A 48,658-nucleotide genomic window follows, 5' to 3' on the forward strand; every position below is an offset into this window, starting at 1 on the left:
GAAATCATCAATTCAGGACTGCGTGGCATGAAAAGAAATACACGATCTCCTTGTTGTATGCCATAATTTTTTAATCCATTTGCAAATTGAGAAGAAAGTTGTTTTAAATCTGCAAAAGTATACGTTTCTTCCCTTTGCCCATCCCAATATAAGATAGCAGGATGATCTCCTTTTCCTTCCTCCACATGGCGATCAATCGCTTCATACACAATATTCACTTTGTCTGTTTTTGCCCAAGTAAAGTGGTTTTCTGCATCTGTCCACTGAAAACGATGATATGTTTCTTCATAATTACCTATATTCGCATTTTTCATATCGATGTCCTCCTTTGATACGTTATTGTTATAAAGTCATTATAATTGTTATATAACAGACTTTCAATAGTTTTTTCTAAAAATTCTAAAAATTCATTAAATAATAGTAGACATTAAAAAACTGGGCTTTTCCTGCCCAGCTTATCCCATTACTTGTTAATTCATATCCCTTAAAATCGTCTCTACATCATCATAAACGATTGCACCTAGCACTTTTTGTTGAATTACACCATTTGTGTCAATAAAATAACTGGTTGGATACCCTTGAATTCGATAAAGTTCTGTAACTTCACCCTCTACGTCATAGACAACGGGAAAGGAAATTCCGGCTTCTTTCATATATAGTATTGCATCATCAATGCTCTTTTCTTCAGTCGTTACGTTAACCCCCAAAACAACTACATTTTGATCTTTATTTTTTTCATAAATACGGATCAGATCAGGCATTTCCTTTTTACAAGGCGGGCACCAAGAAGCCCAAAAATTTAACAATACTTTTTTCCCAGCAAATTGCGACAAGGAGATTTCTCGTCCTTGTTCATCAGTCAATGTAAAATCAGGTGCTTTATTCCACCGATTGATTCCAACCGTTTGTTCTGGAGATTCTTCGTCTAGGTGTATTACCGGTGTATCCATTTTTTCAGAACCCGCAAGTTCGTTCGATGTTGTACTTTCTTTTTGGCTTGTAAAAGTGGGTGGATTAAGAGTCACAGTAAGTAACAAACTTACCCCTAATAGTAATCCCACGATTAACCATAACTTCTGAACTTTCATTTTCGTACCTCCATTTGCTGATCTGACCATTTAATATCTCATGATTAACTATTCATTTGCTTTTCATGATATTCCTTTTTAATTAAAAGCATGTTTAATTATTTTTCATCTTTTGGTGACAGTTTATTCCTTGTCTAGTATGATTATAATTAAGGAAGTGAAAACAATGGGGTTATCATATCAATCATTAGCAAATGCGATGTTACATGAAAAAAAATATCTATTGCGATATCACAAGCATCATGATATTTTGTTTCCATTTGTTTTGACAGCTATTCTTGAAGTTGAAGTTGTATTTAATCGTCTTCCTCCCCTCCAAGTAACCATGGAAGAGCTATTTAAATACGAAGAAGATTTTCATTCATTTATTCGAAAAATCGCTGGTTTTTCCTGTTCAATTGCACTTGATACGATTAAAGAAGGTTTTGCAAACAATGATTTTTATACACAGTATACAAAAGAAGAAAGAGAGAAATTAGCTCATTATATTTTCCAAGAACAAAAAAATAACTTTCAAGAAATTTTAAATTTAGCCATAGATGAATGCACAAAAGAATTTTCAAGCACCTTTCATCTTTATTTTCAAGCCTATTTAAAGCCATCGATCTTTCGTTTGTTGATCGATCTATTTCAACATACATTTGTAATAACCATCATCTCCGAACCAAAGCTGTTTAAACAGGAACCAATATATACCAAGTGAATTCCTTAAAATCTAGAACATACTAAGAATAATGACTTTTTGAGTCAGGTAATTCTAATTGTAATAGGGAGGATCTAAAATGACTAAGAAGGATAAAAAGCAGCAACAACAAATGGGTCCTAGCGTTACCTCTAAAGTAACCTCAGAACAACAACACTGGCATACAGCAACAAGTGACGATGAAGAAGCTTTTGTAAATGAAATGGAATCACTAACAAAAGATTAAAAAAACACCCACAAAAGTGACGACCTCCTTCGAAGCGTATTTTGATTACTTTTGTGGGGTTCCGTTAAAATTTAAAGAAAGGAATTCCTTTTTTTGGAATTCCTTTCTTTGTCTTTTGCGATTCCTTTTTAAGAAAAAAAGAAATACAATAGGAAATAAGAATAAACCAACAATGACTAGACTTAGTGAATTCAACATATATTTAATCGCACTTAGTCGATCACACGAAAGATGAAAAGGACAATCATCACCATTTGTAAAATAACCTTTGCAATGCTTCCGCCTAATAAACCGATTAAAGAAGCGGTACCGATTTGAATTGCTTTTTTAAATTGAACCCCTCTCATCATTTCAACTGTGATCACTAGAACAAATGGACCAATGATCACCCCTAAAGGTCCAATCAACAAAGGGCCAATAATCATTCCTAAAACTGCTGCCCAGGCCCCTTGTCTCGAACCCCCACGTTTCTTGACCCAAGAGCCACTTGCTACAAAGTCCACAATAAAAATTAAAGCAGAGAATAGAAGCATCGTGAGCCAAAATTGCCAACCTACCAAAGGGGAAATAGCGTAATGGTAGATTGCAAACCCTAACCAAATAAACGGAACGCCCGGGATCACTGGCATAACAATCCCAATAAAACTAATTAGAAAAGACAGGATAATTAATATCCACCAAATTAACATCAAAACGATTCCCCCTTATTCCATGTTAAACCCTTTACCTTGTATAAATCTACGTAAATAATTTCTTAAAGGTTTCGAAAATAATCTTGCCATCATCTTCGACCAATTATCATTTCTTTTTCCATCTGTTCTTTTTACATAGTATGCTTCTATTTTTTGATCATACTGTTTAATCACATCCAGCTGATTTTTATTGTAGCTATTTTGATGAAGAATCACAGATAGGGGTAAACGTTCCTTTTGTTCTGGTACGGGTTCTTTGGGATAGCCAAGGCACATACCAAACAACGGAACCACCAGTTCAGGAAGCTCAAGAATTGCACTCACTTCCTGAGGTTGATTACGAATTGCACCAATGTAAACACCACCAAGACCAAAGGATTCAGCTGCAAGCATCACATTTTGGGCAAACAAAGCTGTATCGATCGTCGTTAGCAAAAGGCTCTCCAATGTTGAGAAATCTGGCTCAATCTTTTCCTTTTTTACAACTAGTTGTAAGCGAAAAAGATCTGCACAAAATACGAGAAATACTGGAGCCTGTTCAACATAGGTTTGATCCCCACTAAAGTGAGCCAATTGCTTCCTTTTTTCTTGATCTGTGACTTGAACCACACTATAAGCTTGGATAAAGTTGGAGGTAGAAGCCAGCTGTGCAGCAGAAAGAATCGCTTCAACTTTTTTCTGTTCTACTTCTTGATCCGAATAGTTACGAATACTTCGATGGTTTTTCATGATTTCGATCACTTGATTCATTGTACCGCTCCTTATTGTTAATAATCTTACCTCATTTTAACTATTTAAATAGTAAAATTCAATTACGATTGACAATTTAAAAAATTCATGTTATTATAGTCCCACCATTATTACATATGTGTTCGTAAGATTTGAATAATGAACGGATTTACAATTTGATGTATTACGTATTATTCGTCTTACATCTTTTGTGTAAATTCGTTTTTTTATTTCTTATCATCCATATTGAATAATGGCAAAAGGTAAGCGTTGTAACGCGAATTTAGGAGGTATTTTTTATGCAAGAAGGAACAGTTAAATGGTTTAATTCTGAGAAAGGCTATGGATTTATTCAAGTTGAAGGTGGAAACGATGTATTCGTACACTTCTCCGCAATCCAAGGCGAAGGATTCAAAACATTAAATGAAGGCCAAAGAGTTAGATTTGAAATCGTTGAAGGTGCACGCGGTCCACAAGCTGCTAATGTAGAAAAATTATAAGCGAGATCTTCTCGTTCATATATTCGTTTCTAAACGAACTTAGTCCCTAGTAAACTAGGGGCTTTTTTTTATCGTTAAAAATACACAGACAAAAGTATTTTTTATATTTATTTTTACTATTTTTAACGTTATAATAGTAATAAATAAACTGTAGTATTATATTTTCCACAACTGTTTTATAGGCTTGTTTTGCTAATATACTATAGTTTTAAATTATTTTAACACCTGTTTATTCAGGAATTGTTAAAACTGTTATATTTGAAATGGGAAGGAGTATTATTATGCGAAATGAAGTTGTTTGGAAAGTTGGCGGCCAACAAGGTGAAGGTATTGACAGTACTGGTGAAATCTTTGCCTTAGCATTGGCACGAAAAGGTTATTTTATTTCATCCAATAAGCATTTTGCTTCTCGTATTAAAGGTGGTTATACCCACTATCAGATTCGTGTTACCACTGAACCAGCTTATTATCATGGTGATTATACTGATGTATTATTGGCACTTGACCAAGAAACAATCGACAATAACCTCGAAGTGATGAGTGAAGGTTCAATTATTCTTCGTGATGGAAAAGAAGAAACTGTCGAGAAAAATAACCATATTACCACCTTTATATTACCGCTTACACAAATGGCTGAAGAAATTGGCGGGAAAATCGTTCGTAACATGGTTTCACTTGGTGCATCTGCCGCATTGTTTGGTTTAGACGAAGATCTTTTTGATTCATTAATTGAAGACAAATTTAGTAAAAAAGGTGAAGAGATCATCAGCATGAACAAAAACGCGGTTCGTGCAGGCCACAAAAAAGCAAAAGAATTCATTAAAGCTGGCAAATTATCTGTGATTCAATTAGAAAAACCTGAGCAACAAATAAGTCGTAGCTTAATGATCGGTAATGCTGCAGTTGGATTTGGTGCTTTAGCAGGTGGATGTCGTTTCCTATCTGCTTATCCTATTACTCCAGCTTCTGAAGTAATGGAATGGTTAAAGAAAGAATTACCACGAGTGGGTGGGACTGTTGTACAAGCAGAGGATGAAATTGCAGGAATTACCATGGCGATTGGTGCTGCATATTCTGGTGTACGAGCAATGACCTCTACTTCTGGACCAGGTTTTTCCCTAAAAACAGAGGCACTAGGTTTAGCAGGTATCTCCGAAACCCCACTAGTGATTATGAATACTCAACGCGGGGGTCCTGGAACTGGTCTACCAACCAAATATGAACAAGCTGACTTAAATACGATGATCAATGCAGGACACGGAGAGATTCCTCGTATTGTATTAGCGCCTTCGACTGTCGAAGAAGCTTTTTATATGACAGCACAAGCCTTTAACTATGCGGAAGAGTATCAATGCCCTGTCATCTTAGCGATGGACTTATATTTATCCCTATTTAATCAAACAGTGAATAAGTTAGATTTCTCCAAAATTCAAATCAACCGTGGTAAGTTGCTTTCAGATGAAGAAGTCGCTCAAAATGAGGATCGTTATTTCTTGCGTTATGAAGTAACAGAAGATGGGATTTCAAACCGATCTATTCCTGGTCAAAAAGGTGGTGTTCATACAGCAAACTCCAATGAACATAACCAAACCGGCCATATTGATGAGGATACAACAAACCGTGTCAACATGATGAAAAAACGTTTAGGTAAACTCGCAACTCTTACTGATCAAGGGTTTAGTGTAGATGGCACAAAAGATTCAGATCTATTGATCATTGGGTTTGGCTCAACATTTGGTGTTCTTCAAGAAGCAAAAAAATCTTTAGAAAAACAAGGGTTAAAAGTAACCCACACCCATATCAAACGCCTTACACCATTTGATACATCTTTAACAGACTATATTTTAGCTGCAAAGAAAGTGGTTGTGATTGAAAATAACTATACTGGACAGCTAAAACGTCTAATTCAAATGGAATGTAATACAGGTAAAGAATTAGGAAGCATTGTAAAATACGATGGTAATCCATTTACATTAAAAGAAGTTGTTGACCAAATCAATGCAATAATGGCTAAGGAGGTAAAATAATATGGCTACTATGAAAGATTTTCGTGGAGATCAACCAACATGGTGTCCTGGTTGCGGCCATTTCAGTGTGATGGCAGGCGTTCAAAAAGCTGCTGTCGACTTAGGCATGGAACCACATGATATTGCAATCATTAGTGGTATTGGTTGCTCTGGTAAAATTTCAGAATATACCCGTGCATACGGATTCCATACCCTACATGGTCGTTCCTTACCCATTGCTCAAGGTGCTGCCATTGGAAATAAAGATGTAAAAGTGATCGCAGCAGGTGGAGATGGTGATGGTTACGGAATTGGTGTTGGCCATTTCGTTCATGCTGTACGCCGTAATGTGAACATGACATATATCGTCATGGATAACAATATTTATGGTTTAACAAAAGGTCAAACAAGTCCAACTTCTGCCCAAGGCTTTAAAACAAAATCTTCTCCAAAGGGAAGTGTTGAAAGCCCTGTTCATCCATTAGAAACAGCATTAGTGAATGGTGTTACCTTCTTGGCTCAAGGCTTCTCTGGGGATATTAAAGGCCTAAATGAAATCATGAAGGCAGCTTTACAACATAAAGGCTTTGCATTAGTTAACGTATATAGTCCATGTGTAACCTTTAATAAGGTGAACACTTATGATTATTACAAAGAAAACTTGGTGGATGTTTCTTCATTTGAAAACTATGATCCAACTGACCGTATGCAAGCCATTCAAAAAGTTCGTGAAACAAACGGCTTAATAACAGGAATCCTCTTTAAAGAAGATCGTCCAACATTCCAAGAATTAACACCAGATTTCCCAGAAATCGCAATAACAAAACAAGATCTAAGTCTTGACGTTTCCATATTAGAAGAAATTGAAAAACAATTTGCGTAAAAAATATATATAATTAGAAGAGTGTTATTACTTTCTTTTTCGTTTAAGGGCTAGAAAAAATCCTAGCCCTTTATTTTTATGTTATTCATATTTCCTTTTTTCTAGCATACATTATTATTTAAAATAGGATTTAGGGAGGCTAACCAAAATGAAACTTCTTACCCTTTATGGGAGCTCACGAAAAAATGGAAATTCAGAATCCTTGACCAAAGTATTATTACAAGAATTAAATAAAGAAGATTACCATGAGATTTATCTAATGGATTATCATATTAAACCAATCGTAGATAAAAGACATTCAGAAGAACGCTTTCAACCTGTAGAAGATGATTATGAAGAGATTGCTCAAAAAATGCTAGGTCATCAGGCTGTACTCTTTGTTACCCCATTATATTGGTATGGAATGTCTGGACATTTAAAAAACTTTATTGATCGGTGGACTGAAAGTTTACGTAGTAAGGAATATGATTTTAAAGAAATCATGAAAGGAAAGAAAATGTATGTGTTGATCGTAGGTGGACCAGCTTCCCCTCTAACTGGGTTACCTCTTGTTCAACAATTTCAATTGATTGCACAATTTTTACAAATGGAGTTTGCTGGTTACGTGATCGGAAAAGGAGTCAAGCCAAAAGAGGTTTTGGAAGATGAGGACTCAATATTAGCCGCAAAACAATTAGGGAAAAAAATAAAGAAGGATTTGGAGTAGGAACATGAAAGAGTGCTCATTCAATTGGGAATAGAGCACTCTATTTTAATATTTTTTAATAATGTCATAGAGAACCTTGAATCCGATGAACTTGTAGGATTGATGTTTTAGCTTTTCACTTAGAACTTTATCCCCCCCTTAGTTCGACAATTTGTCCAAATTAACAAAAATATGATATAGAAACAATGTACACATCAATTAAAATACGAACATTAAATAAATATTAAAAAATATTGTTTGTATTTTAGCTATTCTATGTTATCATTATGAATGGAAATTCAGGAATGAGGGTGATAAAGATGAACACACAAAATTATTATGATGTAATCCTTGTTGGTGCTGGACCAGCTGGAATTTCTGCAAGCTATGAATTAACCAAGTTAAATCCAGAATTAAAAGTGATTCTCATAGACAAAGGACAAGATATCTATCATCGTTCATGTCCTATTCATAAAGGAATTTTAACGGAATGCCCGACAACTAAAAGATTTGAATATCAAAGCTGTTACCCAACCTGTGCCCTTACAGGAGGATGGGGTGGCTCAGGTGCATTTTCCGATGGAAAGTTTAACATCACCACGGATTTTGGTGGCTGGATGGGAGATTATATTCCTTCCGCTGAGTTACTAGATCTGATTGAATATGTGGATCAAATCAATCTTTCTTTTGGTGCTACGGAAGAAACACATGGTAGTTTGCAAGTTTCGGAAACGATAAAAGCATTGGAACATGAAATTGATGAATTAGAAATATTAATCGACGAAGATACAACGTTAGAACAAAAAAAACAATTAAAAGCAAAGAAAAAAGAACTTTATTCTTTAAAAAAAATTCATGAAATTGAACAAAGGGCCACATCAGTGGGTATGAAACTATTAAAAGCAAAAGTCCGCCACTTGGGGACCGAAGAAAATTTAAAGATCTTAACTCGAATCTATGAATATTTAAAAGATCGATTAGAGATTCGACATCGTACAAAAGTAAAAGAAATCATCGTTGAAAATCAACAGATGAAAGGTATAGTTTTAGAAAACGATGAAATTCTTTTTTCCGATCACGTCTTTATTGCTCCAGGAAGAGATGGAAGTGAATGGTTAGCCAATCTTTTGAAAGAACAAGGTCTTACTCTAACCAATAACCAAGTAGACATTGGTGTTCGAGTGGAAGTGCCTAATACGGTGATGACAGATATCAATGAACATCTGTATGAAGCAAAACTCATTTATAACACCCCTACTTTTAATAATACTGTCCGAACCTTTTGTTCAAACCCTTCAGGTCGTGTAGTGATTGAAAATCATAGTGGTGTGATGACTGTAAATGGCCATGCTTTTAAAGAAGATTACGAAAAGCAATTTAATACTAATTTAGCCTTGCTTGTTTCCCATCATTTTACAGAGCCATTCAACGAACCGATTCAATATGCCAAATATATTTCTCGTTTGGCCAATATGTTAAGTAATGGGAATGTGATTGTTCAGCGTTTCGGCGATCTTAAGAAAGGCAGACGCTCAACAGAAAAACGAATGAAAAAAGGATTTATTGAACCAACCTTAAAAACAGCCATTCCAGGTGATTTAGCACTGGTTCTTCCCCATCGCACGGTAACGAGTCTCATTGAAATGATTGAAGCATTAGATAAAGTTTCACCTGGTTTTGCAAGTGAGCATACACTTTTATATGGAGTTGAAGCAAAATTTTATTCAGCTCGACCAAAGCTAAAGAATACATTTGAAACAGAAATTAAAGGCTTGTATGTCGGTGGCGACGGAGCAGGTGTTACAAGAGGCCTTGCCCAAGCAAGCGCTTGTGGTGTCGTTGTGGCAAGGGATATATTAAAACAAAAATAAGCATCGTTCGTTAAGTCCACTTCTCTTTTGAAGTGGATTTTCTCTGTTGACAGAACACCCGTTAAGCTGTATAATTTTCGCATACGAACATATATTCCCAATCGGTTTTACTTCCATTTTATCATCTTCTAAGGTACAATATAGTTATATAGCTAATTTTTTGATCGATTTTTGTTAAGAGTTGTACAAGCTTATTCAGTTACATTTTTGAAAAATACATGTTCGTAATAATCTTAAGATGGGGTGTTTACGAATGAACGAAGAAATTTTATTTCAAATCCTTAACGAATTAAAAGAAGTTAAGCAATCCATGGCCACTAAAGAAGAACTTGAATCTTTCAAACAAGCTACTAAGGTTGAATTTGAATCTTTCAGACTAACTACGAAAGACGAACTAAATGCAATCCGTCAATCTATGGCTACCAAAGACGAACTTGATTCCATCAGACAATCCATGGCCACTAAAGACGAACTTGATTCCATCAGACAATCCATGGCCACTAAAGACGAACTTGATTCCATCAGACAATCTATGGCCACTAAAGACGAACTTGATTCCATCAGACAATCTATGGCCACTAAAGACGAACTTGAGTCCATCAGACAATCCATGGCTACCAAAGACGAACTTGAGTCCATCAGACAATCTATGGCTACAAAGAAAGATCTTGAGAAAATGGCGACAAAAGAAGACTTTGATGCACTAAAACTTGCTATTTTAGAGCTATCCGCAAACGTTAATCATATCATGGAAAATATGACTACAAAAGAAGATCTTAAATACCTTGAAGCTAAACTAATTGAACATGATAAACAAATTTATAAATTTAAAGACTTTGTTTCATTACTTACTGCAAAATAACCTAAATAAACTAAAAACTATATTTTCTTGTATACTTGACTTTTTATTTTCAATCGTTATAATAAAATAACAATTAACCTAATAAATGCAATTCGATGAAGGAACTAGTATGTTTGTTTCGATTGCTATAGAGAGAAGAACCTTGGCTGCAAGTTCTTCCAATCTACAAACAGAACCCATTCCCGAGAAATCTGTGAGGAACTGATCGTTCCCCTTACGTTACAAGGGTTGAGTGAACACATATGATTTTTTCTATGTGTTAATAAAGGTGGTACCACGGAGTCTTTCGTCCTTTAGGATGAAATGGCTCCTTATTTTTTACCATTAAAAAAGGAGCGTTAGAAATGGAAGACAAAAAGTTTGTTAAAGAAATCCAGAGTAAAGAAGAAGATTATTCCCGCTGGTATTTAGATATTGTGAAAAAGGCAGATTTAATGGATTACGGTCCTGTCAAAGGAACAATGGTAATTAAACCATATGGTTATGCCATTTGGGAAAATATGCAAAAGGAACTTGACTCTAGAATTAAAGAAACTGGACATGATAATGCCTATTTCCCACTCTTAATCCCTGAATCCTATTTACAAAAAGAAATGAGTCACGTTGAAGGTTTTGCACCGGAAGTTGCATGGGTTACTCAAGGCGGAAATGAGCCTTTAGAGGAACGCCTTGTGGTTCGTCCAACCTCTGAAACCATTATCTGCTCGATGATGAGCCAATGGATTCAATCTTATCGTGATCTACCTATGAAATTAAACCAATGGGCTAATGTGATGCGCTGGGAGAAAAGTACGAAACCATTTTTACGTACATCTGAATTCTTATGGCAAGAAGGTCATACTGCTCATTCTACAAATGAAGAAGCAGAAGAAGAAGCGTTAACAATGTTAGAAGTATATCGATCTTTTGTTGAAGAAGTCCTTGCTATGCCTGTTATCGTTGGTAAGAAAACTGAAAATGAAAAGTTTGCTGGTGCTGATCATACTTATAGTATTGAGGCTTTAATGAGTGACGGTAAAGCATTACAAGCTGGTACTTCACATAATTTAGGCCAAAATTTCTCTAAAGTATTTGAGATTCAATTTTCCGACCAAAACAATACGTTACAATATGTTTACCAAACCTCATGGGGATCTTCGACTCGAATGATCGGTGGCCTGATTATGACCCATAGTGATGACCGTGGTCTTGCTTTACCTCCTCGTGTCGCACCTTTTCAAGTGGTTATCGTACCAATCCTTCGTGGTGATAAAGAGGGAGTAAAAATAAAAGCTCAAGAAATAGCCCAACAATTAAAACAACAAGGTGTACGCGTAAAAGTAGACGACCGTGAAGAATATACACCTGGATGGAAATTCAATGAGTATGAAATGCGTGGCGTACCAATCCGAATCGAACTAGGCCCTAAAGATATGGAGAAAGGACAATTTGTTTTAGCAAGAAGGGACACTGGTGAAAAAGAGTTTCTTCCTCTTGCTAATATTGTTGAAACGATTAAAATTAAGTTAGATCAAATTCAAGAAGATATGTTTAATAAAGCAAAAGCATTTATGGAAACTCATACTTTTGAAGTAAATAGCATTGAGGAAATGAAAGAACAATTGCTAAAAGAAAAAGGCTTTATGCAAAGCTGGTGGTGTGAGGATATCGCTTGTTTAGATAAAATAAAAGAAGAAACCGGAGCAACGGCTCGTAATATCCCATTTAAACAAAGAGAAGGTAGCGGAAAATGTGTGTGCTGTGGAAAAGAAAGTACCACTACTGTTATGTTTGCCCGTGCTTATTAACATGAAAAGAACCTGACAAACGAATTGTCAGGTTCTTGTTTTTATATAGGATTTTCATCTATTTTAAAGAATATTTTTCTAGTATCTTTGAAAAAATAGTATCGTGCTTCAACTAAGAATGAAGGATGTGTTTTAAACTTGTCCTCCCAAAAACCAACTGGAATGACCGTTTTAGCCATTGGGTCCATTCCTCTTATTATGACTTTAGGCAATTCTATGTTAATTCCCATATTACCGAAAATGAAATCAGAATTGGACTTATCCCAATTTCAAGTCAGCTTGACAATTACCGTTTTTTCTATAGCGGCAGCGATTACAATACCCATCTTAGGTTATCTATCTGACCGACTTTCTAGAAAAACAATTATCTTACCGGCTTTATTTCTTTATGGATTGGGTGGATTTTTAGCTGGAGCTGCGGCAGCTTGGTTTACTAAGCCATTTTTTTGGATAGTAATGGGACGCGCTTTACAAGGCATTGGTGCAGCTGGAACGGCTCCAATTGCCATGGCATTAACAGGTGATTTGTTTAAAGGTGGGGCACAGAGCAAAGTACTTGGCCTTGTAGAAGCTTCCAATGGATTTGGAAAGGTTCTATCCCCTATTGTCGGTTCCTTATTAGCTTTAATTTCCTGGTATGCCGTTTTTTGGGCTTTCCCGGCATTTTGCTCTGTTTCTATTCTATTAACCTGGATTTTCATTAGAGAAAATCCCAAAAAACAACCTCCTCCTCCTTTAGGACAGTATGTAAAAGGATTATTTTCTGTCTTTAAACATGAAGGAAGATGGCTATTTGTTACCTACCTAGCAGGTGCTACAGGTCTTTTCACATTGTTTGGAATCCTTTTTTATTTATCGAACACTTTGGAAAAAAAATATCATATTGATGGGGTTATTAAAGGTCTCATTCTTGCTATCCCCTTATTATTTATGATGACGACAGCATATATCACAGGTAGCAAAATTAAGAAAAAATTTTATCTGATGAAATCTTTAATTGTTATCGGATTAATTTTAATGACGATTTCTTTTGCTACGCTTATCTTTTTCACAAAACTCATCCCTTTTATTGCTGTATTAGTGATCAGCAGCGTTGGTACCGGAATGGTTCTCCCCTGTTTAAATAGCTTTATTACAGGTTCTGTGGAAAAAACAAGAAGAGGGTTCGTTACCTCTTTATATGGATCAGTTCGCTTCTTAGGAGTTGCTTTTGGCCCTCCAGTTTTTGGTTGGTTGATGGAATGGTCAAGAACAGGGATGTTTTTAAGTACAGCAGGTTTAACATTCATCGTTGCTATTTTATCTTTGGCCATGATTCATGTAAAACCACAATCCCCTTCATCAGAAGAGATTGAAAGCTTGTTTCAAAAATTAAAAATTCATTTTGAATAAAAAATAAGGTAAGAAATACACTACCAAAAGTCGCTGCTTATGGAATATACAAACTCCCAATAAACTTGCAATAGAAAAAGGAGGAAAATATTTTGCAAATCTATTTCTCCCCAGAATTGATTGCACAAGATACCCAAATTTTAAATATCGTAGACCAAAACCAAAAAGCGGTGGGATTTGTAACCATCATTTTCAACCAAAACAAAATTTACGTTCATGGAAACCTTGAAGAAGGTGGGGTTGAAGGAGATTTTAAGGATCTGATTAAGCCTTACTTAGGAGGGCTAAAAAAGGTAAAGTCAGAGGCTGATATTTATGCCTATTTATCGGTAGGAGGGAAAAAAATCCAATTGGAAGAAAATTAAAAAACACTTCCCAAAAAATAGGCACACTCCTGCTTTTCTAGGTGAATATCCTATCCCTGAACAGTATATGGGGGTGTAACAATGGATATTTTTCTACAACTTTTTGAACCAGTAAATCTTTTTGTCATGGCAATCGGTGTTTTGCTTGGCATCATTATTGGTGCTCTACCAGGGCTTACTCCAACAATGGGTGTGGCGATGGCGATTCCCTTTACATTCTCTTTGCCTGCTGAATATGGGCTGCTTTTATTAGGTGGCATATACAGTGGTGCCGTGTATGGTGGTTCTATTCCTGCCATCTTGTTTAATATTCCCGGTGCTCCTGCTTCTGTTGCCACAACCTTTGAAGGATACCCAATGGCACAAAAAGGTGAAGCGAAAAAAGCACTAGAGCTTTCTACAATTTCCTCGACAATAGGTGGAATACTGGGAATGCTCCTTTTATTGTATTTCGCACCTGTTTTCTCTGATTTTTCCTTACGTTTTGGAGCCACTGAAAATTTTTGGATCGCCATTTTTGGAATTACCATCATTGCAGTGATTTCTGATGGTTCAAGTATTAAAAATATGATCGGCGGTGCGGTTGGGATTCTCATTTCTATGATTGGGATTCATTCAATGACTGGAATGCCTCGTTTTACGTTTGGCATGAGTTCTTTTGTAGGAGGATTAAATGTCGTTTCCATTTTGATTGGACTCTTCGCCTTTCCTCAAGCATTGCGCTTAATTGAAAACTTGAGAAATCATCAACAAGGAAGCCAAATTTATCGATATTCTAGTTCAAAAAAAACTTCGCTTCTTTCTTCTTTTGCCGATGTCTTTAAAAACCTTAAAGCATTGTCACTAGGAAGCATTGTAGGGCTGATTGTTGGCGTTGCTCCAGGTGCAGGTGGAAATGTTGCAAGCATTATGGCTTATAATGAACTAAAGCGATTCTCGAAAAATAAAGAAGCCTTTGGCAAAGGAAATAAAGAAGGCATTATCGCATCGGAAAGTGCCAATAACGCTGAAGTTGGCGGTGCACTGATCCCCTTATTGACATTAGGGATTCCCGGATCACCCACATCAGCCATTTTTTTAGGTGGATTAATGATCCATGGAATTTGGCCTGGTCGGGATTTATTCGTCCAACATGCAGAGGTTGCTAATCTATTCCTTTATGGCATGTTAGTGATTCAAATTCTTCTCTTGTTGATTGGGTTGATTGCAATTCGTTACTTGAGTAAGTTGGTGAACGTCCCCAATTATTTTATGGCCCCGGTGATTATCTCTTTCTCCATCATTGGCGCCTACACAACTCAAAATAACACCTTCGATATTTATTCCATGGTGATCATTGGAATCTTCATGTATCTCTTTCAAAAATTCGATTTTTCCCCTGCTCCAGTTGCTTTAGGATTTATCTTGGGGCCTATTGCAGAAGAGGGACTTCTACAAGGCATAGCCTTAGGGGAATCCGATGGATCTATTTTTCACTATTTCACCACAGGAATTTATAATTGGATACTCATTTCCCTCACCATCTTAACCATATCCTATTCCTTATGGCAATCTTTTAAGAAAAAAGATCGTATAAAGGAAAAAAGAGACATTTCCTTTTCACTGGATTCACTTCTTACCTGGCAAGGAATTTCATGGTTAATTTTTAGCGTACTCACATTAGTTGCTATTTACAATGTTAGGTCATTAGCTTTTGAAATGAAGCTCTTCCCACTGATTACACTATCTTTACTGCTTCTTTTTAATATGATTCAGATTGTGAAATTGATCTTAAACTCTCATATCAAAAGGATAACCGATCATGAGCGAACCCCATTAAATACCATCTATTTTTTAACGTTTATTTCTGTCATTAGCTTATTAACGGATATTTTAGGTTTCTATACTCAAGTCTTAATTTTAATGATTTCTGTTCCATTTTATGTATATTTACAAAGAAAAAGAATTACCAATCTCTATCAGATTATGTTTATCTCTACTTCCTTTACTTTAATCATGTATCTGGTTTTTTCAGGTTTGATCAAAGTACCTCTCCCAAGTGGCTTGGCACTAAACTTATTAAACTTCTTTTTAAGGTAAGTGAAAACCCACAAAAGCAATGACTTCCTTCGAACATATTTCGATTATTTTTGTGGAATCTCATAAATAATGAAAGAAAATTTAAGAGGAAAGCAATAGTTGATCTTTCCTCTTTTTATTTCTTACTACTCATTGATATTAACGCTTTTGATTAATTTTTCATAAAGGCCTTTTCTCATTTCAAATTCTTTCTTCACTTCTTCATGGTTTAAAATCAATAAATCAGCGCCGGCCTTTTTCATATCCTCTAAGAAATTAGGGTCTTTCATGATTTGCAAAAATCCTTCTTCTAGTTTTTTAATGATCTCTTCTGGTGTACCTTTTCGTGCAGCAATCCCTCTGTCTGTACTTATGATCACTTCTGGATAACCTAATTCAGTAAAAGTAGGAACATTGGAAACTAATGGATGCCGTTCTTTTGTTGCAATCGCTAAAATTCGTACTTGATCCCCTAGACGATACATATCCGATAAGTTGCCAGATACTAAATCCGTTTGTTTTCCTAGTAACGCTGCAATCGATTCCGAAGCACCTTTATAGGGAATATCTTTTAAATCAATGGATGCAGATTTTTCTAATAATAACATTCCCATATGTTGCCCTACAAATTTTCCCGCCGTTCCTACTGTAAGAACCCCTGGAGATTTTTGTGCTTTTTCGATCAGATCTTTAAGATCCTTGATTGGACTATCTGGCGTTACGACAAAAACCGTTGGATCTTGGCCCCAGTTAATAATTGGCTCAAAATCATCTACTGAAAAAGCCGTTTGACCAACAAGAGGTTGAGTAATGATATGGGGTAAATTATAGGCTGTTAAGGTATATCCATCTGGTGAAACGGTTGAGAAGGAATTCCAACCGACAGATCCTCCACCTCCCGGTTTATTTACGATCACTAATTCTTGCCCTAAATATTTACTTGCATATTTGGAAATGATTCTCGCTTGAGTATCTGTTGCAGCACCAGGTGTGAAAGAAACAATCAATTGAATCGGCTTATTTGGAAAATTATCTACGGTACCATTTGAATTAGAGCATCCACTAACGATTGTAAGGACCAGTATCAAAACAATAGAAATCATAAACAGTTTGAACTTCACATATCAACACCTCTTCTTTAATGTGTCAAATGGTTTGTATATTCCAAAAGCAGTGGCTTTAGGAATATACAAACTTATTACATCCTATGATATGTATCCGCCCATTTTTTGGTGTTATTTCTTACGAATATTTATAGATTGAATCACTACAACATTAGGATGAAGGGTGAAATGATAAATAAAATCAACGATTTTCCCTACAATCCATTGGGAAAGAATCGCCTGAATAATGATTTGCCAAGCAATAATGGATGCGGTAAGAAGAAAGATCGATCCATTGATCCAAAAAAGCGGTTTTCCTGGCGTTGTGTTCCTATATTTTGCGATAATTAAAGCAAGAACACCTACACCACCATTAGAAACTCCTTGTCTTAACAAAATCCCTACACCAAACCCTAAGATGATGGATCCAATGAAAAGATCACCCCAAACATTGGTATATTCCCTTAACCATGGTGCATCAAATAGATGAATGGTTAAAGATGCTACTGAAATGCTGTATATGGTACCAATCGCACTAGAACTCCCTAACCATTTTATCCCTGCAAGGAGCATTGAAAAATTAACAAACCATAAAGCAAATCCTACAGGAACTTGAAACAAATAATTGAGTAGAACTGCTAACCCCCCTGCCCCTCCGGATGGAATGTTATTTGGAAATAGAAAAACATCCATCGCGATTCCTTGGATGATCGCGCCAATCGTTATTATAGTATAAGTTTTCATAGCTTTTTCCTCATTTTCTTTTAATGGTAAAGAAAGTCCTTTGGTTCAATATCCATTCTATGTAGACAAGGGGACTACCATAACCTTTAGCGTTTAAAAAAAATACCCTAAGAAGTTAGGGTAAAAAGATTCTATAATTATTTTTACAATGGACTCAATAAACTCAGAAATTAAGAGATAAACTCCCCTTTTAGCACTTGAACTACTAAATCCCCCATTTCTTTTGTCCCTGTAAGTTTAGTGGATTCTATTTTATTTGTAGCTAAGTCTTTTGTACGATAACCTGCATCAAGCACTTGCTGTACTGCTTTCTCAATCTGTTCTGCTTCTTGATCCATATTGAACGAGTATTTAAGCATCATAGCAACCGATAAAATGGTAGCTAATGGATTCGCTAGTCCTTGGCCGGCAATGTCAGGTGCAGAACCATGAATCGGCTCATACATGGCCACTTTTTCTGTACCAATACTTGCGGATGGTAACATTCCAATTGAACCTGTTAACATGGCTGCTTCATCACTCAAAATATCCCCAAACATATTCTCTGTCACGATCACATCAAATTGTTTTGGATAACGAACAAGCTGCATCGCACAGTTGTCGACTAACATATGATTTAACTCTACCTCTGGATAGTCTGCTGCAACCTTCTCAACTACTTTTCTCCAAACGCGAGAAGATTCGAGAACATTTGCTTTATCAACAGAGGTTAATACTTTTCGACGCTTCATTGCAGTTTCAAAGCCAAGGCGAACAATTCTCTCTATCTCTTCCTCTGTATAAGTAAGAGAATCGGTAACTCGTATTCCTCTCTCAGTCATTTCTTGTGTTTTCTCACCAAAATAAATTCCTCCAGTGAGTTCACGAATCACAAGTAAGTCCACATCTTGAATCACTTCGGGTTTTAAGGTAGACGCATCAATTAATGATTCATATGCTTTCACAGGTCGTAAATTGCTATAGAGTTGCAATTCTTTACGAATTCCTAAGAGAGCCTTCTCTGGTCTTAATTCCCCAGGAAGATTATCCCACTTTGGTCCACCAACCGCACCTAATAATACAGCATCACTTTTCAAACAAGCTTCTAATGTCTCTGGTGGTAATGGATTCCCAGTCTGATCAATCGCAATCCCACCTACCAAATATTCCTCTAATTCAAACTGAACTCCACTTTGCTCTTCGATTGTTTTTAATACTTTTAGCGCTTCTACCATAATCTCTGGTCCGATTCCATCTCCAGGCAATACTGCGATTTTAGGCATTCATAATCCTCCTTTTCACGTAGGAAATCAATCCACCAGCATTGATTAATTCTTGCATAAATTCAGGAAAAGGTGTAGAAGAATAGCTTTTTCCCTTTGTTACATTTTGAATCAGTCCTGTCTCAACCTCAATTACAAACTGATCCCCTTCTTCTGCTTCTTTGGCTGCTTCAGGTGACTCTAATATAGGTAAGCCTATATTGATCGCATTGCGATAAAAGATTCGTGCAAAGGATTCTGCAACCACACAGGAAATTCCTGCAGCTTTAATTGAAATCGGAGCATGTTCTCTAGAACTACCGCAACCAAAGTTTTTGCCAGCCACAAGAATATCCCCTTGTTTTACTTTTTGCGAAAAGGTGGCATCTGCATCCTCCATACAATGAAGAGCTAGCTCTTCAGGTGAAGTTGAATTTAAATATCTAGCAGGGATAATGACATCAGTATCTACATCATCTCCGAATTTCCACACGTTTCCTTCCAATCGCATTTAGGCCACCTCCCCTGGTTTTATAACTTCTTCTGGACTAGCAATTCTTCCTTTCACTGCCGAAGCTGCTGCCACATAAGGACTTGCTAAATATACCTCAGATTCAGGATGTCCCATCCTTCCGACAAAGTTCCGATTTGTTGTAGAGATCGCTCGCTCCCCTTTTGCTAGAATTCCCATGTGACCACCTAAACAGGGTCCACAGGTTGGGGTGCTAACAGCAGCACCAGCAGTAATAAAGATTTCAATTAATCCTTCTTTCATCGCTTGAAGGTAAATATTTTGGCTTCCAGGGAAGACGATTAAACGTACATTTGGGTTCACCTTCTGCCCTTTTAGTACCTGTGCAGCAGCACGTAAATCTTCTAATCTACCATTTGTACAAGAACCAATCACCACTTGATCCACCCAGATTTCCCCTACTTCACTAATCGGATGAGTATTTTCTGGTAAATGTGGGAAGGCAATCGTTGGTTCGATTTTAGATACATCGAAATCGTACTCTTCAATATATTTTGCATCGACATCACTATAGAACAATTTGAATGGTCGTTTAGCTCGATCTCTTACATAATGAAGAGTCACCTCGTCAGGTTCAATCAATCCTACTTTTGCCCCTGCTTCAATCGCCATATTTGACATGGTAAAGCGATTATCCATCGAAAGCTTTCGAATGGTCTCCCCTACAAATTCCATTGCTTGATATCTAGCACCATCTACGCCTATTTTTCCTATGGTGTGTAAAATTAAATCCTTTCCTCCAACAAATGGATTAAGTTTTCCATGGTAATGGAATTTGATCGTTTCAGGAACTTTGAACCATGTTTCCCCTGTGGCCATAGCTGCAGCCATATCTGTACTTCCTACACCAGTGGCAAAAGCACCTAATGCCCCGTATGTACAGGTATGGGAGTCAGCCCCAATTACAATGTCCCCAGGAAGGACGAGGCCTTTTTCAGGTAAAATAACATGTTCAATCCCCATTTCACCAATCTCGAAATAGTTCTTAATTTGTTTATCATAAGCAAAATCGCGCATTTGCTTAGATAATTCTGCTGATTTTATATCTTTGGCTGGAACAAAATGATCGGGAACAAGCACCACTTTCTCCTTATCAAAGACTTCGTTTACACCTAATTTATTAAATTCCTGAATGGCTACAGGTGCTGTGACATCATTTCCTAATACAACATCTGTTTTTACTTTGATGAGTTGCCCTGGTTCTACTTCTTTCAAGCCAGCTCCATTTGCCAATAACTTTTCTGCTAATGTCATCCCCATCTTTATCTCTCCTATCCATAGTGTTTTTATCCGATTTCTCTTTGAGCAACATTTAGATAGTCCAATCGACCTTTTTTGTGAATGGCACGATTCATGGCATCAATATATGCTTTAGCACTTGCCTCCACGATATTGGTTGACATGCCTCGACCAGAAAAAAGTTCACCTTGATATTCTACTTTGATATGAACACTTCCAACTGCATCTCTTCCGTAGCCCACAGACTTAATTTGATAATCTTTTAAATGAATGGTAAGTTCAGATACACGATCAATAGCGTTATAGACTGCATCGATGAGTCCATCTCCGCGAGCTGCTTCCTCCTTATATTCGCCATTAGGTAGCTTAACACGCACCATTGCTGTAGAAACGGCAGTATCGCCTGCAATGTGAAGATAATCTAACTGATACTCTTCCTCTTTTTTGCTTTCTTTTAATTGTTGTTCATCGATAATCATCATTAAATCATCATCGATAATCTCTTTCTTTTTCATCGTGAGCTCCTTAAATTTTTGAAAAGCTACATTTACTTGCTCATCCGTTAAAGTAAAACCAAGCGCAACCAATCTTTCTCTAAAAGCATGACGGCCAGAATGTTTTCCTAAAACGAGTTTATTACTTGGAAATCCAACAACCTCTGGTCGAATAATTTCATAGGTTAATCTTTCTTTTAGTATCCCATCTTGGTGAATTCCAGATTCATGTGCAAAGGCATTTGCACCAACAATCGCTTTGTTTCCTGGAACGATCATCCCTGTAAGTTTACTTACTAATTTACTAGAACGTGCAATTTGTTCTAATTGCATATTGGTGGTTGCGTTAAAATAATCCTTCCTAGTGTATAAAGCAGTAGCCACTTCTTCTAGTGCGGCATTTCCTGCCCTTTCACCAATTCCATTGATCGTTCCTTCGATTTGATCAGCTCCATTTTCAATTGCTGCTAGGGTATTGGCAACAGCTAGCCCTAAATCATCATGACAATGGGCACTAAACCATACTCGATCACTGTTAGGAACCTTTTCCTTAAGATATTTGAACATGGCTCCATACTCATTTGGCATCATGTATCCTACTGTATCAGGAATATTGACAATCGTTACCCCTGCATCAATAATGGCTTTAGTAAATCTAGCCAAAAACTCTAATTCACTTCTTCCAGCATCTTCAGCAGAAAATTGCACATTTTGGAAATATCGCTTTGCGTATTTCACCATCTCAACAGCTGTCTCTAATACCTCATCAGGAGATTTACGCAATTTATATTGCATATGGATAGGCGAGGTGGCAATAAACATATGAATTCTCGCATCTTCTGCATGTTTAATTGCCTCATAAACAGAGTCAATATCTGTCTTTGTCGCCCTTGCAAAACCAACAATCGTTGCTCCTTTAACCTCATCTGCGATTTTTTTTACAGCTTGAAAATCTCCTGGTGATGCAATAGGAAACCCTGCCTCTATTGCATCAACCCCTAATCGAACCAACTGTTTGGCAATCTCCTTTTTCTCACTTTCATTCAAATTAACACCTGCTGATTGCTCTCCATCCCTTAATGTTGTATCAAGCACCTTAACCTTTCGCATTTGAGGTCCCCCATTTCCCATTTTATTTTTTCACCTTGACAAAAGGCATCATTTCTCGTAGCTTTGTTCCTACCTGTTCAATCATATGTTCCTGTTCCTTGCGATTGATCGCATTAAAAACTGGTCTTCCCACCTGATTTTCCAAAATCCAACTCTTTGCAAACTCCCCATTTTGGATTTCGCTTAATACCTTTTTCATTTCTTTTCTAGTCTCTTCAGTAATAATCCGTTTTCCTGTCATGAAATCTCCATATTGTGCTGTATCGCTAATGGAATAACGCATATAGCTAAGTCCGCCTTCATACATCAAATCAACAATCAGCTTTAATTCATGCAAACATTCAAAATAGGCAATTTCTGGCTGGTATCCTGCATCTGTTAAGGTATCAAAACCTGCTTTGACTAATTCAGTAACTCCACCACATAATACCGCTTGTTCTCCAAAAAGGTCTGTTTCTGTTTCTTCTTTAAACGTGGTTTCAATTACTCCTGCTCTGGTACAACCAATTCCTTTGGCATAAGCTAAAGCAACTTCCTTCGCTTGCCCTGAGGCATCTTGATAAACAGCTAGTAATCCAGGAACTCCAGCGCCTTGTTCATAGGTTCGACGTACCAGATGGCCTGGGCTTTTTGGTGCCACCATAATAACATCATGTTCTGAAGATGGCACAATTTGGCCGTAATGAATATTAAACCCGTGGGAAAAAACCAAAGTTGCGCCTGGTTTCAAGTTAGGCTCTACCTCTTCTTTGTACACGAAAGCTTGACGTTCATCTGGAAGCAGAATCTGGACAAGATCTGCTAAGGCTACCGCATCACTAACCGTATAAACTTCAAATCCATCTTTCTCTGCCTGTGTCCATGATTTACCTTTCCTTAAACCAATCACAACGTGAAATCCACTATCCCGTAAATTTTGTGCTTGTGCATGACCTTGACTACCATAGCCAATCACCGCAATTGTTTTCCCTTGTAAAACTTCCAAATTAGCATCTTGATCATAGTACATTTTCATCGTTTTTTCTCCTCCTAGGTATTTAATATTTTTAATATTCAGATAATGTAAATTGTAAGTATATATCTTTCATATGGATATTTTCCTTTTAACCTCTTTGAATTGCAGCAAATCCTGTACGTACCAAATCTTTAATTCCATACGGACGAAGCAATTCAATCATGGCGTTCAATTTATCTTCATCCCCTGTTGCCTGAATGGTAATCGTATTATGAGATACGTCTACAACTGTTGTTCGAAATGGCTCAACTAAATTGGTGATTTCCGGCAATGAAGCAGGATTTGCTCTCACTTTTACCATGACCAATTCCCTTGTCACAATCGGTTCATTCGTAATATCCATCACCTTATGAACATCAATTTGCTTATGCAACTGTTTCTTCACTTGTTCAACCAATGATTGATCGCCATGGACTACAATCGTCATTCGGGATAAGCCTATTCCTTCTGTCCTTCCAACAGTAATCGAATCGATATTAAACCCCCTTCGGTTAAACATCCCTGCAATTCTTGTTAACACACCAGCTTGATCATTGACGATAATCGATAAAGTATGTTTCATTAGAAATCATCCCCTTCCATCGCTTCATCCAAAGAAGCTCCAGCAGGAACAAATGGAAAAACATTTTCTTCATTTTCAACTATAAAATTCATCACAACAGGTCCAGGATGGTTGAATGCTTTTTCAATCACTTCAGTTACTTCTTCTTTCTTCGTTGCCTTCAATCCGAGAATCCCATAAGCATCTGCAAGTTTAACAAAATCTGGATTCGTAATGGTTGTAGAAGAATAACGTCGTTCATTAAATAGCTCTTGCCATTGCCGTACCATGCCTAAAAAAGAATTATTCATAATCGCTAACTTAATCGGGATATTTTCTTGTGCAACTGTCGCCAACTCTTGAATATTCATTTGAATGCTTCCATCACCTGAAATACAAATCACTTGTTTATCTGGATGAGCTAACTGGGCACCGATTGCTGCAGGTAAGCCAAACCCCATCGTTCCAAGACCACCTGAAGTTAATAGGGTTCTAGGTTTTTCGAATTTAAAAAATTGTGCCGTCCACATTTGATGTTGCCCAACATCGGTAGAAACGATTGCATCCTGACTCGCAAAATCGGATAATCGTTCAATGACATATTGAGTTTTTATTCGTTCTTTAGAATCCCTGTATCTTACTGGTTTTTCCTTTTTTAATTGTTGTAGATGTTCGATCCAATCGCTATGATGAAGGTGTTTTGTTTCTTTGACCAATTTTTGTAGTACACGTTTCACATCACCAACTAGTGGTAAATGTGCAGTAACCACTTTGCCAACTTCTGCTGGATCAATATCGACATGAATCAGTTTTGCTTTTGGTGCAAATCTTTCAATTTTTCCTGTCACACGATCGCTAAATCTCATACCAAAAGCAATGAGTAAATCCGCATTTTGAATCGCATGATTGGCAGTTACGGTTCCATGCATTCCAGGCATCCCTAACCATAGAGGATGGCTTGCAGGAAACCCTCCTATTCCCATCAGTGTGGTGGTTACAGGAATCTGTAATTTTTCCGCAAATTGAAGCAGTTCCTTAGAAGCATTGGAAAGAATGACTCCCCCACCAGCTAGGATAAGTGGCCTTTTCGCTTGTTGAATCGTTTTGATTACTTTCGTCACTTGACTAGGATTTGGATCAACTGTGGGTTGGTAGCTAGGAATATGAACCGTTTCTGGATAAACAAATGGTGCTGACTGAACCGAAATATCTTTTGGGATGTCGATTAAAACAGGACCTGGACGACCTGTCCTAGCAATGTAAAAAGCTTCTTTTAAGATTTTCGGTAAATCTTCTATTCTTTGTACTAAGTAGTTGTGCTTGGTTATTGGCATCGTAATCCCTGTAATGTCTGCTTCTTGAAAAGCATCTGTTCCAATGTATGAGGTTGGAACCTGACCAGTTATTACGACAAGTGGAATAGAATCCATAAATGCGTTTGTAATTCCTGTTACTAAATTAGTGGCACCAGGGCCAGAGGTGGCTATACAAACCCCAACTTTTCCCGTTGCCCTCGCATAACCATCGGCTGCATGGATCGCACCTTGTTCATGCCGGGAAAGGACATGCTTTAAACCAGAATCATACAATGCATCATAAATGGGAATAACCGCCCCACCAGGATAGCCAAACAGGACATCAACTCCTTCTTGTTTTAAACACTCAACCACCATCTCCGCACCCGTTTTCATCACGATTACCGGTTCCTCTACCAATTGCTCCTCTACATGCTGATAGGCTTCTGCTCGCATTTTCTCTCCACCTTTCTCTCCATTTTTAATAAAGAAACTAAACCTCTCTTTCCCATATTCCTGGCCCCCGCAAAAGTAATCGGAGTTCGCTCCGAAGATAGTTGTCACTTTTATGGGAAATTTTAATACTTCCAAACTGCCCCTGTATTTGCTGATGTGACGTATTGTGCGTAGCGTTTTAAATATCCTTTTAAGTCCTTCTTGACATATGGGTTTTCTTTTAAACGATTCAATCGACTTTCCATTTCTTCTTCGCTTAATTCAACTTCAATTTTTCGGGCTGGAATGTCGACGGAAATGATGTCTCCTTCTTCAACTGCTGCAATTGGACCAAAGGCAGCTGCTTCCGGTGAAACATGGCCAATCGATGCACCGCGTGTTGCTCCTGAAAACCGTCCATCCGTAATCAAGGCGACACTTGAATCTAATCCCATACCTGCCAAGGCAGAAGTAGGAGTTAACATTTCTCTCATGCCTGGACCCCCTTTTGGCCCTTCGTAACGGATGACAACGACATCCCCTGAATGGATTCTTCCACCCATAATTGCTTCTACTGCTTCTTCTTCCCCGTTAAATACTCTTGCTGGGCCTTGATGAACTAACATTTCTGGTGCAACAGCTCCTTGTTTTACAACTGCCCCATTTGGAGCTAGATTACCAAAAAGAAGGGCCAATCCTCCTGTTTGTGAATAAGGATCTTCTACAGATCGGATGACATCTTTATTTTTTACCTCCATCTTCGAAATCGTTTCTTCTAAGGTTTTTCCTGATACAGTAAGCACTTCTTTATTTAAATACCCATGATCCATCAATTCTTTCATCACTGCAGATACCCCACCAGCCCGGTCTAAGACTTCCACATGATTAGAACCAGCAGGACTTAATTTGCAAAGTTGCGGGGTTTCAGCAGAAATTTGGTTAATTTCTTCTAAGGTGAGCTTTACTCCCATTTCATGGGCAATCGCTAACACATGAAGAACTGTATTGGATGACCCTCCCAAAGCCATATCTACTTTTAATGCATTTTCAAATGCTGCTTTGGTCATTATCTGACTTGGACGAATGTCTTTTTCTACTAATTCCATGATTTTCATCCCAGCGTATTTGGCTAACCGATCTCTTGCTGCCATCACAGCAGGAATCGTTCCATTTCCAGGTAACGCCATTCCAAGGGCTTCTGTTAAACAATTCATTGAATTTGCTGTAAACATTCCTGAACAGCTACCACCACCTGGGCAAGCACTTTCTTCTAAAATCTGTAATTCTTCTTCTGACATTTTACCTGCTTTTACTGCGCCAACCGCTTCAAAAACAGTAGATAAGTCTACATATTGTTCTCCAACTTGGCCAGCTAACATCGCGCCACCGCTTAAAATGATGGAAGGAAGGTTTAATCTTGCTGCAGCCATTAACATACCTGGAACCACTTTATCACAGTTTGGCATTAAAACTAGACCATCGAATTGATGTGCAGACACTACTGTTTCAACACTATCTGTAATCAATTCACGACTGGCTAAAGAATACTGCATTCCCGTATGGTTCATCGCAATCCCATCACATACGGCAATCGTATTCACTTCAAATGGAGTACCGCCCGCCATTCTAATTCCTGCTTTCACTTCTTCAGCTAACCGACGTAAATGTTTGTGACCGGGCACGATCTCACTAAAGGAATTCACTACACCAATCAGTGGTTGTTGTAGCTCTTCATCGGTAATCCCCATTGCTTTAAACAAAGCTCTGTGTGGTGCTCTTTCAATTCCTTTTGTTACTTTATGTGAATTCATCGGTTTTCTTCCTCCCTCGCTTTAGTTTGTTTAGCTTGTATATTCCATCATTGCTTTTGGAATATACAAAAAAGACTCCATTCCAAATGACATGAATTTTCACATCATTTGGGACGAAGTCTTCGTGGTACCACCCATCTTCGCTTTCCTTTTCACAAAGGAAAACCTCGATACGTGCAGTAAAAGATTGCACGTCATGGCGTAACGGCCAAGGCCGAACTTTATTACTGTGATCTATATCGATCAGTTCACAAAGTTGATTCAAAGGTGAGTTCGCAAAGGGGTTACGGCTAAGATCTCAGCTTTCCTTAGCTCTCTGAACATAACGGTTTCCTTTGTTACTTGTCCTTATCATCATCTTTTTACGTATTGCTTAACAACTGCTTTAATTTTTTAAAGTGTTATTGGAATTATAATGCCGTAAAATTTACATGTCAATTGCTTTTTTTCTGAATTTTCGTTCTTGTAAATTTTTGAAAACGCTTAACCAATTGCCATTGTTGGACTTTTTGGTTTAAAAATTTTTTTTTAATTTTTATCTGAATTTCGTTTAAGAACATTGAAAACGCTTTATTTTAGCCTGTTTTACGTTATGCCAAATCAAAATGCTCCTACCTAGGTAGGAGCATTTTTTCCCTTTTTATTTATTTTTTTTAATCTTATCTAATTTTCATTTTTAAGTTCTCGAATCAGATTTTTTATATCTTCAGGTATAGGGGCTTCAATCTCAATTTTTTCGTGAAGAAATGGATGATTAAAGCTTAACTTTGCTCCATGTAAAGCTTGGCGATTGATGCCCTTTTTCAACCCCCCATAAAGGGTGTCCCCAAACAATGGATGGCCAATATACTCAAGATGAACACGGATTTGGTGAGTTCTTCCTGTATCTAGTTGAAGTTTAACCATTGATGCATGTTCAAAGGTTTCGATCACCTGGTAATGAGTGATTGCAGTGTCACCACCCGTTGATACTCTGCGACGTGTAGGATGATGACGATCTCTCCCTATAGGCAGATCAATGGTTCCTTTAGGAGGATTAGGAATTCCTGAGATAACGGCTAAGTACTCCCTCTTAATTTTCCGTTCCCTTAAGTCTTCATCTAAAATCGCTTGAGCTAAAGCATGCTTCGCCACTAAGATTGCTCCTGTCGTATCCTTGTCCAAACGATGAATATGCCTTACTTTGGTTTGCAAACCTTGCGTTTGGTAATAAAAAGCAATTGCATGAGCCAATGTTCCTTTTTGGCTTGGATCTGTTGGATGAACAGAAATTCCACTTTGTTTGTTCACAACTAAAACATGATCGTCTTCGTAGAGAATGTCGATTGGAATTGGCTCTGGTTCTAGCCCGTAATTCTCTCGTTCAAAAACTTTTATCTGAAGCCGATCCCCTGGTTTTAGTCTGTAAGCTAGAAAGCTCTTTTTTCCGTTCACCTGAATACCATTTCGATGTGTTAATTTTTGAACCATTCTTCCAGAGATTTGTAAGTTGGTTTTACACACTTCTTCGATCGTTTTCCCATGCTCTTGATTAGAAACGCGAAATTCCAACCATTCGCCTTTTCGTTGAATTGCTGACATCCTATAACAACATCCTCATCTATTTTTCTAACCATTCTGTATGGAAGGTACCCTCTTTATCGATTCGTTGATAGGTATGAGCTCCAAAATAATCCCTTTGGGCTTGAATCAAATTAGCTGGTAGTCTCTCAGTTCTATAGCTGTCATAATAAGCGATTGCGCTCGCAAAACCTGGTGCGGGAATTCCATTTAATACAGCAATCGATACCACTTTTCTTAAAGAATCTTGATAACTCTCAAGGATCTTTTGAAAATAAGGAGCCAATAATAAATTTTCTAATTGTGGATTCTGATCAAATGCATCTTTTATATTCTGTAAGAATTTCGCCCGAATAATGCAACCACCGCGCCAGCCCATAGCGATTTCTCCAAATTTTAAATTCCAATCATATTCTTTAGATGCGGCTTTTAATTGGGCAAAACCTTGTGCGTAAGAAATAATTTTGCTTGCATATAAAGCTCTTCTAATGTCTTCAATCCATTGCGTTTTATCTTCTGATAACGGTTCTCTCTTTGGACCATTTAAAATTTTACTAGCGTTGATACGTTCATCTTTAAGTGCTGAAATAAAACGAGCAAATACAGACTCTGTAATGACTGGAAGGGGAACTCCTAAATCAAGAGCACCTTGACTTGTCCATTTCCCTGTTCCTTTTTGTCCTGCTGCATCCATAATCACATCTACTAAGGGTTTACCTGTTTCTTCGTCGATTTTGGTGAAAATATCTGCTGTGATTTCAATCAGATAACTATCTAACTCTCCTTGCTTCCACTCAGAAAATACTTGATGCAGTTCGTTTGCATCTAATTGTAAAAGTTCTTTTAATAAATGATAAGATTCACTAATCAGTTGCATATCACCATATTCAATTCCATTATGCACCATTTTTACATAATGACCTGCACCGTTAGGGCCAATATAAGAACAACAAGGTTGGCCATCCACTTCTGCAGCGATGCTTGTTAACATAGGCTCTACTAATTTATAGGCATCTTCTTGCCCCCCTGGCATAATTGCAGGGCCTTTTAATGCCCCTTCTTCTCCACCGGAAATACCTGCGCCAATAAAGCGTATTCCTGCTGCTTCTAACTCTTTATTTCGTTTAATGGTGTCCATAAAATAGGCATTTCCACCGTCAATCAGAATGTCCCCTTTTTCTAGATGGGGCTTTAGTTGATTGATCGTTGCATCAGTTGGTTCTCCTGCCTTGACCATAATGATGATTTTTCTTGGTTTTTCTAAGGATTCAATAAATTCTTCAACACTATATGTACCAATAAGGTTCTTTCCTTTTGCCTCTTTTACTAATTCATCTGTTTTTTCACGAGAACGATTATATACAGATACGGAAAATCCTTTGCTCTCAATATTTAAGGCTAGATTCTTGCCCATAACTGCAAGACCTACCACACCAATTTGCTGTTTTGCCATTTGCTTGCTCACCTTTCTTTATCAACTTTATCCTATTTTGTAGGCTACCCTTCAACATGAAATGTATTCCATTTTTATAAACCCTATTTTATACTATCTCTTTTCATCCTTGGTTTCAATTGGGCAAGTATTCAATCTAACCAAAAGAAAAAAGGATGGCTCCAATCAGCTAAAGTAGGTAGCACATCCTTCCGGGAGGGGCAACCTGTCCTTGTCCCTTCCCTTCTCTATTCATATTATACAATATTAAAATTATGCATAAAAGTTTTTGAAGAAAAGATTTCAAAAACGGCTCAAAACAAAAAAAGAAACCCTCTTTATGAATAGAACGGATAAAGCAGCATGCTGATAAGTGTGCCACTTTATGTGACGAAAATTAAATCCAACTAGTTAGTCTTAAATTTATATTTTGTAACAGATCGATATATTTCATCTTTCTCAACTATTGTTGATGGAAAATGGGAATGATGAATAGCATCTGGTAGACCTTGTGTTTCAAGACATAAACCAAGATAACGTTGTGCTTTTACACCTCGTATTGTAAAATCTTCTGATAATTGATTACCAGTATAAAGGACAACCCCCGGTTGATCTGTTTCAATGATTAAAGCCCTACCACTTTCAGTATCTTGTAAATATATTTCACCATTATTATTTTCTGATAATAGGAATGGATGGTCATAACCATTTCCGGCTAATACATTTTGCTGATCTTTTGATACAACTCCATCCTGTATTTTTCGTCCTGTTCTAAAATCAAAAACTGTATTTTCTACAGAGAGTATCTGTCCAGTAGGTAGCAACTGTTCATCCAATTCAAGAAACCGATCACTTTTCAATGTTAATACATGATCAAGAATGTTTCTTTTTAAATTCCCGCTTAAATTAAAGTAAGAGTGATTGGTAACATTGATTACCGTTCTTTGATCACTTATCCCTTCATATTCAATGATTAACTCATTACTATTATTTAGTGTATATATCACTTTCATCTGCAAGTTCCCTGGATAGCCTTCTTCTCCGTCCTTGCTGATATATTGAAATACTAGACTGACATCATCTTTATTTTCTTTTACCTCTACATGCCATATTACTTTGTCAAATCCTTGTAATCCACCATGAAGATGGTTACCATTATCATTCTTTGCTAAATGATAGATCCTACCATCTAATTCAAATTCCGCATTTTTAATTCTACCAGCATGCCTACCCACGATTGCACCAAAATAAGGAGAATGCTGGCGGTATTCCTCAAGTGTATCAAAACCTAAAACAACATTTTCAATTGTACCATAGCGGTCAGGTATCATAATACGAGTAATAATACATCCATAATCAATACTGGTTACTTCCATACCATGATCATTGATCAGTGTAAAAGACCTAACGATCTGCCCGTCCAACTCTGCAAATTTTTCCTTTACCACTTTCATTTTCAATACTCCAATCGATTATAATTGTTCAATAAACCGTTTGAAAGCTTTTTGCCCCACTTCATCTCGTTTAAATACTCCTGCATCTTCCAGACACTTTAGAAACTTAAATCCAACCTCTTTTTTCAATATATCCTTTACTGTGTCACTAGTAATTGATGCAGCATATTGTTCTTTAATCTCCTTAGCCCATTGCATATGATAGTCTTTCACCTGATGTGGCATTCCCAATAAGAACTTTTCTATTTCAACTAACTCTGTTGCTAAACGTGCAGGTAAAACAGCTAAGCCCATGACCTCAATCAAACCGATATTTTCTTTTTTAATATAGTGTACATCTTGGTGTGGGTGAAATATACCAAGCGGATATTCCTCACTCGTACGATTATTTCGTAAAACAAGATCAACCTCGTATTGACCATTACGTTTGCGGGCAATCGGTGTAATGGTATTGTGCCTTGTTTCGTTTGTATAAGCGATGATATTTACTTCTGGATCACTATAATTTACCCATTTTTCCAAAATCACGTTGGAGGCATCAACAAGCTCTTCCTTATCTTTTCCCCTTAAACGAATTACTGACATTGGCCATTTAATGACAGAAGCTTGAATAGATGGATAATTACTTAACGAAAATGTATAATCATCAACCGCCTTTGCCATTGCAAATTCATAATTTCCAGCTTGATAGTGGTCGTGAGATAAGATTGAACCACCCACAATCGGTAAATCTGCATTTGAACCAATAAAATAATGAGGAAATTTTTCGACAAACTCCAATAGTCTTTGAAATGTCCCTCTATCTATCTTCATATCCCTATGTTCACCAGATAGAATAATACTATGTTCATTGTAATAAACATATGGAGAATACTGGAAGAACCAAGGTTCCTCTGATAATTCAATTGGTATGATTCTGTGATTTGAACGAGCAGGATGGTTAATCCTCCCTACGTAGCCTTCATTTTCAATACAAAGCAAACATTTCGGATATTTAGTAGAAGGGATTTTCAGTTCCCGTTCTCGTACGATCTGTCTTGGGTCTTTCTCTGGCTTAGATAAATTAATCGTAATATCTAGTTCTCCAAAGGGTGTTTCTGTAACATAATTTATATTTTTTGCTATACTCTTTGTTTGAATATAGTTGCTATTTCTGCTTAACTTGTAAAAATAATTTGTTGCTTCAGCAGGATCTTTACTGTATTTTCCGTAAAATTCCTTATTTACGTCTGAAGGTCTTGGCAAAAATACATTCATGATCTTCGCAGACAAGATTTCTTTTTCTGCTTGCAAATCATCAACTATACCTTTCTTTACTGCAAAATTAACGATCACATCCAATAAACCAGGGATATCTAGATCAATATCCAGTTTTACTTCCTCTGGAAAGTCATTCAATGCAAGTAAAGATAAAATTTGGTTTCGTGCATAGATTTCATCTTCTATATTTATTAATTGAACAGAGAGAGCCTGTGTGACAAGTGCCTGTATAGCTGAATATATTTCCATATAACATCCCCTCCTAATCATTAAAACCGTTAGGATGTGATTGATGCCAATTCCATGCGTCTTCAATGATTTGATGAATCGATGTTCTTTGGGGATTCCAACCAAGAATTTTTTTAACCTTGTCAGACGAAGCAATAAGTCTGCTAGGATCGCCAGCCCTTCTTGGTGCAACTTTTGCTGGAATTGGATGTTGAGTTACGGTACGAACGGCTTCAATGATCTCTTTTACTGAAAACCCTTTACTACTTCCAAGATTGAAAATATCGCTTTTCCCTCCATTTTGTAGGTAATGAAGAGCAAGGATATGTGCATCGATTAAATCCTCAACATGAATATAATCACGGATTCCTGTTCCATCCTCTGTATCATAATCATCACCAAAAATAGAGATATATTCACGTTTGCCTAAAGCAACTTGTAGAATCACTGGAATAAGATGTGTTTCCGGATGATGGTCTTCGCCAATCTCACCTGTTGGTCTAGCGCCTGCTACGTTAAAATAACGTAAGGATACATATTTTACTCCATGTGAAGCATCACACCATTTGAACATTTTCTCCATCGTTAATTTCGTTTCCCCATAGGCATTTGTGGGAACGGCTAGAGCATCTTCTGTAATAGGCATCACCTCTTGTTCCCCATAGGTAGCAGCACTCGATGAAAAGACAATATTCTTGACACCATATTCAACCATTACTTCTAATAATACTTGTGTGCCATATACATTATTGTCAAAATACTTCAATGGTTTTTCCATTGATTCTCCAACGAGTGAATTTGCAGCAAAATGGATAACACCATCGATCTTTTCATTTTCAAATACATGGCGTAAAAATTCTTTGTCGCGAATATCTCCTTGATAAAATTTAGCTTTTGAATGAATTGCTTGTCGATGTCCTGTTTGTAAATTATCTACAACCACAACTTCAACATTTTGGTCAATTAACTTATAAACGGCATGGGAACCGATATATCCAGCACCACCAAGTACTAAAATACTCATAGTCCAACCTCCATGGTAATTTCTTTTGTACCATCGCCAATACTTGCTACATAAAATGTGGCCTCATAACCAATTTTTTCTTTATATTTTTTTCCTACTTCTTGAATAAATGTTTCGATTTCATCATTTTCAACAATCGCAATTGCACAACCTCCAAATCCTGCGCCTGTCATCCTTGCCCCTAATACTCCTTTTTGTTGCCATGCCGCTTCTACTAATGTATCCAGTTCAACCCCCGTTACTTCATAATCTTCTTTTAACGATTGATGAGAGGCATTCATTAATTGGCCAAAGCTCTCAATATTTCTATTTTTCAATTCATGAAGGGCCTTTATCGTTCTTTGATTTTCATAAACTGCGTGCTTAGCTCTTCGTCTTAGAACATCATCTTCAATTAACTCTTTGTGTTGCTCAAATTCCTCTTCTGATAAATCACCTAATGTTTGTATCGAAAGTTCTTTTTGAAGCTGAGAAAGTGCTAGTTCACATTCACTGCGACGATCATTGTATTTCGAATCCGATAATTCTCTTCTTTTATTTGTGTTCATGATGATAATTTGATGATTTGTCAGATTTATTGGTGCGTATTCAAAGTGTAGGGTATTCGTATCTAGGAAGATTCCATTGTTCTTTTTACCCATTCCAATTGCAAACTGATCCATAATACCACTATTTACACCAATAAATTCGTTTTCTACCTTTTTGCCAAGTTTAACAAGTTCTAAACGATCAATGTCTAATGTAAAAATCTCATTGATCATCACCCCGATTAACATTTCTAGTGATGCAGAGGAGGAAAGGCCTGATCCATTCGATATATTACCATATACTAGCACCTCAAATCCTGATTCAACCTTCCAACCAGCTTCCAGTATATAACGAATCATCCCTTTTGGGTAATTGGCCCAACCATGATCTTTTTTATAAACTAAATCATCCAGACTAAATTTAATAATTCCTGCTTCTGAAAAATTCATTGAATATAAGTAGACCGATCGATCATCACGTTTTCTTACAAGTCCATATGTGCCATAAGTAATCGCACAGGGAAATACATGACCGCCATTGTAATCGGTATGCTCACCAATTAAATTAATTCGGCCTGGTGAGAAGAAAGCGCGGATTTCCTCGCTTTCTCCTTTTAGAAATATTTCATAAAATTTATTAACTAGTAATTGAATATCCATAAAAACAACTTCCCCTCAATTATCTTGATGGTATCTTAAAAACTACTATTTCGTTTAATTAGTTCGGTTGCAATGAAAACCTTTTTTGCTATCTTTCGTCCTGATATTCTTTCCATCAATAAATCAACTGCTGTTTCTCCCATGATCTCCGTATAAACTTTTAATGTTGTTAATGAGGGATAAATATATTTAGATACACTAATATCATTAATTCCAATAATGTTTACTCGTTCAGGAACAGAAATATTCTCCTCAAGCAGAGCTCGTAATGCGCCAATAGCGATTAAATCATTTCCTACAAAAAAGGCTGTTGGCAGGTTTTCTCCATGATCGTGAATTGCCTGCTTCATCATTTTATACCCATCATTCACTGTAAAGGTTTTTATATACATGTAATTTTCATCAAAAAGGTTAAGCTCTTGCATGTATGAACGAAACGTCTTATCTCGAAGATCTTCAATTTCTGCTGACCCATCTTTGAATGTTTCTCGGCCACCAATATAGCCAATCTTCTGGTGCCCCTTTTCAATTAAATAATTGATTATTTTTTTGGTTGCAACTTCAAAGTCAACAACAACCGAATCATAGGCATCCTCGTCAGGGCTATAATCAACAAATACAATATGATCTGTAATTTCAGCCAGTGTCGCCACTTGATTTTCACTGAATTTACCTACTGCAATCATTCCTTGTATCTCTTCTTGTTTTATCTCCTCTAAATTGTTATAAAAATATTTAACAACTTGGATGTCTAATTGTTGACAACGTTGTTCAATCCCAAAGCGGATAGACATATAATATAAATCTTCTAATTCTTCCTTTTCGGTATACCAATGAATCATTGCAATTTTTGCTGTTGAAGTTCTAACTGATCTTTTTTTATAGGATAGCTCTTCAGCCACTTCAAAGATTTTCTTCCTTGTTTCATCAGTTACCGATAACGTTGCGTCGTAATTTAACACTCTAGAAACAGTTGCAATGGAAACTCCTGCTTTTTCTGCAATATCCTTAATTGTAGCCATCTAAGCTACTCCTTTCTTCTTATTAATCTGAATTCTTTGATTCAAAACTACTATAACATAAGTTAATAAAAAAATTTAGTAAAAATATAGTAAGATTTTTATTATAATAATATTTTTAGTTAATTTTGTCTTTTATAATTTCATTATGCCAAGTTTCATTTATTTCTTTAATTTTTTTCAAATCACATTTTGGTTTTCGAGAATACGTGAGTAAGCCATTAATTTCTTGTTCAACATCTGTTAATTGTGTATAGCAGAATCCATGTAAAATTTTTGAAGCATAGACTGCTTCAAGAACTCTGCGATAATCCGCAACGAACTCTTGCTCATTTTTAACAGATGTATAACCCCATCCAGCATCCTCACCAACTTTAAAACCAATACCCCCAAACTCTGTTAGAAGAATAGGTTCCCCTTGGTGTTCAAAACCATTGGCATAAATCCCACGACGTGCAGGTTGTGAGTGAAGAATAGCATCTTTGGTGGATAAAGACTCTTTAAATGCTTCGTATTTTTCTTTTTCATCTTCACTTCCATGGTTATAATTATGAACCGCACAAATATCTGTTTTCGTTAACTCCCAACCATCATTTGAAATGACTAAACGAGTTGGATCATACGAATGAATCAGATGATACATCGCTAATGAATGATGTTGTTGTTGGTGATTTGCCCGAATCATTGGAACTCCCCAACTTTCGTTTATCGGAACCCAAGCCACAATAGAGGGATGATTATAATCCCGTTCAATAATTTCAATCCATTCCTTTGTTAGCCTAGCTACAGCATCTTGACTATAATAAGGCGATGACGCACACTCACCCCAGACCAAGTATCCCAATTGATCAGCCCAGTATAGGAAACGAGGATCTTCTACTTTTTGATGTTTTCTGCAGCCATTAAAACCCATTTCTTTAGCTAAAACAATATCTTTCTTTAAGTCTTCATCTGTTGGGGCAGTTAATAAACCATCTTCCCAGTATCCTTGGTCGAGAACGAGTTTTTGGTAATAAGGTTTATTGTTTAGATAAACCATACCATTTTCTGTGTGAATTTTCCTAAGACCAAAGTAAGATTCTATTTCATCCAAAACATTTTGGTTATCTTCATCTTTTAAAGTAATCTTTATATCAAATAAATTCGGAGTTTCTGGTGTCCAATTCCAACCATTATGATGGAACCCTGTTCTAAAAATATGTTGATTATATAGATTGATTGAACGCTTATTGTACGACTCGTAGATTTCAATTGTATCTCGAGCAACGAAATCATTCTTAATTTGAATTTCAATTTCTGCTTTCTTGTTCGCAAATTCTCCTATTACGTCAAACTCTACGTCAATCGAACCACGATCGATATCTGGAATCAATCTTAACTTCGAAATTCTAGTCGAGTTCACAGGTTCTAACCAAACCGTTTGCCAAATACCTGTTGTACGTGTGTACCAAATGGAATCCGATTTCTCAATCCAGAATTGTTTTCCTCTTGGAATGGTCTCATCAGTCGATGGGTCTTCAACTCTTACAACGATCGATTCTTTCTCCCATGTTAGATGTTCAGTAATGTCAAAGGAAAAAGGTGTATGTCCACCCTCATGATATCCAGCAAATTGTCCATTAACATAGATCCATGCACGATAATCTACGGCACCAAAATGAATAAGAATTTTTTTGTCATTCCATTCGTTTGGAATCGTAAATTCTCTTTTATACCAAACCCAGTCATGGAACGAAGGATCATGAATTCCACTTAATCTCGTTTGATATGCGAATGGAACATTAATTTTTCGATCAAATGGTTCATCCTTTTGAAACCATTTTTCCTTTAAGCCAACATTATTATCATCAAAGGCAAAACCCCATTCGCCATTTAAATTGAACCAATCCTTCCGTACTAGTTGTGGTCTGGGGTATTCTGATCGAGGGATTTTTTTCATTAACATTCATCTCCATTTATATTCTAGTCAATTATTCGTATCATGTAATAATCACTTTAAAAGTCAATACTATTCTTTTCCTCCACTAAATGTAATTCCTTGAACAAAGTATTTTTGTGCAAAAATAAAGACTATTAACATTGGAATCGTAGCAATTGTTGTTAATGCCATTAATTTACTTGGCGAGCTTACAAAACTTCCTAATTGCATAATGGCAATTCCAACGGAAACAGTTCTCATTTCCGGTGAGGAAGTGACGACTAATGGCCATAAAAAGTCATTATAAATAGATATAAAAGTAAATATGCCGAGTGTTAATAATGCAGGGTGGACTAGTGGAAGCATAATCGTCAAAAAAATTTTAAATTTATTTGCTCCATCAATCATTGCTGCTTCTTCAATATCCTTTGGTATGGTTAAAAAGAATTGTCTTAATAAAAAAACACCAAAAGCATTCGAGGTATACGGCAAGATTAAAGCCCAATACGTATCTAATAAGTTAAAATTGTTAAATTCCAAATAAAGCGGCAAGAAAATAACAATAAATGGAATCATCATCGTTGCAAGGAACATCCCAAAAATTATTTTACGAAATGGAAATTCTAATCTTGCCAACGCATAGGCTGCTAGAGCATCTATAATTACTACTAATAAAGAACCAGATACCCCAACAAAAATTGAATTCGCTAACCAACCTAAAACTGGGGTCTCATTCGTATTTTCAAACAAAGTATAAATGTAATTCGCTAGTGTTGGTCTTTCAGGAAACCAGTGAATTATAGAGGAATAAGCCTCTGCATCAGTCTTTAGAGATGTTGAAACCATCCATAAAATAGGAATAATAAAAAATAGACTGACTAAGATCGCAAGTAGTACAAGTAATATTTTATTTATTTTTTTATTCATTTATTTAACCTCCTCTATTTTCCTTCTTTGCCCATCAAGCGGAACTGAATTAAGGAGACCAACATAATAATTAAAGATAAACTTACAGCCATAGAAGTTGCTGTACCTAAAGATAAATTTGAAAAAGCTTCTTCATATATACTCATTAGCAGTACTTTTGTATCTGTTCCGGGACCACCACGAGTCATTAAAAATGGCTGCCCAAAAATATTAAATGAAGCAATTGTAGAGGTAACAAAGACAAACAATGTCACATTTTTAATAGACGGTAAGGTAATATTTATGAATTTTTGCCATGACCCAGCTCCGTCAATTTCTGCTGCTTCATATAAGGACTGTGGCACCTCATCTAAGGCATTTTGAAAGATAATCATGTTAAACCCTACTGTCCACCAAATGGTTGCAACTACAATTGATACCCATGCCCAAGAAGTAGTCGTTAACCATGCTATTTTAGGTATTCCTAAATCGGATAGATAAGCATTAATTAAACCACTATTTGTATCTAAGATCCATAGCCATAAAACTGAAATCACCGTTACAGATATGGCTGTTGGCAAGAAATAGATCGAACGGAAGAATCCTTTGAATTTACTTGGCAAATTCTTAATTATCAATGCTAATACCAGACCAACAACAACTAAAAATGGTACACTAAATATAACAAATTTAATGGTTTTCCAAAGCCCATCCCAAAATATTGTATGAATTCGTTTATCTGGATTAAACAAGTCTATATAATTCTCAAATCCTATAAAAGGGTGAGCATTTCCTATTAATTCCCAATCATGCAAACTAATATAAATTCCATAAATCAGTGGAACAACCATAAAAAATAAAAACGCCAACGTATAAGGTAATAAAAACAAATAAGATGTTAGATAGTTTTTTCGCTTCATATTGTCCTCCTTATAGAAATGGGGGAGAAATTCTCCCCCATTAAAGGTTCACATCTTAAAGGCTATTTTTGTTCATCAATGATTTGTTGTGCCTTTTTAGCTGCTTCATCAAGCGCTTGTTTTACGGGTAATTTATTCAATAATGCCAAATTAACATTTTCCCATAATGGGTTAGAAATTTGTCCCCATTTTTCAATTTGCGGACTGAATTTTGCATATTCAAACTCTTCGGCTACTTTTGGTTGTTGGTACATATCTTTAAATTCTTGAGATTCTCTAACCTTCACCGATGCAGGTGCTTGACCAGATTTCGCCCAATCAATTGCATTTTCAGAAATCCATTTCATAAAGGTTTGTGCGGCTTCATTTGTTTTTTCATCATTTACACTAGCTGGGATTACAAAGTTATGTCCATTTGCATACACGGATTGTTCTTTTGTCCCTAACATTGGAACAGGTGCAACTCCATAATTAATTTTTGCCTCTTCCCATGCGGCCATCATCCAAGGCCCATTTAAATGCATTGCATTTTTACCTTGTTTAAATAAAGTTACCTCTCCATCTTGCTGTACATTTGCTGGCGAAACTTTATATTCGAAAATTAAATCTTTTAAGAATTGTAAAGCTTCAACACCTTCTTGACTATTAAAAGTAACCTTCTTCGTTGAAGCATCAGCTAATTGACCACCATTTTGATATAAAACTGTTGGGAAAATAAATTGTTGTGGCCATAAAGTTGGAACGACAAAACCATATTGTTCTTTACTTACATCAGTTAATTTTTGAGCATATTGCAAGAATTCTTCACGAGTTTTTGGTGGTTTTTCTGGATCTAAGCCCGCAGCTTTAAATAAATCTTTGTTCCAATATAATACCAATGGATGAATATCTAGTGGAATACCATAACGCTTTCCGTTAATAAGCGATGCATTCCAAGCCGTAATAGCGAAATCGCTTTCTTTTAATCCAGCTTTTTGAACAAAAGTCCCTAAATCTTCTAATAAACCTTTACTTGCATATGTTGGAATTTGGTCAGTATGCATAATCATTAAATTTGGTAACGTTTGTTTTCCAGAAAAGGCTAAATCAATCATATTATAGTATTGATTTTGTGGAACGATATTTAAATCTACATTGATTTTTCCTTGATTCTCTTCATTAAATTTTTTAACCATATCTTTCATATATTGGCCATCCGGGCCTGAAAACGGCGCCCAAAAGACAACTTTTGTTGCACCACTTGCTCCTGAGTTATCCGCATTATCATTTGAATTACTGCCTGAACAAGCAGATAATGTAAACACCAATACGACTACCAGCATCAAGCTAACCCATTTTGAAACTTTAATCATCTTACTCTTTCCTCCTTTAATTCTTCATTGTCTATTGTTAGCATTTGCATTAAAAGATGTGAATTTTAATAATGTTTTTTTAATCTATTCTTATTTCCTGTTCCAAATAAGTAGGTCCTTCAATTTTTATTCTTCCATCTTCAAAAAAAAGCCTATCAATATACATTTGTCTTAATCCGCTAGGTGCATTAGGATAAGTATGAGTATGATAAATAATGTAAAGATTTTCACCATCTGGTCCAAGAGTTACACTATTATGACCTGGGCCGGATATACCATGTTCGAGATCTTTTGATAGGATTGGATTTTCTTTAGCTTTCTTAAACGGACCCATTGGATGATCAGAAACAGCGTATCCGATAGCATAATCTGCACTTGCATAAAAATTGGCTGAGTACATAAGATAATATCTTTTATCATGTTTTAGAACAAATGGACCCTCATTCCATTGAAAGTCTCTGTCAATACCTTCCCATTGTTGATCTGGGGTAATTAGCAATTGAGGTTGACCGATTAATTGAGTTAGACTCTGATCCATTTTTTGAACATATATTTGACTGACGTGTTTTCCATTGATGATATTTTCAGAGTTATCCTTAACATAATATAGATAGGGTGTCCCATCATTATCAATAAAGATATCCCCATCAATATAGGAACCTTCTTTTTTAATAATATCAACGCTAGTATCTTTAAATGGTCCTAATGGATCTTTACTTGTTGCAATTGAAATCCGTAAGTGTCCATCATTATTCCGAGCGCTGTAAACCATATAGAACATACCATCGTGTTTAATCACTTCTGGAGCCCAGAAATCACCAGTTGCCCATCTGTTTGCCTGCTCATAATGATCATATGCCAACCCTTTATATTCCCAACTTACTAAGTTATTAGATTTCCATACTTTAAATCCCCTTGTAGCTTCAGAAGTTGCATACATATAATAGGAGTTCCCTGTTTTCAATACAAACGGATCACCAATGTCAGTCATATCTCCAACAGGATTTTTATAAGTAATCGTTTTTTGCGCCAACAATGAATAGAACACCCCAATTCCTGCAATAACCGCAACAGACAACAAAATACTAGAGATTAAGAACACTTTTCGGTATTTCTCCTTCAATCTCTCCCCTCCTTTTTTAGTAGAATTAAGCGTATCCCTTTTCAGAAAACCCTTACTTGTTTACGCTTACATTATCGTTTAAAAAACAAAAAAATTCAAGTAAAAATTTTAGGAAATTTTTTACCTTGATTTGAATATAACCTTGTTTAAACAACTCGTCAATAACTTTACTCTTTAATATTTCTATCAGAAAACGATAACATTAGCTAATTTAGGTTATGTCATTATAAAAATAAATGTAGAAATTTCATAACCTGAATCAATATTTTTAGTAAAAAAAAGAGAGCTGCTTCGCTCTCAATTCAAAAAAATTAGCGCTATTCTATGTTAAAAGCATTTCTATAGAAAATCCCATATTAACGAACGATGGTAAACACAAGCCACATAAGTCCAAAGCTAATGATATTGCTTAAATTCGATTGGAATATTTTACAATGATTAGTTTTGCTATATTCTTGATCTGATTTTTTGCAAACGAAAAATCTAGATAGATTCTAAGAACTAATAAAACGAACACACAACTCCTTTTATAAAATGTTGTATGAAAACCTTCAGCATTTATTATACATTTGTTTGTAAAATGTGGGTATTAAAAAAGCAGCATTCCATTAGGCGTGCCGCTTTTTTGTATTGTTTGCATTATTATAAGATTCAGATAGAATTTGCATCGGATGTAATACTTTTTTATCTGTAAGCTGATCTAGTTGATTTTTGCACATGCCGCATTCTGTTACTGTATAATCTGCATTTAATTCTTCCACTGCTTCCTTCATCTGAATTCCTATTTTTAGCGATAGGTCAAATTTCTCTTCTTTAAATCCAAAAGTTCCACATTGGCCACAACAACCAGCAGCTAAATCCTGAATTTGATAATTAGGGATCAGTTCAAGAACATCCATAGCTGGGTTGCCAATTCCTTGGGATTTCATGTGACAAGGAGCATAGTATCCTGCTTTCACATTCATTGGAGCCAAATTCGTATTCATTTCTCCTTGCTCATGCAACATTCTTAAGTATTCATCAGCATCATATACATGTTCAGCTAATTCCTCGGCTCCAGGTATATTTAAAATAGAAACATACTCTTTTTTCAAAGCTAAAGTACAACTAGTACAAGTGAGTACCACATCGTATCCTTGACGTGTATATTCAAGCAGGCTATTCACATTAAATGTTGCATTTTTCATCAGTTGATCCATTTGGCCGTTTGCTAACATAGGAATGCTACAACAATGTTGTTCAGGATATGCTACTTCAATTCCGTTGTAAGCCATGACTTCCACAAAAGCCTCAGCTACCTCAGGGGCATTATATGTAGCATAGCAACCGACAAAATAGGCCACTTTTCGTTTCGTTTTTGCCGTTTTCTTTTTATAACGACGGTTGAAATTATTGATGGTGTACTTAGGAAATTTTCGTTCAGCATGAATTCCCATTATCTTTTGCATTATTTTACGCACGGGTTTGATCTCCATCACTGTATTTGTAATTGGTGCAAAAGTTGAAGCCACTTTTCCTACAAGTTCTGCTCGACTTAAGATTTTATCGCGAAACTTAGTACCTAACATCTCCGCGTGAATAGCTTTGACTTGTGCTGTTAATGTAGTGACATGCACATTTTCTGGGCAAGAGATATCACAGTTTCCACATAGCGTACATAGCTCAATACGTGGATCATCAATGAGTTCTTGATTCTCCATCAATCGTTTCAGCTCAGGTCCTAAATGTTTTGGTCCACCAAAATCTAGTGTTGCATTGGAAACAGGACAACTGACTACACAAGCATTACATTTGAGACATTGATCATAACTGGTTTCGAGTAAGTTTATCATGTTGTTCTCCTCCTACTTGTAAACGATAGCTATTCTTGATCACCGACTCATAACTGGATAGAATCGAAAAAATTCCACCTGTAATGCCGTATTTTGTGACACCTAAACCTTGTGCAGCTCCTACGAGAAAAAGATTCTTGTATGGATTCACAAGATTGCCTTGCTCACCCACTTCTAATCCTAGAGCTGTTTCTGTCACACCACTCAGCAATTGCTCTAGTCCTCCACCCAGGATTCCACCTGTGGCTAAAACAAATGATTTGCCCTTTACTTCGATCGTGTTATGGGTATTCCGTGCCATCACGGATTCAATCCATTGATTCACTCGATGACTATCCACTACCTTGGAATTGGCATACTGCCGTACACCCAAACGAATCATTTCTTTTTGCAATTGTTCTTGCAAACGAATGGCTGTTGCATTCGGTGGCATACCCACCGCTTCAGTAATGATTGTGTCCAATTCTGTCTTAAAATCGCTCCAAACAGTTTTCCAATTCATCACGCCTAATACAGAAGGCAGAATAATCAAATCTGGCTTACGAATCAATAACTCTTTCATCTTCGCTTTTATTTTGGAAATGACTTGTTTTCGAACTACCTCTTGTTCCAATAATCTAGCGGCATCAAGCTGTGTCATGGTTCGAAGCGAACGCTGACCTAATGAAATCGAGAAATGGTCAATGGTCAATTCAGAACGTTCACTTGCTAAATTTTCTGCAACATATGTGGGTTGAAAATCCGTAATTTCTTGGAATCCAACCACAACCACATGACCTCTATGAGGAATAGGAGCAACTGTTATCGGGTATAAGGCGGTTGATTTTAGAAAACCTGAACCCGTTACGATCTCTACGGGTTGCTCAATCTTGCCTTGATAGGGATTTCCTAATCGACTCATTAACTCCTTAAAACGGTCGATTCCACTCTCAACAAGTAATGGATTCCAGTCTTTGATCTGGTATTCTCGAATCAGCTCGCTCATTCCAGCATCTGATCCCGGAAAAATATCCATCACCCCTGTTGATTGAATGATCTTTCCTGTTCCTTGGCTCACAAGTGCAACTGAAGCTCCTTCTTCCTTAGCCCAGATTGCTGACAACATTCCAGTTAAGCCTTGACCGATTACAACCACATTATACATGAGCTTTCTCCCCCTTTTTTCCCATTCCCAAAGAAACATGATAAATGGTGTTCATCAAATCTAACTGCTTGGCTGTTTCTCCTGTCGCTACGACTTTCATCCCTTTTTGTCTCTCTGCTACCGCATCAAGTAGTGCTTTATTTGCTTCTTCTGATGTTGTGATGCCTCTTTCCACAGCTATTGCTGCTGTACGAAAATTACAGAATGTCCCCTGACATGTTCCCATTCCTAAACGTGTTCTCCTACGAATATCTCCTAAATGGAATTTTTCATCTGGTAAGACCGATTCGATTTCACCTAGGGTTACTTGTTCGCATTCGCAGACAACGATATTTAAAAGATCATTTTTTTGTAAGCCTTCTTCAATTTTTTTCGCACGATTACCTGCCCAATGAACTAACTTTTGTTTCACCGCCGGAGCCATATTCACTTGTTTAAAAAATTCCTTTGCTTCACGGTGTGGAACAATCTCTTCTGCCGTAGTACATTTAGTGGAAACACCTAACTTTTGACAAACTAAATCGACTGTTTTTTCTGCCATGTAACGGAAAGTTGTAAATTTACCGCCAGTAATAGTAATAATTCCCTCTATACCATCACGAGTTTTGTGATCAAGTAGTGCCATTCCTCGACTCACATTCCGCCCACTGTCTCCGATAGCACCTTTTTCTTGGTAAAGAGGTCTTACCCCCGCAAACGCGCGAATAATTCGCATCTGCTCAACATCAGAGATCATTGCCTTACCATCTCGAAGCATCTTGTCTACTTCTTCTCGGGATAGCGAAAAATCGTCAGGTTCAAGGACATTTACTCCAGTCGTTCCAAAGATAGTAACGTTATGCGCAGGCACAAATATATCAGCATCTCCTGGCTTACGTAAACGGTTAATTACTTTTTTATTAAAACGGTGATGAAACACCACTAACATTCCACGGTTATTGATCATATGAACTTCGCTACCAGCGAAAGCAGCAATTCTAGCAGCCCAAGGACCTGTCGCATTGACGACCATGTTGGCATGAATCTCAATTTGTTCACCCGTATTGACGTTACGAACAATGACACCAACCACACGGTTATCTCGCATGATCATCTGTTCTACCTGATGATATGTCAGTACTTTACTTCCTCTACGTACTGCATCTGCTGTCACATCAACAACTAATGTAAAACCATCTACTGCACCATCTGGTACATGATAAGCGGCTTGAATATTCTTCGATAAAGAAGGTTCTTCTAAAAAGACTTGCTCTAGTGGAACCTCTTTTACCGGAATCCCAGCTTTCTTACATCCTTCAAGCCATTTTTGAACAAAGGCATCGTCATCTTGAGGAACCTTTACAAAAAGGCCACCTGTATCTTCGACCGAACCCGGCACAGTCCGTTTCACAATTAAATTTTCTTCATAGCTTTCACGCGCGGTCTCTGCATCCCCAACCGCATATCTCGCACCTGAATGGAGTAGTCCATGATAGCGAGAGGAAGTACCATGAACTAAATCCTGTTGTTCAACAAGAATCGCTTTGATGCCACGAAGTGCCAAGTCTCTCAATACGCCAGCACCTGTCGCCCCTCCACCAATCACTACAACTTCAGTTTCCAGTTTTCTCATCGCCATTTCCCCCAAAAGATCTTATATATACAGAAAGAGACCAGCACAAATCATCCTTTGCACTAGTTTGTCAAAGGCTTGATTTGTTTGGTCTCTCCGAATCTCCAACCAAAATAACCGATAAAATTGTCTATATAAATTATAACACGCTTTCATTCAGGGTTAAAGTAGTAATCTAAAAAACATAAGAAGGGTGGAGATCATCCACCCTTTAAATTAATTCTTACTCCCTAATTTTGCAACACATTTAAACAACTATTAACCCGAAAGCATTGATTTCATTGATGTTTCCGGTGATTTTTATTTTATTTTTTTTGTCATATTTTAGTAGACTTTTGTAGAATAATTTGGTATAATGAAGGTAAAATCGTATTCAATTAAGGGAGCCATGTTCATGTTTCTTAGACAAGTGAAAAATAAAAAAACTGGTCGCATTTATTTATCCATCGTACAGAGCTATCGGGATGCTAATAGTAAATCCCCTAAATCCAGAACTATCGAATCTCTTGGTTATCTGGATGAACTAGAAAAACAATACGATGATCCGATTGCTTTTTTTAACGAAAAAATTAAACAGATGAACGAACAATACGCTTCTGAACGTTCTTCCATTTCTTTCACTATCCAACGGGATGAGCATATCCCGATCGGTTCAACGAATCGAAAAAATTTCGGTTATGCTGCATTGAGTAAGATCTATCATGATCTTGGAATCCATACCTTTCTCATCAACAGGCAACGCCATGCGAAGCATGATTACGATGCCAATAGTATCATGAAACTTCTAGTGTTTTCCCGCTTGCTTTACCCTGCTTCCAAGAAGAAAACATACGAAATCAAGGAGACATTTTTTGAAAAAAGCAACTTCACTTTGGACGATGTCTACCGCAGTCTAACCTTTTTCAACAAGCACAAGGATGCACTCCAGCTATGGCTCCATGAACGAATCAAGCGACAACATAACCGCAATACCAGTTTAGTCTATTACGATGTAACCAATTATTACTTTGAAATCGATGAGGCGGATGAACTCAGGAAAAAAGGTGTCTCTAAAGAGCACCGCCCAGACCCCATCGTGCAGATGGGACTTTTCATGGACACTGACGGCATTCCAATTACATACGGTCTTTATCCAGGGAATATGCTTGATAAACAAACTTTGATTCCGATGCTTAGGAGGATACAACGTCAATTCTCTCTTGGCCGAACGGTTGTGGTGGCAGACAAAGGCATGACGACAGGGGATAATATCTGGTATACACTCTCCGCAAAGAATGGTT

At 36.8% G+C, this 48,658-nt stretch carries 42 protein-coding genes and 2 other annotated features (1 of these 44 cut by a window edge); of the genes, 13 read left to right on the plus strand and 29 right to left on the minus strand.

Annotated features, from left to right (window positions below; translation table 11 throughout):
• Nucleotides 1-314: the 5' portion of an acetate--CoA ligase gene (gene acsA / locus TEPIDINF_RS07320; protein WP_421691652.1), read on the minus strand. The gene continues 1,369 nt to the left of window position 1, outside the view; the window shows 314 of its 1,683 coding nt (coding positions 1-314); the start codon lies at nucleotides 312-314; its stop codon lies beyond the left edge, outside the window.
• A gap of 156 nt (nucleotides 315-470) precedes the next feature.
• Nucleotides 471-1,088 carry a peroxiredoxin family protein gene (locus tag TEPIDINF_RS07325; RefSeq protein ID WP_421691653.1) on the minus strand — a complete coding sequence of 206 codons (618 nt, stop codon included), beginning with the start codon at nucleotides 1,086-1,088 and terminating at the stop codon, nucleotides 471-473.
• A gap of 166 nt (nucleotides 1,089-1,254) precedes the next feature.
• Between TEPIDINF_RS07325 and TEPIDINF_RS07330 the strand changes: the two genes are divergently transcribed.
• Both TEPIDINF_RS07330 and TEPIDINF_RS07335 read left to right on the plus strand, forming a co-directional pair.
• Entirely contained in the window at nucleotides 1,255-1,791 is a 537-nt protein-coding gene (locus TEPIDINF_RS07330) for a hypothetical protein (RefSeq protein ID WP_421691654.1), read from the plus strand.
• Between the two features lie 79 nt (nucleotides 1,792-1,870).
• A complete protein-coding gene (locus TEPIDINF_RS07335; RefSeq protein WP_421691655.1) occupies nucleotides 1,871-2,017 on the plus strand; it encodes a hypothetical protein in 147 nt (48 codons plus the stop codon).
• A gap of 212 nt (nucleotides 2,018-2,229) precedes the next feature.
• Here the strand turns inward: TEPIDINF_RS07335 and TEPIDINF_RS07340 are convergent, their stop codons facing one another.
• Together TEPIDINF_RS07340 and nfsA are read right to left on the minus strand one after the other, a co-directional pair.
• Nucleotides 2,230-2,706 carry a DUF456 domain-containing protein gene (locus TEPIDINF_RS07340; RefSeq protein ID WP_082732450.1) on the minus strand — a complete coding sequence of 159 codons (477 nt, stop codon included), beginning with the start codon at nucleotides 2,704-2,706 and terminating at the stop codon, nucleotides 2,230-2,232.
• 15 nt (nucleotides 2,707-2,721) lie between these two features.
• Nucleotides 2,722-3,459, minus strand: coding sequence for an oxygen-insensitive NADPH nitroreductase (nfsA, locus tag TEPIDINF_RS07345; RefSeq protein ID WP_421691656.1), 738 nt, complete (start codon nucleotides 3,457-3,459; stop codon nucleotides 2,722-2,724).
• Nucleotides 3,460-3,737: 278 nt separating this feature from the next.
• On the opposite strand from nfsA, the gene TEPIDINF_RS07350 reads away from it, so the two are divergent.
• The 10 genes from TEPIDINF_RS07350 (at nucleotide 3,738) to TEPIDINF_RS07395 (ending at nucleotide 15,868) form a co-directional block, all read left to right on the plus strand.
• Nucleotides 3,738-3,938, plus strand: coding sequence for a cold-shock protein (locus TEPIDINF_RS07350; RefSeq protein WP_068725245.1), 201 nt, complete (start codon nucleotides 3,738-3,740; stop codon nucleotides 3,936-3,938).
• Between the two features lie 281 nt (nucleotides 3,939-4,219).
• A complete protein-coding gene (locus TEPIDINF_RS07355) occupies nucleotides 4,220-5,965 on the plus strand; it encodes a 2-oxoacid:acceptor oxidoreductase subunit alpha (RefSeq protein ID WP_068725247.1) in 1,746 nt (581 codons plus the stop codon).
• Nucleotide 5,966: 1 nt separating this feature from the next.
• Nucleotides 5,967-6,827: a 2-oxoacid:ferredoxin oxidoreductase subunit beta gene (locus tag TEPIDINF_RS07360; protein WP_068725249.1), complete on the plus strand. Its 861-nt coding sequence runs from the start codon at nucleotides 5,967-5,969 to the stop codon at nucleotides 6,825-6,827.
• Nucleotides 6,828-6,975: 148 nt separating this feature from the next.
• Nucleotides 6,976-7,533, plus strand: coding sequence for a flavodoxin family protein (locus TEPIDINF_RS07365; protein ID WP_421691657.1), 558 nt, complete (start codon nucleotides 6,976-6,978; stop codon nucleotides 7,531-7,533).
• 299 nt (nucleotides 7,534-7,832) lie between these two features.
• Nucleotides 7,833-9,383 (plus strand): NAD(P)/FAD-dependent oxidoreductase, encoded by a 1,551-nt coding sequence (locus TEPIDINF_RS07370; RefSeq protein ID WP_421691658.1) that lies wholly within the window; start codon nucleotides 7,833-7,835, stop codon nucleotides 9,381-9,383.
• A 253-nt stretch (nucleotides 9,384-9,636) separates the two neighbouring features.
• Entirely contained in the window at nucleotides 9,637-10,245 is a 609-nt protein-coding gene (locus TEPIDINF_RS07375) for a hypothetical protein (protein ID WP_421691659.1), read from the plus strand.
• An 86-nt stretch (nucleotides 10,246-10,331) separates the two neighbouring features.
• Nucleotides 10,332-10,542 (plus strand) — a binding site (T-box leader).
• A gap of 47 nt (nucleotides 10,543-10,589) precedes the next feature.
• Nucleotides 10,590-12,032 carry a proline--tRNA ligase gene (gene proS / locus TEPIDINF_RS07380; protein ID WP_421691660.1) on the plus strand — a complete coding sequence of 481 codons (1,443 nt, stop codon included), beginning with the start codon at nucleotides 10,590-10,592 and terminating at the stop codon, nucleotides 12,030-12,032.
• 162 nt (nucleotides 12,033-12,194) lie between these two features.
• Entirely contained in the window at nucleotides 12,195-13,424 is a 1,230-nt protein-coding gene (locus TEPIDINF_RS07385; RefSeq protein ID WP_421692154.1) for an MFS transporter, read from the plus strand.
• 92 nt (nucleotides 13,425-13,516) lie between these two features.
• Entirely contained in the window at nucleotides 13,517-13,789 is a 273-nt protein-coding gene (locus TEPIDINF_RS07390) for a hypothetical protein (protein ID WP_069799284.1), read from the plus strand.
• A gap of 81 nt (nucleotides 13,790-13,870) precedes the next feature.
• Nucleotides 13,871-15,868, plus strand: coding sequence for a tripartite tricarboxylate transporter permease (locus TEPIDINF_RS07395; protein WP_068725265.1), 1,998 nt, complete (start codon nucleotides 13,871-13,873; stop codon nucleotides 15,866-15,868).
• A gap of 125 nt (nucleotides 15,869-15,993) precedes the next feature.
• Here the strand turns inward: TEPIDINF_RS07395 and TEPIDINF_RS07400 are convergent, their stop codons facing one another.
• The 25 genes from TEPIDINF_RS07400 to glpA form a co-directional block, all read right to left on the minus strand.
• On the minus strand, nucleotides 15,994-16,968 hold the full coding sequence (locus TEPIDINF_RS07400; protein WP_082732451.1) for a tripartite tricarboxylate transporter substrate binding protein: 975 nt from the start codon (nucleotides 16,966-16,968) through the stop codon (nucleotides 15,994-15,996).
• Nucleotides 16,969-17,082: 114 nt separating this feature from the next.
• On the minus strand, nucleotides 17,083-17,694 hold the full coding sequence (locus tag TEPIDINF_RS07405; protein WP_068725267.1) for a YitT family protein: 612 nt from the start codon (nucleotides 17,692-17,694) through the stop codon (nucleotides 17,083-17,085).
• Between the two features lie 170 nt (nucleotides 17,695-17,864).
• On the minus strand, nucleotides 17,865-18,956 hold the full coding sequence (gene leuB / locus TEPIDINF_RS07410) for a 3-isopropylmalate dehydrogenase (protein WP_421691661.1): 1,092 nt from the start codon (nucleotides 18,954-18,956) through the stop codon (nucleotides 17,865-17,867).
• A complete protein-coding gene (leuD, locus tag TEPIDINF_RS07415; RefSeq protein ID WP_069799292.1) occupies nucleotides 18,949-19,446 on the minus strand; it encodes a 3-isopropylmalate dehydratase small subunit in 498 nt (165 codons plus the stop codon). The genes leuB and leuD overlap by 8 nt, the downstream gene beginning before the upstream one ends.
• The gene (gene leuC, locus TEPIDINF_RS07420; protein WP_068725274.1) at nucleotides 19,447-20,727 is read right to left on the minus strand and encodes a 3-isopropylmalate dehydratase large subunit; all 1,281 of its coding nucleotides are present in this window, start codon (nucleotides 20,725-20,727) and stop codon (nucleotides 19,447-19,449) included. It lies immediately after the preceding gene.
• Nucleotides 20,728-20,753: 26 nt separating this feature from the next.
• Nucleotides 20,754-22,310, minus strand: a complete 1,557-nt coding sequence (locus tag TEPIDINF_RS07425; protein ID WP_068727568.1) for a 2-isopropylmalate synthase — start codon at nucleotides 22,308-22,310, stop codon at nucleotides 20,754-20,756.
• 22 nt (nucleotides 22,311-22,332) lie between these two features.
• Complete coding sequence (gene ilvC / locus TEPIDINF_RS07430; RefSeq protein WP_068725277.1) at nucleotides 22,333-23,325, minus strand: ketol-acid reductoisomerase; 993 nt, start codon at nucleotides 23,323-23,325, stop codon at nucleotides 22,333-22,335.
• Between the two features lie 88 nt (nucleotides 23,326-23,413).
• Nucleotides 23,414-23,887, minus strand: a complete 474-nt coding sequence (gene ilvN / locus TEPIDINF_RS07435) for an acetolactate synthase small subunit (protein ID WP_068725279.1) — start codon at nucleotides 23,885-23,887, stop codon at nucleotides 23,414-23,416.
• Nucleotides 23,887-25,617 (minus strand): biosynthetic-type acetolactate synthase large subunit, encoded by a 1,731-nt coding sequence (gene ilvB / locus TEPIDINF_RS07440; RefSeq protein ID WP_068727569.1) that lies wholly within the window; start codon nucleotides 25,615-25,617, stop codon nucleotides 23,887-23,889. Before ilvB ends, ilvN begins: the two co-directional genes overlap by 1 nt.
• A gap of 122 nt (nucleotides 25,618-25,739) precedes the next feature.
• Complete coding sequence (ilvD, locus tag TEPIDINF_RS07445) at nucleotides 25,740-27,407, minus strand: dihydroxy-acid dehydratase (protein WP_068725281.1); 1,668 nt, start codon at nucleotides 27,405-27,407, stop codon at nucleotides 25,740-25,742.
• Nucleotides 27,408-27,513: 106 nt separating this feature from the next.
• Nucleotides 27,514-27,771: a binding site (T-box leader), on the minus strand.
• A 299-nt stretch (nucleotides 27,772-28,070) separates the two neighbouring features.
• The gene (locus TEPIDINF_RS07450) at nucleotides 28,071-28,988 is read right to left on the minus strand and encodes an RluA family pseudouridine synthase (protein WP_421691662.1); all 918 of its coding nucleotides are present in this window, start codon (nucleotides 28,986-28,988) and stop codon (nucleotides 28,071-28,073) included.
• Nucleotides 28,989-29,007: 19 nt separating this feature from the next.
• On the minus strand, nucleotides 29,008-30,420 hold the full coding sequence (gene gndA / locus TEPIDINF_RS07455) for an NADP-dependent phosphogluconate dehydrogenase (RefSeq protein ID WP_421691663.1): 1,413 nt from the start codon (nucleotides 30,418-30,420) through the stop codon (nucleotides 29,008-29,010).
• 386 nt (nucleotides 30,421-30,806) lie between these two features.
• Complete coding sequence (locus TEPIDINF_RS07460) at nucleotides 30,807-31,853, minus strand: aldose epimerase family protein (protein WP_421691664.1); 1,047 nt, start codon at nucleotides 31,851-31,853, stop codon at nucleotides 30,807-30,809.
• Nucleotides 31,854-31,871: 18 nt separating this feature from the next.
• Nucleotides 31,872-33,362 (minus strand): UDP-glucose--hexose-1-phosphate uridylyltransferase, encoded by a 1,491-nt coding sequence (gene galT, locus TEPIDINF_RS07465; protein WP_421691665.1) that lies wholly within the window; start codon nucleotides 33,360-33,362, stop codon nucleotides 31,872-31,874.
• Nucleotides 33,363-33,375: 13 nt separating this feature from the next.
• On the minus strand, nucleotides 33,376-34,365 hold the full coding sequence (gene galE, locus TEPIDINF_RS07470; protein WP_421691666.1) for a UDP-glucose 4-epimerase GalE: 990 nt from the start codon (nucleotides 34,363-34,365) through the stop codon (nucleotides 33,376-33,378).
• A complete protein-coding gene (locus TEPIDINF_RS07475; RefSeq protein WP_421691667.1) occupies nucleotides 34,362-35,552 on the minus strand; it encodes a galactokinase in 1,191 nt (396 codons plus the stop codon). Before TEPIDINF_RS07475 ends, galE begins: the two co-directional genes overlap by 4 nt.
• Nucleotides 35,553-35,587: 35 nt before the next feature.
• Nucleotides 35,588-36,574 (minus strand): LacI family DNA-binding transcriptional regulator, encoded by a 987-nt coding sequence (locus TEPIDINF_RS07480; protein WP_068725299.1) that lies wholly within the window; start codon nucleotides 36,572-36,574, stop codon nucleotides 35,588-35,590.
• 115 nt (nucleotides 36,575-36,689) lie between these two features.
• Nucleotides 36,690-38,510, minus strand: coding sequence for a glycoside hydrolase family 2 protein (locus TEPIDINF_RS07485; RefSeq protein WP_421691668.1), 1,821 nt, complete (start codon nucleotides 38,508-38,510; stop codon nucleotides 36,690-36,692).
• Between the two features lie 69 nt (nucleotides 38,511-38,579).
• A complete protein-coding gene (locus TEPIDINF_RS07490; RefSeq protein WP_069799313.1) occupies nucleotides 38,580-39,416 on the minus strand; it encodes a carbohydrate ABC transporter permease in 837 nt (278 codons plus the stop codon).
• 14 nt (nucleotides 39,417-39,430) lie between these two features.
• Entirely contained in the window at nucleotides 39,431-40,315 is an 885-nt protein-coding gene (locus TEPIDINF_RS07495; RefSeq protein WP_421691669.1) for a carbohydrate ABC transporter permease, read from the minus strand.
• 62 nt (nucleotides 40,316-40,377) lie between these two features.
• A complete protein-coding gene (locus TEPIDINF_RS07500) occupies nucleotides 40,378-41,667 on the minus strand; it encodes an ABC transporter substrate-binding protein (RefSeq protein WP_421691670.1) in 1,290 nt (429 codons plus the stop codon).
• 79 nt (nucleotides 41,668-41,746) lie between these two features.
• A complete protein-coding gene (locus tag TEPIDINF_RS07505) occupies nucleotides 41,747-42,790 on the minus strand; it encodes a glycoside hydrolase family 43 protein (protein WP_421691671.1) in 1,044 nt (347 codons plus the stop codon).
• Between the two features lie 608 nt (nucleotides 42,791-43,398).
• Nucleotides 43,399-44,622 carry an anaerobic glycerol-3-phosphate dehydrogenase subunit C gene (locus TEPIDINF_RS07510; RefSeq protein WP_421691672.1) on the minus strand — a complete coding sequence of 408 codons (1,224 nt, stop codon included), beginning with the start codon at nucleotides 44,620-44,622 and terminating at the stop codon, nucleotides 43,399-43,401.
• Nucleotides 44,594-45,766: an FAD-binding protein gene (locus TEPIDINF_RS07515; RefSeq protein WP_421691673.1), complete on the minus strand. Its 1,173-nt coding sequence runs from the start codon at nucleotides 45,764-45,766 to the stop codon at nucleotides 44,594-44,596. The genes TEPIDINF_RS07510 and TEPIDINF_RS07515 overlap by 29 nt, the downstream gene beginning before the upstream one ends.
• Nucleotides 45,759-47,378, minus strand: coding sequence for an anaerobic glycerol-3-phosphate dehydrogenase subunit GlpA (glpA, locus tag TEPIDINF_RS07520; protein WP_068725319.1), 1,620 nt, complete (start codon nucleotides 47,376-47,378; stop codon nucleotides 45,759-45,761). Before glpA ends, TEPIDINF_RS07515 begins: the two co-directional genes overlap by 8 nt.
• A gap of 394 nt (nucleotides 47,379-47,772) precedes the next feature.
• Between glpA and TEPIDINF_RS07525 the strand changes: the two genes are divergently transcribed.
• Nucleotides 47,773-48,658, plus strand: an 886-nt coding sequence (locus TEPIDINF_RS07525) for an IS1634 family transposase (protein ID WP_421691674.1), incomplete at its 3' end; no start/stop codon positions are given.

The organism is Tepidibacillus infernus, from assembly GCF_048898065.1.
Taxonomy (GTDB): domain Bacteria; phylum Bacillota; class Bacilli; order Tepidibacillales; family Tepidibacillaceae; genus Tepidibacillus_B; species Tepidibacillus_B infernus.

Excerpts from the sequence above, each read along its gene's own strand:
- TEPIDINF_RS07325 (WP_421691653.1), bottom strand. The coding sequence starts at position 1,088 with ATGAAAGTTCAGAAGTTATGGTTAATCGTGGGATTACTATTAGGGGTA.
- TEPIDINF_RS07330 (WP_421691654.1), top strand. The coding sequence starts at position 1,255 with ATGGGGTTATCATATCAATCATTAGCAAATGCGATGTTACATGAAAAA.
- TEPIDINF_RS07335 (WP_421691655.1), top strand. The coding sequence starts at position 1,871 with ATGACTAAGAAGGATAAAAAGCAGCAACAACAAATGGGTCCTAGCGTT.
- TEPIDINF_RS07340 (WP_082732450.1), bottom strand. The coding sequence starts at position 2,706 with ATGTTAATTTGGTGGATATTAATTATCCTGTCTTTTCTAATTAGTTTT.
- nfsA (WP_421691656.1), bottom strand. The coding sequence starts at position 3,459 with ATGAATCAAGTGATCGAAATCATGAAAAACCATCGAAGTATTCGTAAC.
- TEPIDINF_RS07350 (WP_068725245.1), top strand. The coding sequence starts at position 3,738 with ATGCAAGAAGGAACAGTTAAATGGTTTAATTCTGAGAAAGGCTATGGA.
- TEPIDINF_RS07355 (WP_068725247.1), top strand. The coding sequence starts at position 4,220 with ATGCGAAATGAAGTTGTTTGGAAAGTTGGCGGCCAACAAGGTGAAGGT.
- TEPIDINF_RS07360 (WP_068725249.1), top strand. The coding sequence starts at position 5,967 with ATGGCTACTATGAAAGATTTTCGTGGAGATCAACCAACATGGTGTCCT.
- TEPIDINF_RS07365 (WP_421691657.1), top strand. The coding sequence starts at position 6,976 with ATGAAACTTCTTACCCTTTATGGGAGCTCACGAAAAAATGGAAATTCA.
- TEPIDINF_RS07370 (WP_421691658.1), top strand. The coding sequence starts at position 7,833 with ATGAACACACAAAATTATTATGATGTAATCCTTGTTGGTGCTGGACCA.
- TEPIDINF_RS07375 (WP_421691659.1), top strand. The coding sequence starts at position 9,637 with ATGAACGAAGAAATTTTATTTCAAATCCTTAACGAATTAAAAGAAGTT.
- proS (WP_421691660.1), top strand. The coding sequence starts at position 10,590 with ATGGAAGACAAAAAGTTTGTTAAAGAAATCCAGAGTAAAGAAGAAGAT.
- TEPIDINF_RS07385 (WP_421692154.1), top strand. The coding sequence starts at position 12,195 with ATGACCGTTTTAGCCATTGGGTCCATTCCTCTTATTATGACTTTAGGC.
- TEPIDINF_RS07395 (WP_068725265.1), top strand. The coding sequence starts at position 13,871 with ATGGATATTTTTCTACAACTTTTTGAACCAGTAAATCTTTTTGTCATG.
- TEPIDINF_RS07405 (WP_068725267.1), bottom strand. The coding sequence starts at position 17,694 with ATGAAAACTTATACTATAATAACGATTGGCGCGATCATCCAAGGAATC.
- leuB (WP_421691661.1), bottom strand. The coding sequence starts at position 18,956 with ATGCCTAAAATCGCAGTATTGCCTGGAGATGGAATCGGACCAGAGATT.
- leuD (WP_069799292.1), bottom strand. The coding sequence starts at position 19,446 with ATGCGATTGGAAGGAAACGTGTGGAAATTCGGAGATGATGTAGATACT.
- leuC (WP_068725274.1), bottom strand. The coding sequence starts at position 20,727 with ATGGGGATGACATTAGCAGAAAAGTTATTGGCAAATGGAGCTGGCTTG.
- TEPIDINF_RS07425 (WP_068727568.1), bottom strand. The coding sequence starts at position 22,310 with ATGCGAAAGGTTAAGGTGCTTGATACAACATTAAGGGATGGAGAGCAA.
- ilvC (WP_068725277.1), bottom strand. The coding sequence starts at position 23,325 with ATGAAAATGTACTATGATCAAGATGCTAATTTGGAAGTTTTACAAGGG.
- ilvN (WP_068725279.1), bottom strand. The coding sequence starts at position 23,887 with ATGAAACATACTTTATCGATTATCGTCAATGATCAAGCTGGTGTGTTA.
- ilvB (WP_068727569.1), bottom strand. The coding sequence starts at position 25,617 with ATGCGAGCAGAAGCCTATCAGCATGTAGAGGAGCAATTGGTAGAGGAA.
- ilvD (WP_068725281.1), bottom strand. The coding sequence starts at position 27,407 with ATGAATTCACATAAAGTAACAAAAGGAATTGAAAGAGCACCACACAGA.
- TEPIDINF_RS07450 (WP_421691662.1), bottom strand. The coding sequence starts at position 28,988 with ATGTCAGCAATTCAACGAAAAGGCGAATGGTTGGAATTTCGCGTTTCT.
- gndA (WP_421691663.1), bottom strand. The coding sequence starts at position 30,420 with ATGGCAAAACAGCAAATTGGTGTGGTAGGTCTTGCAGTTATGGGCAAG.
- TEPIDINF_RS07460 (WP_421691664.1), bottom strand. The coding sequence starts at position 31,853 with ATGAAAGTGGTAAAGGAAAAATTTGCAGAGTTGGACGGGCAGATCGTT.
- galT (WP_421691665.1), bottom strand. The coding sequence starts at position 33,362 with ATGGAAATATATTCAGCTATACAGGCACTTGTCACACAGGCTCTCTCT.
- galE (WP_421691666.1), bottom strand. The coding sequence starts at position 34,365 with ATGAGTATTTTAGTACTTGGTGGTGCTGGATATATCGGTTCCCATGCC.
- TEPIDINF_RS07475 (WP_421691667.1), bottom strand. The coding sequence starts at position 35,552 with ATGGATATTCAATTACTAGTTAATAAATTTTATGAAATATTTCTAAAA.
- TEPIDINF_RS07480 (WP_068725299.1), bottom strand. The coding sequence starts at position 36,574 with ATGGCTACAATTAAGGATATTGCAGAAAAAGCAGGAGTTTCCATTGCA.
- TEPIDINF_RS07485 (WP_421691668.1), bottom strand. The coding sequence starts at position 38,510 with ATGAAAAAAATCCCTCGATCAGAATACCCCAGACCACAACTAGTACGG.
- TEPIDINF_RS07490 (WP_069799313.1), bottom strand. The coding sequence starts at position 39,416 with ATGAATAAAAAAATAAATAAAATATTACTTGTACTACTTGCGATCTTA.
- TEPIDINF_RS07495 (WP_421691669.1), bottom strand. The coding sequence starts at position 40,315 with ATGAAGCGAAAAAACTATCTAACATCTTATTTGTTTTTATTACCTTAT.
- TEPIDINF_RS07500 (WP_421691670.1), bottom strand. The coding sequence starts at position 41,667 with ATGATTAAAGTTTCAAAATGGGTTAGCTTGATGCTGGTAGTCGTATTG.
- TEPIDINF_RS07510 (WP_421691672.1), bottom strand. The coding sequence starts at position 44,622 with ATGATAAACTTACTCGAAACCAGTTATGATCAATGTCTCAAATGTAAT.
- TEPIDINF_RS07515 (WP_421691673.1), bottom strand. The coding sequence starts at position 45,766 with ATGTATAATGTGGTTGTAATCGGTCAAGGCTTAACTGGAATGTTGTCA.
- glpA (WP_068725319.1), bottom strand. The coding sequence starts at position 47,378 with ATGAGAAAACTGGAAACTGAAGTTGTAGTGATTGGTGGAGGGGCGACA.